Source organism: Sinomicrobium pectinilyticum (assembly GCF_003725735.1).
Classification (GTDB): Bacteria; Bacteroidota; Bacteroidia; order Flavobacteriales; family Flavobacteriaceae; genus Sinomicrobium; species Sinomicrobium pectinilyticum.
Genome location: NZ_RJTM01000136.1, coordinates 1 through 57671 on the forward strand (window position 1 = coordinate 1; position 57671 = coordinate 57671).

Genomic DNA, 57671 nt, shown 5'->3' on the forward strand with positions numbered 1-57671 from the left:
TGAAAGTTACGGATTACAAGGGTTTCAAAGAACGTATATTAATTTTTAGTGGACACTAGTGAAAAAATATAATGTTTAAATTTATCCATGTGAAATATTATATCTTCTTAGTTGCATTACTAATTAGCCTTAATACGAGGGCTCAGGAATTATTTCCTGACGGAACACCCATTCCTGAATGGTTTTATGAAAATGAACCAACCGATATCCAAACTTTAGGCAGGCAATTCCGTATAACCGATTACGACATAAAAAATGACAGTACGGTTTTGCAGACGGAAAAAATTCAAGCCGTGATTAATAAGGCGTATCAGGCAGGTGGTGGTGTAATAATTATCCCTGAAGGAACTTTTCTCAGCGGCTCCCTTTTTTTTAAACAGGGAACCCATTTGCATATCGAAGCCGGTGGGGTATTGAAAGGAAGCGATGATATCAGTAATTTCCCTTTAGTAATGACGCGTATGGAAGGGCAAAGTTTAAAATATTTTGCCGCCCTGGTAAATGCCGATGGCCTGGACGGGTTTACTATTTCAGGGGAGGGGACTATTGACGGGAACGGTTTGCGTTACTGGAAAGCCTTTTGGTTAAGACGGGAGTTCAATCCGCAATGTACCAATATGGACGAAATGCGACCACGCCTGGTCTATGTTTCAAACAGCAAAAATATCCGGTTATCCGATGTAACACTTAAAAATTCGCCCTTCTGGACTTCTCATTTCTATAAATGTGAAAAAATCAAGCTATTGAATTTAACCATTTTATCTCCTAAAGAACCGGTAAAGGCCCCCAGTACCGATGCCGTGGATATCGATGCCTGTTCCGATGTTCTCATCAAAGGATGTTATATGTCTGTAAACGACGATGCCGTAGCCCTGAAAGGAGGGAAAGGCCCTACAGCGGATAAAGATGAAAATAACGGAGAAAACAGGAACATAATCATAGAAGATTGTACCTATGGGTTTTGCCACAGCGCCCTTACCTGTGGAAGCGAATCCATCCATAACCGCAATATTATATTCCGGCGAAGTACCGTGAACGAAGCCAAACGGCTCTTATGGTTGAAAATGCGGCCGGACACCCCTCAGAATTACGAATACATACGGGTAGAAGAAATTTCGGGAAAGGTAGATAATTTCATTTATATCAAGCCCTGGACACAATTTTTTGACCTGAAAGGGCAACCGGACATGCTGATGTCTTACGCCGGACATATAACCATGAGGAATATAAAGATAAATTGCAGTACATTTTTCAATGTCCGAAAATCCGACCAGTATAAACTTTCGGACTTTATATTTGAAAACTTAGATATTAAAGTTGCCGATCACCCGGCGTTTGATAAGGATCATGTGAATAATTTTACCATCAGGAATGTAAACATTAACACCGGAAAATAAATTCGTCCAAACGAGTCCGGAATTATAATTAACCACTCCGTAAAACCCGAACTATGAAATCGATTATCCTCTCCCTTGCCTTCTTTTTATCATTGAGTTTTTCTGCCTATGCAAAGATCAAGCTTCCTGCGCTGGTAGGAGATCACATGGTATTGCAGCAACAGGCAGAAATAAACATCTGGGGGTGGGCCAGCCCCGGGGAAAAAATTACCATTACCCCGGAATGGCAAAAAGAAGTAATACACACTACGGCCGACGGACAGGGGAACTGGAAAATACCGGTTTCCACTCCAAAAGCCGGAGGCCCGTATACCATTGTTTTACAGGGAGAAAATAAAATAACACTCTCGGATGTACTTATAGGAGAAGTCTGGATATGCTCCGGGCAATCCAACATGCATATGCCTGTGGGGAAATACGAAAAAACCTGGCAAACCGGGGTGTTAAACTATGAAAAAGAGGTAAAAGAAGCTAATTACCCCCGGATGCGGCTTTTTACCGTGGCCCTCAAAACATCCGATTCCCTCCTCACCGATGTGGAAGGAAAATGGCAGGCATGTAACCCGGAAAGTGTTTATGATTTTTCTGCTGTAGGATATTTTTTCGGCAGGGAAATACTCCGCAGTCAAAATGTTCCCGTGGGACTGATCACTTCCGCATGGGGAGGGACACCGGCAGAAGCCTGGACAAAAAAAGACGTGCTGGAAAAAGATCCGGACTTTATTCCCATACTGGACCGTTTTCAGGAAGCATGTGATAATTATCCGGCCGCATATGAAGCCTATAAAGTCAAATATGACGAATGGAAGCAAAAATCAGAGCTTGCCAGAGAAAAAGGTGAAAAAATTCCCGGCGCCCCAAGGGAACCCATCGGGCCCGGGCACCACAAAGCACCTTCTCTTATCTATAATGCCATGATATATCCTTTACTAAACTATACCATACGTGGTGCTATCTGGTACCAGGGAGAGAGTAATGCCGAAAGGGCATACCAGTATCGCAAACTGTTCCCTGCCATGATAAAAAACTGGAGGGACGATTGGCAACAGGGAGACTTTCCGTTCTATTTTGTTCAGATCGCTCCTCATCGCGGACAGAACCCGGAAATCAGGGAAGCACAGCTTTTAAGCATGCTCTCCGTGCCCAATACGGGAATGGCCGTACTTACGGATGCGGGAAATGCCACCAACATACATCCCCTGAATAAACAGGTAGTGGGAGAAAGACTTGCTTTATGGGCAAAGGCAAAAACTTACGGAGAGACCGACCTGGTCTATTCGGGCCCTGTTTACAGTAAAATGAAAAAGGAGGGAGATAAGGTCCGCCTGTATTTCGATCATACGGGTTCGGGACTGGTATGCAAAGGAGATGCTTTAACTCATTTTACCATAGCGGGGGAAGATAAAAATTTCCTCCCCGCCACGGCAGAAATCGAAGGTAATACCATTATAGTCTCGAACCCCGATGTCCGCGAACCTGTTGCCGTACGTTTCGGATGGGAAAACATCCCTGAGCACACCCTATTCAACCGGGAAGGGCTTCCGGCATCTCCTTTCCGGACGGACGACTGGCCGGAAACCACTTACGGTAAAAACTGAGATCAGAGCCAGCCGTTCATCTTCAGCCAGTGCTTTAAAGCCCGGGGCCATGCAGACTCGGTATTCTCCGTTCTTCCCATACCATAGCCATGCCCCCCTTGCGTATAAATATGCATTTCTGCGGGTACACCATGCTCCTTCAGTCCGAGGTAATAACGAATACTGTTTCCCACCGGAACGGTTCTGTCATCGGAAGAATGCACGAGAAACGCAGGCGGAGTATCCTTGTTTATCTGAAGTTCGTTAGAGAACCGTTCCGTGAGACCGGCATCCGGGTTCTCTCCGATGAGATTGTCACGCGAACCTTTATGGGTAATTTCCGTGTCCATGGAAATCACCGGGTAAATAAGCATGGAAAAATCGGGTCTTGCACTGGTTTCGTCATCTGCCTTATACACTTCATCCGTAAAATGGGTAGACACGGTAGATGCCAGGTGTCCCCCGGCCGAAAACCCCATAATGCCTATTCTGTCCGGCTTAATATTCCATTTTTCCGCATTTCTGCGCAGTATACGAATCGCTTCCTGCCCATCCTGCAAGGGGCCTGTACTTTTATCTTTCATTATAACATCACTGGGCAGGCGGTATTGCAGGACGAAAGCTGCAATTCCCATCTCGTTAAACCAGGCAGCGACGTCCCTGCCTTCGTGATCTATGGCGAGACGGGCATACCCTCCACCGGGACAGATCAGTACAGCTGTCCCGTTAGCTTTTTCCTTCCCGGGAAGGAAGACTTCCATAACCGGATCTGTTACTTTACTTATCCGGGGCGATTTTCCGTTGTTATCATATACGGTCTCTGTTTTGTAGTCCGGGTTGTCAACGGCCCCGGGGATGGTTTCGGGCCATATCCTGACCGTAGTGTTCTGGCCGTAGGATATGAGAACAGAAAATAAGGTAAAAACTGTAAGTATGAACTGTATCTTCATGTTTTTGGTTTTTCCATATAAATATACATGAAACTATATAATGTACTCACTTATTTTTCCAGTTTATAAACCTCACTCCCCGCCAGTAAAAAGCTTCCCAGTCCGTAATCTTCAAAATCGGGAATTTTAGTATAGCTCAGTGGTTGTCCGTCCTTGGGTTCTTTTCCCGTAGATTGTACATACCCCAGGAAACCGTTGTCGTGCAGGCTTTCCTTGACCATGGCATTCCATCCTTTGAGAATTGCCGGCAGGTAAGTATCCCTGTCCAGAATACCATTATTAACACCATATGCCATACCGTAGATGAACATAGCAGTCCCCGTTAATTCCTTTCCTCCGTAATTGGTAGGATCGTGCAGGCTTACATTCCAGAAACCGTCCTTGCGCTGTACAGGTAAAAGGGCTTTGGCCATCTGTTTCAGGTCTTTGACATACTGCTCCCGGTGCGGGGCGTTTTCCGGGATAATATCCAATACCTTCGCGAGGGCAACAATAACCCACCCGTTACCCCGGCTCCAGTAACAATCTTCTCCGTTCGGTTCTTTATAAGGAGGTGTAAAATCGGCATCGCGCCACCATAGGCCGTCTTTTTCATTAAAAAGCCCGTTTTTACCATGTTTGTTCCTGGTGAACATATACATGCTGTACATTTTCTCAAAATACCTGTCATCATTTTCCAGTACTCCCATTTTTGCCAGGACGGGCATCCCCATTTGTATGGCATCTATCCAGGACCAATCATCATTTTGTGGCGTATGCAGCAGCATTGCTGTTTGTGCCCTGGTGTTCTTCAGTTTTTCCGGTGAGGGAGAAAGGTTGTAAAGGTCTATGTAGGTCTGTGCCGCACAATAATTATCGGCATTCCGGGTGGTGTTTCCTCCCCAGAAGCCCCATTGGTGAAAATCGGCCCAGTCTTTTGCATAGTTATAGTATTCTTCCCTCGGATATATTTCATGCAGAGCCATAAGCCCTTCGTAATACACCGCCCTTGTCCAGATGTGGCTCGGGCGCTCTTTATTGGTAATAATGGTTTTCCCCACATCCGGCCACTTCTCCATAAAATACTTGTTGGCCAGCTCCATTTTTCCCAGGACTTCAGCCCTGTCCGGAAGAGTTTGTGCTTGTGTAATACCGGATATTCCGGCGATAATAATACATACTATTTTTTTCATTTCATTATTTGGTTTTGGGTTGACACCCCTCTGCCCCCCTCAAGGGGGACTATAACACTCTTAAAAAGAGACAAGACTTCCCCCCTTGAGGAGGGGCAGGGGGGTGTAATCATTTCTTTACGATTTTCTGAATTATTTCTCCTTTCTCATTTTTAACTTTAACTATATAAATTCCCGGGGATAAGGATTGGGTTGAAAACGAATAGCTACCTCCTTTAAAACTATAACGGTTCACCAACTGTCCTGAAAAATTGTACAGTTGTACTTCATTTTTTTCTTCGGGTATTTCCTGAAGATAAATATTGATGTCATCCCGTACCGGGTTGGGATATACCACAACCTGTTCTTCTTCCGAGATCTCTTCCCGACCCTGCTTTTTACGCCTCACTTTCAGTATTCCGTTGTCATACAATTCCGAAGTGTCCCATTCCAAGGGTCCCCCGGGAGAAGGGATTATGCTTTTGAACGCCCCTTCGAAATGAGCGGCCTGAAACATAGCAAAGTTGTCCCCTTCCCGGAATTGCATCCCTCTCCTGTTTATTTTTAACAATCCCCCGAAGAAAAGGGTATCGCTTACTTCCAGAATATCGTAAACGGAAGCATTGTCCATATCTATTTCCGTCCTTGCTCCTTCGGACAGGTATAGGTTTTTCTCAATAACAAGGGTCCCTGTTTCCCTTCTGCCTCCGGGGAGGAGCAGGGCGCTATGACCAATCGTAAGGCTCCCGCCCATCCTGCCATTCCCGGACAGTAAAGCTCCTCCTGTAACCGTGACATCCCCACTTCCGGTAGCACTACCCAAAATGTTGCTTATGACCAGTTCTCCCGCTTTGACCAATGTCCCCCCGGAATAGGTATTGGCTCCGGTAAGTGTCCACGATCCTTGTCCGGTCTTAAGGACAGCTGCCCTGGCACCGGAATCTTTAAACGGTATATCGCCTATTGTCCCATGAAAGACAGCATCGGTGTTTTTTGTCCCTATTTCCCAGGTGGTAAGCGTATTCCCATTACCTGCTCCCAAAACAGAGGAAGCCGGTCCGGACAGTTCCCCGATTGCGATGGTATCATTGGAACCGAGGCGATATACCACCTGTACATTCTCCGTAAGTTCCAGGGAAACCCCTCCGTATCCTTTATTGTTGCCTAAAATAAGCCAGCCGCCATCATTATCTGTCGTCACCTGCACTTTTCCGTTAAAGCCGGACCAGTTTCCCATCATCTCGGAACGTATCCAGGGCGAATATAAATCCAGGCTGCCCTGGCCCGTAAGGTTCCCGTTAAAAACGCAACGCCCGTCCAATCGCCATTCGGCCTGTTTCCCGAAAGGGATTTCCACGTTCCAGGATGCCGAACTGTATGAATTATTATCTTCCCGCATACGCAGAACTCCTCCTTCGAGCACTACAGTCCCTTCTCCGAAACCGGAGGATATGGCGTCTTCGGAACCGAGATAAACAGTTCCTTCCTTCAGCACCGTATTTCCCGAATGGACATTTTTTCCGGTAAGTTCGAGGGTGCCACTGCCTGTTTTTATCAGTTGTCCTTCTCCTTCAATGGAACCTCCCATAGTAGCTGTTACCTCCGAAAGAATATCAACGATTCCGTTATTAGCCGCCAGAGTCATCCCGCGATCAGATCGGACATTCCCCAGAAACGCAATCGTCCCCCCGTCCAGGACCAGGTTTTCCGCTTCTTTTCCGGCAGCTCCGAGAGGTCCGGGAACACCGCCATCGGAAAGGGACTCCAATGCCAATACTCCTTCCCGGATTACAGTACTTCCCGTATAGTCATTATTACCCAGCATGGTCAGTTTTCCCGCGCCGGACTTTTCGAGACCGCCGGCACCGCTTATACTGCCTTCTCCCTTCAGAACATAATCCGCAGAAGCGTCCACGATCATTTTTCCTATGGGTAAAAATCCGATTTTGTTCACCGTGGTATGCAACATGCCGGAATCGTTAAAAATTACGGTATCATTGGGGGCAAAAAGGTCGGTAGTATTTCCGTTAAACCAGTTATATGTTTCGGCCATGTCCCAGGTATTGTCCACAGAGCCTCTCCAAAACACGGTAGTGGGATTACGCACCCACTTCACGTCCATTACAATGGTACTCCCCGTATTCCGAAGCTGGTGTTTTACTCCCGGTATTCCCGTTACCCGTATATTTTCAATGTCACCACGAAAGTCTCCGGAATACTCCATAAGGGTATAAGTGCCGGTGCTCAGTCCTTCGTCGCGGACATGAATACGAAGCTCTGTTCCGGCTGTTATATCAAGATTGCCATTCCAGATTATCTTATCGTTATCGCCCTGTGGGTCTTCGGAAAGGTCGAAGGAAAATACCACCTCTTCCGCAATTGTCGTATTACCTGTTACAGTCAGTACACCTGTGTTTTCCTCTCCTCCGGGCAGAATTATCACCCCTCTTTTAAGACTTATGCCACTTCCTAAGGTTCCGTTACCCCCAATGGCTACGTATGGTTTTGTAACTACCGGACTGTGCATTAAGTTCCCATTCAGAATAATTGTACCTCCCCATATGGTGGTCGTCCCGGTAAAGGTGTTGTCATTGTCCAGAACCAGAGTTCCTGTCCCTCTTTTTACCAGCTGCATGGAACCGGACAATGAGCCCGTTCCGGTAAACCGATAGTCCTCAGAAGCATTTACCGTAACCCCGGAAGGATATATTTCTCCTGCAATCTCAACACTACTGTTATTATTTCCGGAAACATCAAACAATACCTCGTCGTCCTGGTTAAATACGGATGTAGTGTCCTGTCGCACCCAGCTGGCAGATGTTCCTACATCCCATATGCCTTCTCCATTCCACCGGAGCATATTATTGGCTATGGGAGATGGTGGCGGGGTTTCCATGCCCGTACCGATATAGAAGGAAGGGTGTGGCGGCTGGTTATATCCCGTATTCTGCCAGGCAATGGCGACGCGGTATTGCGGGTCGTGCATCAGGGTATACATTTTCCGTCGGGACTCTTCGGTATTCATATAAATGCGTAAAGCGGTATTGTCGGAGGTCCGGAAAATCACTTCTTCCCTCCAGTCTCCGAACAGATCGGCCTGCAAGGCTGGGTTTGCTTTTGTACCATTATTGGAACTACAGCCTTCTGCGGTAAAAACTGTTCCTGCCCCGTATTTGGAAATACTTGTTCCGTCGAGCAGTTCTCTCTGGAGGTCATCATCCCACCAGATCGCGTGATTGATAGACGGGATACTGGTATTTACCTGTTCTCCCCTGGTATTATACACGCCCAAACCACTGGAAGCCCAGAATTCAACACCGATATGGGTGGAATCTATATCAGCCGCAAGGCCCCTGCCTACATCGGTATCTTTTTTATGTTGCCAGATAATTTCTCCGGTACGGGCATCGCGAAACGTAATACCGTCCCTTTTGTTTTCGTGGGGCATAAAGACTTCCTGACCAGGCCGCAGCGGGTCCAGATCGGAAACATGCAGGGCATCTCCGTGCCCTAGTCCCGTCGTATAAAGTCCTGTTCCGTCATCGTCTACAGTCATCGCCCCATACACGATCTCATCCTTTCCGTCACCATCCACATCGGCTACACTTAGACTATGTGCCCCCTGACCTGCGTATCCTTCATTCCCGGGATCATCGGAATCAAACACCCAACGCTGTGTGAGCTGTCCGTTTCTCCAGTCCCAGGCAGCCAGTACAGAACGTGTGTAATATCCACGGCACATGACCAGGCTGGGCCGTTGTCCGTCGAGATAGGCCACTCCTGCCAGGAAACGGTCTACCCGGTTACCATAGGTGTCGCCCCAGTCGCCTACATTTCCCCTTGCCGGGATATAATCTGTTGTGGCCATCGCCGCTCCGGTCTCCCCGTTAAATACAGTGAGAAATTCCGGGCCGTCCAGGATATACCCGGAGCTGTTCCTGTAATCCGCGTCCGGATCTCCGATTACGGATCCCTGACCGTCCACCGTCGCATCTGCCGTTTTACAGGCAACTTCGGCCTTACCGTCGCTGTCCAGATCAAATACCATAAACTGGGTGTAATGCGCTCCCGCCCTTATATTGCGTCCAAGATCTATTCTCCATAGCTGCTCTCCGTCCATCGTATACGCATCCAGGAATACATTGCCGGTATAACCACTGTGCGAATTATCCTTGGAATTGGTGGGGTCCCACTTGAGAATTACTTCATACCGGCCATCCCCGTTAAGATCTCCGACACTGCAATCGTTGGCCGTATAGGTATATGCCACTCCGTCCGGGGTGGTACCTCCCGGAGGTTGTTGCAGGGGGATCTGCAGATAGTTTTGCTGCCAGACCTCCGCCGTTTTCGAAGGGTCTTGTTCTTCCCCACCGACAACGGGACGAATGTAATATACTCCGTCTACGGCAGTACTATCTATATAATTGGTACTTCGTATTATGGGATCGGCATTTTGTAAAACCCCGTCCCGATAGATATTAAAAGCCAGCGAATCCGGATCGTTCCCCAGCAAACGCCAGGCTACATGCACTGCATCGGGTCCGGACCGGACAGCGACAAGACCCCGATCGAGGTCTTCCATCCGGTGCTGGGCAGATACACCGAAGGCCCCTGCAAAAATCAGGATAAGGGGTAAAAAGTAATTGTTTTTCATGGTATTTAAGATTTTGGTTATGGGTATGGTCACTCCGATCTCCCCCTTCCGGAGAGATCGGAGTGACCATATTTTATTTCCGGATAATTTTATGTGTTGTGGTTTTTCCGTTATTTTTCACCCGGAGAATATAAACCCCTACGGGAAAATGTCTTATATCCACCCTCGATGTATTTTGTTTTATTTCCTGGTTCAGGAGCCGTTGCCCGGTGGCGTCAAATAATTCCATGCTCCCGTTACGGAGATCGTCTATCTGTACATTTACATGACCCCGGGCGGGATTGGGATATGTATATACCCCTAAATCTTTTTGTGGACCGTCTTCTTCTGTTGCGGATAAACCGCGTAAGATTGCCGTATCACCGGGTTCTGTTCCGTAAACTAATTCTCCTCTGTGATAAATGGTAATATGCATATTTTCCGAATAGGGCCCTGCCGGCAGAAAAGAATGATCGTCGGTTTCATCAAAAGCACTCCAGTCGGTTTTGGCTATACGGTATTGTATCTCTCCGGAACCACTGAGCGGATATAACTGTCCGGCCGACGAATTAAAAGTCAGTTTAAAAAAGCTGTCACCACCTGCAAAAGTGGTATCGGGTTTAACAAAAGTCCCTTGTATACTACCATTACCAATCTCAGCATGGTCTATCCAGTAATCCAGGCCCGGATTTCCTTCGGCAGTAAACCAGTATCGCACCTCCAGATCATTATATTCCAACGGTATATTGCCATCATTCCGGATTTCTACATAAGTGCGTATGGTATTGGTTCCCGTATTTACATTCCGGTTCCGGGAATAGACCTTCAGCGAGGTAACCGGTCCCTGTTCGGTCGGTTCTACGCCCCACACCAATTGCCCGTTGCGGTAAAGCGTTATCTGCTTATTTTCTCCATAGGCTTCTCCGGATTGATAGGAATAGTCATCAGATTCATCGAAATCCGTCCAGTTTTTCTTGGCTATCCTCGATTCTATAACTCCGCTTTCTTCTCCGGCCTTAAGTTGCTCCGTACCTTTAAAAATATATTCTACATAGCCGTAGGCTCCTTCATGCGGTATTTCCAGGGGATGATAAACAGCAGAAATATTACTTGTCCCGGATGCGGCATAATCTATATAGGTATTTATTTCCGAAAAATCTTCGGCAGTAAACCAATAACGGGCAGATAATTCTCCGTACGGAATATTTATATCGTCTTTATTGACAATACGCAGGAACGGCCTGATTATATTATTTCCGGGTCTGCCCTCATCACCATCGTAATAAAGCACCTTTACCGGGTGGCCATCGGCAAGCTGTAATATTTCTTCTTCCGTAAGGGCATAATTGTATAGTTTTACCTCATCCATAAGATCCCGGAAAGGTTTGTTTTCTTCGGAGTTCCCCAGTTTCAGAGGGTCTGTTTTCCCTATGGAAGCGGTTGCGTCTGTCTTTTCGGCTATTTTTATGCCATCCATATACAAGCGTATCTGATCTGCTCCCCTGTCTCTTACTGCTACTATATTTTTCCATTCGCCGGTAAATAACGGGGAAGATGAGGAATTGCTGACGGAAGCGGATACATCGGTCTTCGTCCGGCCGTCGTCTATGGCAAAAGTGAGCCGGCCATCACGCAGTTGTATGCCGTACCATTTCCCGGTTCCGGGCTCAAAAGTCCCTTTATGTATGAGATAACAATCCGTTCCGTAAGCATAGGTATCCTCGGGAATTTTAACCCAAAGGGACACGGTGAACGAGGTTTCGTCAAAAAGAAGATGGTCGGCATGGGGTATATGAACAGCCGCGGTATCGGAAGGCTGTTCAAACCTGAAGGCATTGCCCGATATCCCCTTTTCCCATACTGCCCCGGGAAATCCGGAGGTCGTGCCCGTATGGTCATAAAACGAATAATCGGTAACCTGCATACCTTCGGTCTCATCCATCTTCCAATACCCGACAAGGCCTTTCGGGGCAGTAGTCCGGAACGTCCAGGTCTTTCCGGTGGTGGTGCCTTCAGGGCCCACGGCATCCACACGCCAGTAATAATCAGTATCTCTCCGGAGGTCCTGAAATGAAAAAGCGGGACTTTCCACATTCGTTTCTCCTGCAAGGGGCATATTTTCCGCATCGGTGCCGATATAGATTTGATAGGATGTGGTATTAATGCCCCCAACCCAGCTTGCTTCGAGATTTTCTTCAAATCCTTCGAGAACGGCTGTATCGGAAGGATAAGGAGCACGTGTTTGCAGCGGGGTAGGTTCTGTCTGGTACAGTTCCAGGATCTCCTGCTGGCTCAACGCATAATTAAACATCCTGAATTCATCGAGACCGCCCCGGAAAGGGGTATTCAGGTCATTACTGTTTCCTATGATAACCGGATTTGTCTGCCCGATGGTTTCCCGGGTGTTATCTGTCACTTCATTTACGAGTTCACCGTCCCTGTAGAGTCTCAACACCTGTTCCTCGGTATCCCTTACGGCCACCAAGTGTATCCATTCACCCGTAAAAAAAGGCGCTGCATCTGCAGATAACTGGGTTTTGGTAATATCATCGTCAACGGCAAAACGTATATCCCCGTCTTTTATTTCTATACCGTACCATTTTCCGGTAGCTCCTGTAGTTTCGTCTTTCGCAAAAGTCCCTTTATGAATCAGATAGGCTGATCCGGTCGGTGCCGTAGCTTTCATCCAAAGCGATATGCTGAAGGACTGCCGTGCGGGATAGAGGTGATCTTCGTGAGGTATGCGGATATGCGAAGTAGTTTCCCCCGAGCCAAGGTCTACAGCTTTGTTCACTTTACCTTCCACGCGTATATAATTGTCCGTATCCCTGATCTCCCCTTCATTTCCGTAAGCGGAACTATCTATAATTGCCGGCCCGTCCTGTTCATCCATCAGCCAAGCACCGACAGGCCCTTCGGGAAAATGAGAAAGTGTTTTAAAAGACCATACTTTGCCGATAGTAGTGCCAAGTTCGTTCATGGCATCTACCCTCCAGTAATAGGTTTTACCTGCCTCCAGGGTATCCGCTTCATAAAAAGCATCTGTTATTGTCGCAACCGCAGCAAGACTGTCCGGATCGGTAGAAAAATACAGCGTATATTCTCCGGTATTCTCACTGCCCGTCCAACGCATTTGCAAGCCGGAGGTTTCTATGTACCCGGCCCCGTCTTCCGGTGACGGGGAAACAGGAATATCCGGAGCAGAGGGTACCGGAAAGGTTTCAACCGGCAGAGGAGCGGTGTAAACGGAGGAAAAATTATCATTGTACCCCTTAAGGCGATAAAAATATTGCGTATCGGGTTCGAGCTCCTCATCCGTAAAAGAGATCATGTCACCCGCAAGTGTATCCAGCACCTCGAAGTTTGTGCTATCCGCAGAGCGTTCTATTACGATCCCTGTAGTCCTGTTATCGTTACTTTTCCATTTCAGGCTTATGGTTGAAGTGGAAACCGAGTCTGTCTCTAACCGGGAAGGCGGGCGCAGAAAATCGGGGGCCGGCGTATCGGCTAAACCGTTTATATAAACTTCTATATTGGCATACCCGTCTGCTTGTATCTGCATGGCATCCGAGGGATTGGCCGGGTCAAGGCCGTGGATCGTTTCCCAATCATCCGGAATACCATCGCGATCGGTATCCGCGAGCGGAGGCGCCGCGAAAATCTCTCCGGGACCTTCGGTAGGCAGATTCATTTCATCTGCGATCAGCGCCCCGGAAATTCCGACCGAGGCCAGTTCTCCGGCAAGAAATTCATCTACGGGATCGCGCCGCGGGTAATTTGCCCCGGCATTGTCCATCACGTGGTCAAATGTCTCCGCTGCCGATAATAATTGTCCCGGCATGGGATATTCATAAGGGGTTTCCCGGAAAACAGTGATCCCTTCGTATGCCGAAAGGGGTACTTCATCACCATCCAGTATGCCATTGAGATTATCGTCATAATAATTGCCTTCCACATAGGGAATAAAGGTGGGGGTCCCCCGTGTAAAAGGTTCTATGGTTGTACTGGGCCCTTTAATCATATAATTATTGATGATATTTACAAAGGAGTCTCCGGCAGAACCTCCCATAATATACCCTCCGCCTCTTCCCCAGTTATAAACTACATTGTTCACAAACTGGTTCAGCCCTTTTACCTTAGGGTTGCGGGTATTATTGTCTATGTAAAGATTCCTGTAGAGGCTTATTTTACCCGAAGGCTCTATCAAACCTCCTGCGGAATGGGTTTCCAGTCCCTGGGCTATAATACTGTTCTGAATGGTAATACTGTCGGCATAACGGGTAACGGAAAAAGTTTCATCCCTGCCCCAGGAAGCGGATATGTGATCAAAAATAATATGTTTTGCATCATCCGTAATCCCTACGGCATCGGCACCGCTGGTTCCTACCTTTCCCATCCGCATCCGCAGGTAACGGATAATGGAATTGCTTGCCTGTGTATAGGAAAATCCGTCACCGTAAATCACGATGCCATCACCAGGTGCCGTTTGTCCGGCTATGGTAATATTACCGGACACGACAACCCTGCTTTTAAGACGGATAATGCCACCCACTTCAAAAACCACAATACGGTTTGGCCGGCTCACGGCATCCCGGAATGACCCCGGGCCGGAGTCGTTGAGGTTTGTTACAATGTACACTTCTCCGTGCCTTCCTCCGATGGCATATTTTCCGAAACCTTCCGCTCCGGGAAAAGCCGGTACCTGCGAAAAAGTAATTCCCGAAAGGAAAAAAAATAAAATCCATACGGGCCATCTGCCGGCCCCTGTTCCTGCAATACAAAAGTTTTCAAGAGTAATCATTGGGTCATGGTTTGGTTGATTCTTCAATTTTTTCCGGCATTGGTTTTTATGCCGGGAATTTATACGGAGCACCGGTATTTTTAACCGGAGGTAATATATAGGCTATGGCAAACCTTAATTTTCTGTCTCGGTTGTTGCGTACAGGGGTACGAGAGATACCGGCCCCAACAGTCCGGAAGGCATGGGATCCCAACGGGAAGCATCGAATTTCTTATAGTTCCGGTTTACAATATTGGCATCGTAAAAAATTTTCCATTCCTCTCCTTTCAATTCCATATCGCGGATACGATCGGCTGCAAGATTCGTGACTTCTATTTCAAGTACATTTTTCTTTTTCTTCAATTCTCCTGTTTCGAGAATAAACGGAACAGACCATGCGCAACCCACATATTTTCCGTTGAGCCATACCCGGGCACTTTCCCTGACATCACCAAGGTTGAGTTTCCAGTTTTCTGCCTCCTCTTCGGGCCTGTCAAATTCCAGTACATATTTTGCCGTTCCGGAAAAGGCCTCATATCCGGGGCCGTAAGTTGTCCACGACCCGAGATCGCTTATAGATATGTCTCGCGGAAGTTCAGGGCCCCCGTTCAGGAAAGAGAGCTTCCACTTCCCTGTCAGGGGATACACCTTTCCCTCTTCATAATACCTCCAGGGTTCTCCTCCCTTGTCTGTTTCCGAAGTATGCAGGAAAAGGCTTTCCCCCGGTTTTATCTGTACCCTTACCCTGGTATAATCTCCCTGTTCGGATAGCTTTGCCACCCCCGACCTGCCGGAAATCGGGTCCATGATCCGGACCTGTTTTGCCTTTACCCGCAAGGGGATCATTTCATTTACCGCTTTGCTACCGTGATTGACAAGAAAATAAAACTTGCCGCCCTTATACTCTCTCCTGATGAACTTAAGCCCGAAATCCGATACTTTTTCGGGACTGATCCCTATAGCCTCCAGTGAAGAAACCACATGATCGCCTGTTTCCTTATCGATGTGGTTTTTGGATAGAAGCTGTTGCAATTCCGCATTTTGTTCACTGTAATTGTACAATCCCGGGACCGATTCGGGAGTTCCCAAAAAAATGATCCTGGCCCCCTGTTTTTTAAGCTCCAGAAGCTTTTTTAAGGTAGTGAGCGGCATTTTTTCGCAATCCGGGATTACAATAGCCTTATAACGGCCTCCCGGGAGTTGCAAATCTCCTGCTGCCGCTTCTGCCTGTGCTATAAACCGATCGGAAACAAAGTCTACGGCATACCCGTTATCCAGGAGTTCATTAGCCGTCTCATAGAAGGAGGTGCCGTGCAGCCATTCACCGAGAGCATGTATTTTAAACTGAAAGAAGCGTGAACCGCCAAGGTTTTTTCCCCAGGTATCATACACCGGCCAGTAAAGCAATACGTCCCGGCCGGGTTCTCCTTCCTGCAGTATCGCCTGGCAACGGCTTATGTATGAAAACATATCGGGGATATCCTTCCAGATGGTATTGTTCGGATGAAAGTTGACAGATGCGTAAAATTTCCAGCCCGGCCAAACCGCTCTTTCGGGAGCGTAGGTTGTACCGTGCAAAAACACGTGATTGACCCCGGAGATAAAAAGTTCTTCCACCTCCGGTTTACATTGCGACAATGCTGTCTTAAAATGCTCGCGCAGCCAGGTAAACGTTTCGGACGACACCAGGGGTTTCCCGGCAATGTGGGCTGCGGAAGAAGCAAATTTGAGCATAATCCGGTCCGCATCCCCCTTGCGTATGTCGGATGTTTCCCTGCGAAGGCCCGGTATATCAAAAGGCATGGAGCCAAAGGTTTCGCACTCCGGAATATCGGCAGCGGCATAGAGGTCTATCAGGTTTCCCGGGGAACCGTGGGCCTGGAGCTTGCTTTCGAATCCGTTGCTATGCGCCCATTCCGTCCAGTTATCGACAAAGTTCTCAAGCAGAAGATCGGATATGGTTTCCCGGTAATCACTTTTCACCCGGTTAGCTGTTTCTCCCGGTATGGTATCGAGTAAAAAAGGAAAATAAGGAGCCAGATCATAACCCCGTAGTTTTTTAAATGCCTCGAAGAAACGGGGGGTATAATCCGTACCGTACACTTCATAGCTGTCGTTAAATACGGCTCGCAATTTGCTTTTCATGTCTTTAAGAGCCGTGTCATAAGGCTTGGCATAATCTTCGAAAGCTTCTTTGGAGTAATGGTCCAGGGTCAGTCCTTCTCCTCCCGGGGCGGCCCGCTTTACTTTTTGCCCTGTTTTGTCACCGAAAACCGCATATAGCGTGTAATCAGCATCGTCTGCTTCCCAGCGAAGACGGTTTTCATCAAGGTGCCCGCTAAGATCCGTAAACTCCCCTCCCTCATCATAGGCAAATACATATTGCAGCCTGGTATGAGGATGATGTGCCGGATCTTCGGGCTCTATTTCACGATCAAACGTTTTCCCTGCTTTTATCTGGTATTTGCGGAATGTCAGTTTACCGGCTGCGAATTCCGGTTCTACCTGCGGTCCGCCATAGGGCCATCCGGTGCCCATGACCATATCTGCTTTCATTCCCAGACTGTCCGCTACTTTAACAGTATGGTGCAACATCTCGATCCACCGGGGAGATAAATGGCCGATGAAGTTTTCTTCTTCTCCTTTAACACCGTAAATAGGTGTGATCTCCACGCCACCGATCCCCGCTTTATGCAAAGCCGAGAGGTTCCCGGTAATATTTTTTTTGTCTACCGCGCTTCCCATCCACCACCATCGGGTCCATGGTTTGGCATAAATTTTCCCTGCCGGCCATGCTTCGTTATCCCGGGTTTCTTCCTGGGCCCGGGACACGTGGCCTATACACAAAAGGAAGATCAGGAAGTAATGTTTTATCATAGCCGTTTAAACTATTTGATTCCGGTTAATTTGTTTTTGTTCGGGGAACGACCTTCATATCTCACCTGCGGTTCCGTACACCCGCCCCGGACAGAAAATAAAAGATCGGTTTTTAGATTCTTTCACACAAAAAAACAAAAATAATAGCCTTCCGCTTTTTTGCATACTGAAGTTAAAATTAGAACGAAACGGAAAAAGTAGCATCCTGTACTATCCTGTCCAAATCCACCTAATTACAGAACAGGTAAACAGCACAGTACAGGACACTTACACAAGTATCTCTGAATACATTTGGTTGTACAGCTTTATCATCCCGTCTACACTAACGGGAGGTGTACAATATCAATTAACCACTAAATACCAAGCCAATGAAAAACCAAATGAAAACTTTACTCGGCCTTGTCCTGTGTATGTTGATCTGCACTACAGGCCATGCCCGGCAGATAACGGTACAGGGTACCGTAACCGACCCTTCCGGAGTCCCGATCCCCGGCGTAAATGTCCTGATAAAGGGCACCTATACGGGCACAGTCACCGACTTTGACGGGAATTATGAAATAAATGCCTCCGCAGGAGAAACACTGACTTTTTCCTATATTGGAATGGAGACCGTAGAAAGGACGATAGGTTCCTCTTTCACCATAGATGTAGTGATGCAGGAAAGCAGTTCGCAACTGGATGAAGTAGTAGTAATAGGATACGGCACCCAGAAAAAAAGCGATGTCACCGGGGCTATCGTCAGTGTCGGCTCGGAAGAACTGATGACATTACCCGTAAATAATGCTTTTGAGGCTTTACAGGGTAAGGCCGCCGGTGTAGACATTACAAGCAGTCAACGTCCGGGTACTGTAGGCACCATCCGTATTCGCGGTAACCGCTCCCTGTCTGCAAGCAATGCCCCTCTTTATGTGGTTGACGGGGTACCGTTAATGTCTCCCTCAGCAATCGAGACCCTGAACCCGAGAGACATTGAATCCATTGAAGTCCTCAAGGATGCCTCCGCAACTGCCATTTACGGTTCACGTGGGGCTAATGGCGTAATTATCGTAAGCACCAAGCAAGGTAAACCCGGAAGGTTTTCGCTGAACTATTCGGGAGTGGTGACCACCTCCGACATTATTGACAGGGCTCCGTCCATGAGCGCTGCCGATTTTATTGAATTTCGCCGTTGGGCCGCCTATAACCTGGATTCTGAGACATATGCACATCCGGATGCTCCCACATACGAAAATGACCGGATAATTTTCGATAGCGCCCTCGATGGTCAAACCTCCAGGGACAATGTTTTAAAAGGCTGGGAGAATGGCTCCTGGGACCCTTCGAGAGTAACCAATACGGACTGGACCGATTTTGTAACACGAACGGGAATTACTACCGAGCACAATATCAGTGCAAGCGGAGGTACCGAAAAGATGAATGCTTACGGCTCTTTCGGGTATTTGAACAATGAAGGAACCCAGAGAGGACAGTCTTATGAACGCTATACGGCAAAACTCAGCGCAGAGATCAAACCGACGGATTGGTTTACTTTAAACGCTTCCATGAACATAACATGGAGTGAACAGGATTACGGAATGTCCCGCTTAGGAGGACGCAGCAATTCTGTTCCCGATGCTATCTACGGTACGGCCAAATCCATTTACAATATGGCTGTTCCCTATGATGCACAAGGGAACCTGGTAATTAATCCCGGTGGTGAGTCCGGAATTTACACGATAATGGATGAATGGAATAAAAGTACCCAGTTGTCCCAGACCATGCGCGCCCTGGGAAGTTTCTCCGCAACCTTTGATGTCGGTGAAATAGCAGAAGACCTGAAGGGGCTAAGTTATAAAATCAGTTTCGGTCCGGATTTCCGCCACTGGAGAGAAGGTGTTTATATCGATGGTACCTCGGCACACAGGATCAACTCCGATGGCAGCCCCGGAACCAATTTTGGCCGTCTCAGGAACCGACGAGACCTCTCGTGGACCCTCGATAATATCATTTCGTATAACAGGACCTTTGCGGATGTCCATAACGTGGGCCTCACGTTGCTTCAAACAGCCTCGTCATGGAATATTGAAGAGTCGGCCATGAGTGCGAATAACATCCCCAAGGAATCGTATTTGTGGAATGCTTTCGGAACTATAGATATTACCAATCCCGACAACAATGCCAGTATGAGCTCCGGGCTTACCGAACGCCAGCTCAGTTCGTACATGGTCCGTGTAAATTACGGGTTTGATGACCGTTATTTATTAACCTTTTCCGGTCGCTGGGACGGTGCTTCCCAACTTGCGGAAGGTTATAAATGGGATTTTTTCCCGTCGGCGGCACTGGCCTGGCGCATCAAACAGGAAAATTTCCTGAGCGATACGGATTGGCTTACCGACCTGAAACTTCGTTTTGGCGTTGGTACGACAGGGAATTCCGCTGTTGACCCCTATGCAACGAAAGGAGACATTACACAAATATACCTGCCGTTTAACGGCATAGGGAATCAGGTAGGCTACACCACCAATGAACCGTACTACTCCAACAACCAACTCTCCATGGCTAATCCCGCACTCGGCTGGGAAAAAACGACCCAATATAACATAGGTCTGGATTTTGCAATGTTCAACAATCGGATTAACGGTAGTATTGAAGCTTATAAATCCTATACCAGGGATTTGCTCATGGAAGTCAAGATCCCTACCCTGACCGGTTTCCCTTCCACATTTGCCAATATAGGTAAAACAAACAATCGCGGAATTGAAGTTACGCTCAACGCCACCCCTATAGAAACAAAAGGCGGCTTCGCCTGGGACACGAATATTAATGCGGCCTGGCAAAAAGACGAAATTGAAGAACTGGCCTATGGCAGGAACGATATGATAGACAACCAGTGGTTTATAGGGAACTCCATAGAAGTCGAATACGGGTATGACAATGAAGGTATGTGGCAGGATACCGCCGAAGATCGTGCCGAAATGGAACGATGGAATGCCAACGGCTATGATTTTTCACCGGGAAATGTGCGTCCCAAAGATCAGAATGGCGACTATGAAATGACCACTGAAGACCGTGTTGTTTTAGGTAACAGTGCGCCCAGGTGGACCATAGGATGGAACAACACCTTTGTTTATAAAAACTTCGAATTGGGAATAAATACCTATTCCCGTCTGGGATATACAGCTTCCCTGGAAGGGCAGGCTATGACAGCTCACAGCAATCAAATGGAGGTAGATTACTGGACTCCGGACAATCCGGATGCCGAATTTCAAAAGCCTATTCTCGGGCAGGCAACTTCCGGGTCACAGGACGATTTTTCCGGGATCCTCGGCTTTAGAAAAGCTTCATTTATCAAAATCAGGACCATCTCCCTGGGATATAATCTACCCGGTGACCTTTGCGCCAAACTCGGTTTGAACAATATGAAAATTTATGCCCAGGCCCTTAATCCCGGTAGTATTTATCAATCCCTCGACTGGTATGACTTCGATGTGAACTCGACAATATTCAACCGCAGTTTTGCCGTTGGAATCGATATTGGAATATAAGTAGTGTGAAATGGAAACATCTCTAAAAATATACGACAATGAATAGTATTAAAAATATAACGATTTATCTTGTTTTGATCATGGGGTTATCCGTATGCTCCTGTAGCAAGGATTTCCTCGATGAAGAATTGAAGACCCAATATTCAACGGACTATTTCGACACTCCCGAAGGGATTGAAGAGCTTACCGTATCTCTTTATGGTAATATTCGGTGGCATTTCGGTTATGAATGGGCATACGGAATTACCCTGTACGGAACCGATGAATTCACAAACGCCAATGACCTGACCAACGAAATGTGGAACACTTATGACAACCGCCTCGGACCGTTGGGTGCCAGTCCGGAAACCGGTGCTGCAAACAAAAATGCCACCTCACCCGCCGCCCTCTGGGACCAGATGTACTACGGTATAGCATCAGCCAATACCATAATCGCCAAGGCTCCCGAGGTCATTGAAAACGAACAGACACGCAACCGTTGTCTGGCCCATGCTTACTTTTTACGCGGCTATAACTACTATCGTTTAACCGCGCAATATGGCGGTGTCGTACTTCAGACCGAACCTGCTGTCGGAGTAGTCCGCAATTTCGAACGGGCGACGGAAGAGGAGTGCTGGGAACAGGTAATCTCCGATTTCCGAAATGCCTATGAGCTGTTTGAAGGGGAAGTTTTCACCTATGGCAAAGGAATTACCTGGACTAAAGCCACTGCCGCCCATTTCCTTGCAAAAGCCTTGCTGTTCCGTTCTTCCGAACGCAATGATTCATGGAACAGCTCCTATAAAGAAACCGATCTTAACGAAGCTATAGAAGCCTGTTCTTACGCTATTGGTGCCCGTGGAGCGCTGGCCGGTAATTACAGCGACCTTTATGCCAACTGGACAGGTGTCGATTCTGAAGCTGAACAACTCGATGAAATTTTGATGGCCGCCGGATACAATGCGGACGGGGCTACTAAAGGACGCTTCGGTAACCGTACCTATAACTACTTTAATCCCCAATTCTCCAGCTTTTCAGGAGGTTGGGTCCAACGTGGTGTATGGATAGGCGGTATGGATTTTCAACGTTGCAGGCCTACCGAATACAGTTATGCCGTTTTTGACCACGTAAACGATGCCCGTATGTGGAAGACTTTTAAAACCGTTTACGGTGCGAACAACGTCCCGGAACAGGATTTAGGCGTAGAAACAGGAGATCCGGGAATTGTTATGATTCTCAACACCAAGGATGACAATACCTATAACAATTACAATTTCGGGGCATTTGTTCAAAATCCTGATTGGGTAGATACGGAAGGCCGTTTACCCGAATGGAAATTGGGTGGCCGTCAAACCCCATCTTCCGGGTCCCTGACCAGTGAAGCAGGACAATGGGTCCCTAATTCACTTGTTTTATATCAAAACGGAGAATATGTTGCTCCCCGGTTTAAAAACCAGCCCATTTGTAATTTCTTTGCCGGGATCAATAAAACGGACGATGGTTCCCGTACTGCAGAAAAGGGCGATGCTCATCGCGATGTAACCATGGCACGTCTGGCAGAGACCTATCTTATCAGAGCAGAATGCTATGTGCGCCTTAATCAGTACGGCAATGCTATGAATGACATTAACATTGTTCGTGAAAGGGCCCAATGGAAAAGCGGAGAGAACAGATCTTACTACAGTGACGGTTCCCAGGCATTTGAAAACAATTCCCTGAATACCGGAAGTGCAGCAGAGAAATATATCAATTCCAATTTAAACATGAATACCTATTACCTGTCAAATCCGGATATCCCTGTTACAACAGCAGCATCTGACCTAATGTTGACTTCATTTCCCGATAACCTGCCGGAAGAAGATGAGGCTATCCTGGCCAGGATCGGCGCTTCCGGCAGCTATGACCGTGCATTGAATTTTATCCTGAACGAACGTACCCGCGAGTTGCTGGGTGAATGGCAACGCTGGGAAACATTGTCCCGCACAGGGACCTTGATCAAACGGGCACAGGCCTTTAATCCGGAAGCCGTTAACATTACTGCCAATAAGCATGAGCTTCGTCCAATACCACAATCGTTCATCGATGGATTGCTAAACGAAGACGGCACCAACTTATCGGATGCGCAAAAGTCCGCCTGGCAGAATCCGGGCTACTGATCCGTTATCACAATAATATAAATTCCCCGGGGGAAGGTCCTTCCGGGGAATTTCTTTTTCAACGGAACACTTCCGGATGATGCCTACATTCACCAAACCAGTATAGTACAGGATGCTCCTCCAGAAAATCCTGCATACATTTGGCTTCTTCCTTCGCTTTTTTGCTACAGGAAAAAAGGAAAGCGGTTATATACACCATTCCGAATGGACTGCCCCCGATGCAGGCATGCAGGGTATGAAGCGAAAGATGTTAACAATCTCATCGCAAACAACGGGGAATCTGTCCCATAAAGACTAAAATTATTTTTGCAATAAGAGGGTCCCGAAGGAAACCCAACGCGGATATAATGAGTACTTCCGCTTTGTACACCTTCTTTATCCGATGCCAAACTCTTTAAAAATACAATGACTTCAATGAACAAAGTAATAAGATTCTCCTTCTTTTTTCTCTTTTGTACCGTGATACAGCACTTTTGTTCTGCTCAGACCGGCATAGGGAATGTGCGCTCCGTAAGACAGGAAGACAATAAAATATTTTTCTCCGGAGCTAATGCCAACGTACAACTGGAATTTTGCACGGAAGGTATTGTAAGAATTCGCACCAGTTGGAACGGAGAGTTCGAAGAAAACGAACCCTGGATGGTATCGACATACGACTGGCCCGGGATAAAAATAGAAACCGCGGATCAAAATGATGAATATGTGATAAAGACAGCGCTTCTTACCTTACATGTACAAAAAAATCCTTTTCAACTCGACATCTATGATAAGAAAGGGAATATACTGTCTTCTGAAAATATGCCTTCGGGCGGAGGTTTTGCCGAAGGGGAATCCGTGGGTTCTGCCAAAAAGCTATTTCCCGGAGAAAGTTTTTTCGGTTTCGGCGAACGCATGGACTTCCTGGACCGGAGAGGTAAAAAAGTAAGGCTTAATGTAGGCCGTGGACTTGGCAGGCCTCATATTATAGGTGCCTATAACGTACTCGAGGCCAATTATTCGCCCGTGCCTTTTTTTATGAGTACCAGGGGTTATGGAATTTTCTTCCACAATGCCTGGCCCACAACATGGAACATGGGTTCCGCATCTGATGAAATGTACAGTTTTCAGGCCGAAGGCGGGGAACTGGATTATTATTTTATGTACGGACCGGACTTCCCTTCCATACTCGACAGATACACTTCCATTACGGGGAAATCTCCCTTACTGCCTTATTTCGGACTGGGATTACAGGTAGGCACCTACAGCGGAGGGACCTGGGGGCATGAAGCGCAGACATCCGACCAGTATCCTGTAGAACTGGTAAAAAAGTTCCGCGATATGGGAATCCCCATTGATGTGCTCCACCTGGATTCCACCTGGAGAATTTTCGGAAAAAACGGTGGTAGCGGCGCTACTACTTTCGAATGGCGGGAAACCTTTAAAAATCCCGAGGCCATGTTTGACAGCCTGTATGCCCAAAACCTGCATATGGTAGGGCTGCACGTAAGGCCACGGTTCGACAACGGGAATGAACTGGACCTTCTGGACCAGGCCCGTAAAAAAGGTTTTACCTATCCGGAAAACGGTAAGCCCGGAGAGTTTGTAAATTTCTTCGACGAGAAATCGGTAGACTGGTGGTGGGAGAACGGGGCCATGCGGGTTGCCGGTATCGGGGCCATGTTTTTCAAAACCGACGAAGGAAGCGCTTTTGGCCGTAAAGCTAACGAAAGTAATAAAACAGGGCCGCAGGGAGAAAACGTTAAAATGCTTCACAATATATTTCCTGTTGCTTATGCCAAAGCACCTTACGAAAAATTTGCAGAACACAACCAAATGCGGGGTATGAACCATACCCGCGAAGGTTACGCGGGAATACAGCGCTATCCTTTTATCTTCGCAGGCGACTGGCCAAGCGAATGGCAATACTTTGAACCTGTAATAAAAGCCGGCCTCAATATCGGTCTCTCCGGCGTAGGGTACTGGGCACATTGCTCGGGAGGTTTCGAACATGAGGCGGACCCGGAACTTTACATCCGATGGACCCAGTTCGGCCTGCTCAGTCCCGTAGCGCACCTGTTCGGCATGGATCACCCTACTTATAAAGAGCCCTGGAGTTATGGTGAAGAGGCACTGGAAATTTTCCGTAAATACACAAAACTTCGCTACAGCCTGCTCCCCTACCTGTACAGCTATTCATATGAGATGTACACCCGGGGAACTCCGCTTATGCGCGCATTGGTCCTTCACTGCCAGAACGATCCCAATGTTTATAATATTACAGATCAGTACCTGCTGGGCCGGGACCTGATGATATGTCCCGTAACGACCAAAGGGGCCCGGACCCGTGTTGTTTATCTGCCCGAAGGCAACTGGACCAACTACTGGACAGGAGAAACCCACAAGGGAAAGCAATACCTCAACGTGGTATGTCCGCTGGACCAGATGCCCATGTTCGTAAGGGAAGGAGCTATTATCCCTTCTCAAAAACCGCCAAATTATGTCGGTGAGGAAAGCATAGATACCATTAATCTGGATATTTACCCGGGTGAAAAATCCTCTTTCGGGTTGTATGAAGATGACGGTATAAGTACCGACTATCAAAAGGGAAAATATGCCATTACACATATTTCCGCCCAAAAAAATTCCGAAGGGTTTGTTATAGACATCAAAACACCGGAAGGAAAATACAAGGTTGCGGACCGGTCCTACCAAATAAAAGTGCATACGGACAAAAAACCGGCCTCTGTTGTAATAAACGGGAAAAAGGCTCCGGTACCGTATAATGAGCAAGAAAAAATGCTCACCGTTTCACCCGAATCAAAGAGCAACGAGGACATCCGCATCATCATTAACTAACAGACCCACTGTGAAAACCATAGCTTTTAAAATGTACCTGAAAAAAGGTCAGCAACACGAATACAGGAAAAGACACGACGAAATATGGCCCGAACTGCATTCCCTGCTTACGGATTCCGGCATACGGGAATATCACATTTTTCTCGATGAGGAGAGTGATATTTTATTTGCATTGATGAAAGTTGCGGATAATCATACCGTGGATTCTCTTCCCGATCATCCGTTGATGCGGAAATGGTGGGACTTCATGGCCGACATTATGGAAACCCGGAAAGATAATGCTCCGGTTACCAAAGACCTGGAGCTGATGTTTGCCATGCCATAGGGAACAGGTTACCCGGTACAATAACAAAAGGAATATTTGCGGCTCAGCCCTACGCTATTATTTTATGCGTATTTTTGTCGGTGAAAATTCCCGGCTCCCTACTGATAAAAGGGTTTCAGGTTAAGAAATTCCCTATCGTTCCGAAAGGGTATATATTACAGCATGTCCAGCAACATTATCCTCCAACAGCATTTAAACGTTTTAATTCGCTTTTTGTCGAAATAATTATTCCCAGAAAAATGTTTGCTTTACATTTGGATCACCATAGCATAAGTAGGTTAAGTTCATGGTAAGATTTGGGGCAAAAAGGTGGAGTTTAACTCCGCCTTTTTTTTATGCATTACTATCTCCCGAAATTTTCCGTTTTCAAAACAGCTACGTTTCCTGGCACTTCGTTTTTTTACCGACAGGTTCACAACAGCATATGAATATTTATTACGGAAACTTTTCTAATTTTGGGTTCACTTAAACATCATGCGATGAAAACCAAAAACATTACGCTTTTGTCTGTTCTTTTACTAGCGTTTTTTGGCTGTAAGGAGAAAAATGAGGCAACTGTATCAAAAAAATTTACTGCCGAAAATATGAAGAACAACCCGCTTGTACAGGAAAGCAGCCTTCCGTATGCTGCTCCCGATTTTTCAAAGATCAAAAATGACGATTTCAAACCGGCCCTGGAATATGCCTTACAGGCAGAAACGGAAGCTATCCGCAAAATTGCCGATAATGAGGAGGCTCCCACCTTTGAGAATACCCTGGTAGCCATGGAAAGAGCACACGAACCGCTCGACCGTGTGAGCAATGTGTTCCATTCACTGACAGGTGCGCATACTAACGATGTGCTGAAAAAACTGGATGCCGAAATGTCCCCGAAATTCGCAGAACACCGGGATAATATATTACTGAACCCCAAACTTTTTCAACGTATTAAAACCTTATACGACCAGCGCAATGACCTGGGTCTGAAAAAAGAAGACATCAAATTAATAGAAGTAAGATATCAGAAATTCGTAAAAGCAGGGGCAAATCTGTCCGATGCTGATAAAACAAAGCTCAGGGAAATCAATACAAAACTCGCTTCCCTCGAAAATAAATTCAGCCAAACCCTTCAGGAGGCCAACAATAAGGCCGCGTTGATCATTAAAGATTCCACCAAACTGGCCGGGCTATCGGTCGGGGAGATCAGTTCGCTGAAAGCGGAAGGAAAGGAAGAATGGAAAATTCCCATTCTGAATACAACCCAGCAACCCCTCACCCAGTCACTCACCGACCGGGAAACGCGTGAGGAACTCTTTAATAAAAGCTGGAACCGGACCGATGGCGGCGCGTATTCCACTCTGGAGATCATCCGGGAAATTGTGGCCCTCCGCATACGGAAAGCAAAACTGCTCGGTTTTTCCGATTACGCATCCTGGAACCTTCAGGACACTATGGTAAAAAATACACAAACAGTAGGCGGGTTCTTTGCAGAACTTGTTCCCCCTACCGTAGCGAGGGTAAATGAAGAAGCACTTGAAATCCAAAAAATGATCGATTCGGAAGGAGGGTCGTTTTCGTTACAACCGTGGGACTGGAATTTTTATGCGGAAAAGGTCCGGAAAGCAAAGTACGACCTGGATGAAAACCAGATAAAACCTTATTTCGAATTAAAAACGGTTCTGGAAAAAGGGGTGTTTTTTGCCGCTACCAGGCTTTACGGTATTACTTTTAAGCAAAGGACGGACATTCCTGTCTATCACCCGGATGTTCTGGTTTACGAGCTATTCGAAGAAGACGGTTCCCCCCTGGGATTGTTTTACGGGGATTTCTTTGCCCGCGAAAGCAAACGCGGCGGAGCCTGGATGAGTAATTTTGTAACCCAGTCGCATTTGCTGAACAAAAAGCCGGTGATCTATAATGTATGTAACTTTACGAAGCCTGCTGCCGGGGAACCTGCTCTTTTAACTTATGATGAAGTCACTACCGTATTTCATGAATTCGGGCATGCCCTGCACGGCTTTTTTGCCAACCAGCAATATCCTTCCATTTCCGGGACATCTGTTGCGAGGGATTTTGTGGAATATCCTTCACAGGCCAATGAACATTGGGCCTTATTCCCGGAAGTACTTAAAAATTATGCGGTTCACTACAAAACGGGAGAACAGATCCCGGAAAACCTGATCGAAAAGATCAAAAAGGCTTCTACCTTTAACCAGGGATTTGCGTTCGGGGAAGTGCTGGCAGCAGCCAATATGGACTTTAATTTCCATACGCTGAAAGAAACGGAAGATAAGTTCGACGTAAATGCCTTCGAAAAAGATTCTCTGGAAAAAGACAGCCTGTGGATGCAAAATGTTCCTCCAAGGTACCGCGCCACTTATTTTAACCATGTATTCGGCGGTGGTTATGCGGCGAGTTATTATGCTTATTTATGGACGGAAATGCTGGCATTGGATACGGGAAAATGGTTTGACGAGAACGGGGGCCTCACCCGCGAGAACGGGCAACGCTACCGCGACATGATCCTTTCCAGAGGAAATACACTTGACTATAAAGAAGCCTATAAAGCCTTCCGGGGGAAGAATCCCGGAGTGGACGCTATTCTGGAAGAAAGAGGACTGAACTGATATATTTTACTCATGCCATAGGGGCAACCGGGTAAAAACAATACTATTAATAATTCCGAACGGAACCGTGATCGCGGGGAACAGATACCCCATATTGCGGTTCTTTTTGTTTGCGAAACAAGTTTATCAGGAAAAACCAATATCTGCCGGAGATGTTTCCATAAAAGAGATCGGAAACCACCTGGGTTTCCTGGAAGCTTCGCACTTCAGCAATTACTTTAAAAAACATTCCGGCAAGAGCCCTGCTGCTTACCGGAAGTCCTTTATCCGTTAATCACCGCTGTTTCCGGTGGTGAGGCCCCGGTCACTTGTTTAATGTATTTCCGGAATTTCACCCCAACGGACAGCCTGTCGTACTCCTGACCAAAAATCCGGCTACAGGGATATTACAGTACTCCCATAAATTTAAGATAGGGCTCCATAATCTTCCTGTCGAACCGCGGAGGTACAATTCCGGTATTTTTCAGTAGAGATTCCGTATGCTCCCTTCTATAGTAATACGTGTGTTCATAGGATTCCACCAATGTTTTTCCGGCATGCACTTTTTCTGTGAACAGGCCCAGTAACGGATAAACAGGTAATTCCGGGTTTGCACGAAGTCTGGCCACCCACGCTTCGAAAGTGATCCCTTCCATCTTTATCCCAAAATATTCATTGATCTTGGCACAGAAATCTGTGAGGGAAACATCGTTTTCGGGTAATGGCGAAAGGTGAAAGTCCTTTCCAAGTGCTTCCGGAGACATCCCGATATGCCGGATGGCCTGTGCCATATAATCCACTGTAGTCAATTCGTCTTTGAGCCCCATGACCAGGGGGAATGCTTTCATCAGGGCACAACTTCTTATCAAGGCTCCCCACCACTGGTTCAATACGGTAGCACCGGTTTTGCCGTTACATACGGCAAATCCTAACCGAAGGTTTATAAGCGGAAGCCCCTTGTCTTTTGCTCCGGCAGCCAGTTTTTCCATAACCCATTTGGTTCGTATATACCCAAGGTCCCTGCAAACAGCTTCGAGATTCTGGTCGATATCATCCTTTTCGTCCATCCAGGTTTTTCCCGTAAAGGGGCGCCCCCAACTGAACACACCCATAGAACTCATCAACACCAGAAATTTGGTTTTTTGTGCCGCAGAAAAGCTGAGAATCCCTTTCAACCCGTCAATGTTGGGTTTTCGTATCACCGGATAAGGCTCCAGATAACTCACTGAACTGCCGCAATGGTAGACCACGTCTGTTTTTTCTGCCAGGGCCATATAATCTCCGGTTTCCAGGTTGAGCCTGTCCCTGGTAAGGTCACCTGGCATAGCAACGATCCTGGTATCGTACTCGTCCTTCCAATCGAGTAAAAAACGTTCAAATGTTCCTTTGATGCGAGACATCCCGCCGGTCCGGTTTTCAGCACGGACCAGGCAATATATGGTGGCACGGGTATGGGACAGCAACTCCTCCAGCAAATGAGACCCCACAAAACCCGTAGCCCCGGTCAGTAATATGTGTCCCGGATCCCGCAAAAGTTGTGTATCCGGAAGCGGTCCTTGTACCCGGAAATCTTCTCCCAGTATCGCATCTTCCCGAAGCTGTTCCTTTATTTTTGCCACTCTTTCCGTTTCATCCGGTTGTTTTTGTCCTATCCTTTTTTCAATCTCCCGGGTAATTTCCCCGAAAACCGGATAACTGTAAAAATCACTGGTACTGACCTGTTCCTTCCATTCATCCGGTAAATTGCTTATCAGGCTTGCCAGCATAAGGGAATGACCCCCAAGATGAAAAAAATGATCCTTGTCCCGGACCTCATCAATATTCAGGAAATATTTCCAGCCTGCTGCCAGCACCTCCCTGACGGTATTCCCGGAAACATCCTGTTTTTGTCTGAACAATCCTTCGGGTGGAACAAGTTTGGTTTTATCTACTTTTCCTGCGTGTGTCAAAGGCATCCTTTCTACAGGGATGAATTTATCCGGTATCATATACTCCGGCAATTTTTCCATGAGGCTTTTACGGATCTTCGATATCAGTTGACCGGACGCATCAAAATCGCTCACATGAATAAAAGCAAGAAGGCAGGGAAGCCCGTTTTCTTCGGTACGATGCAGCTTTACTGCGGCCGAAACTACTCCTTTATGACCGGATAAATGGTGTTCTATCTCGCCGATCTCTATCCGGTAGCCCCTTATTTTGACCTGTTCGTCCTTTCGTCCCAGGAATTCCAGGTTACCGTCTTCCCGGGCCCTTACCCGGTCGCCTGTCCTGTAAACTCTTATGTTTTCGGGTATTCCCGATTCGTTTTTCCTCTTCAGGAAGACAAAGGCCTTACCGGATAACTGATCGTCGTTCAGGTAGCGGGATGCCAGCTGAACTCCACCTATATACAGCTCTCCCGCTTCTCCCGGGCTTACCTCGTCATTATTTTCATTCAGAATATACAAGGTTGCGGTAGGGAGGGGCTTTCCGATAATCCTGGGATCGGAATCCCCTGTAAAAATATGATTGGTTACTGCTACTGTCGATTCGGTCGGGCCATAACTATTGATCAGCTTTACCTTTCCGGACCAGCTCCGGATGGTGTGCTCATTTCCTGCTTCCCCGCCAATGGCTATGGTTTTGAGCTTTCCGATAGTTTTATCTTCCGGAAGACTGGCCAGGATCGCAGGAGGCAGAATAGGTATAAGTTCTATTTCCATATCCCTGATAAATGATAGCAGGTCATTCCCCACCATTTTATTATTAGGGTAAAGACAGACGGTAGCTCCCCTGGAGAGCGGGACCCACAGGTCCAGTACGGCAGCATCAAAACTGGGAGATGCGAACTGAAGTGTCCTCATTCCGCTCTCCAGCTCCAGGAAAACGGATTGTGCCTGTACAAAACTGCTCAGGGACCTGTGACTGACAAGTACCCCTTTCGGCTTCCCGGTACTCCCGGAAGTAAAGATCAGATACGCTCCCTGATCCGGATCAATAGGTATTTCGGGCATGGTAAAGGGGGCATGGGCAAAGGCATAAGAATTCATAATACGGTGAAGAGAGATGATTTCGGCATCCGTATCCATATTGTGGTTGCCATCCGTCAGAACACGCCGCACGCCTGCCTCCTGAATCATGGAACGGATCCGCGATTGCGGTAACCCGGGATCAATCGGCAAATAGGTAGCCCCGGCCTTTAAAACGGCCAGAAAAGCCATTACCCGCTCCATAGACTGTGGCATGCAGACCGCAATAATTTCGTTCTTTTCCGTACCGCTTTCCAAAAGACAATGGGCCAACCGGTTGGTTTTCTGATCGAGATCGTCATAGGTCCAGGAGGATTCCCTGTAGACCAGGGCAGTAAGAGTGCCATACTGTTTTATGGCATTTTTAAACAATTCGGTGAATGTGGGATGATCTCCCACCAGGTAGGTTGTTTGCATAATAATAGATTTTGAGGTAGTATATTTTTTTAGAACTAAAAAAGCTCTCTTTAAAAGTACGAATAATTTTATTTTATTGTAATCTTATAATACAAATCAATAAAGTAATAATCTTATATTCCCATTTTACGGTGCCTTATCTGTTACAGGGTCGTTATTTCCCCGCCGGTCTCTTTTGGACACCTCTCCCAGAGGGCAACCGGCGGAGGTGGAAGGTATTGCCAACGTAGCCGAATTCTTCGCGGGTGATCTCTCTTCCTTTATAAACGGGCAACACCTGCCGGTTAATGAAAGTGCAGACCCATAAGAATAGCCTGTCTTCCTTTTTTTAAAAAACGGGGAACATTCTAATCCACGGGGACCGTGATAACCAAATTACGGACCTCACGGATTTTAATGTTACGGGTTATCCGTATGGTCCCGCCATTGGTGCTTATCAAATATTTCACTAATTTGGTTCATTGTTAAACCTCCATTATATGACAAAACTTTTTCACCCCCTCGAGATAAAGAACATACGTTTAAAAAACCGTATTATCGTTTCCCCGATGTGCCAGTATTCGGCCGAAGACGGTTTTGCGAACGACTGGCACCTGGTACACCTGGGCAGCCGGGCCGTTGGCGGGGCTGCCCTGATCATTGCCGAAGCGACAGCGGTTTCGCCGGAGGGACGGATATCTCCCCACGATCTGGGCATATGGAAAGACGAACATATAGAAAAACTCCGGCAGATCACCTCTTTTATCAAGGCGCAGCATGCTATTCCCGGCATACAATTATCTCATGCAGGCCGTAAAGCCAGTACGGCAGAACCCTGGAACGGAAGAGGTGAAATACTTCCCGAAGAGGGTGGCTGGCAAACATTTGCCCCTTCTGCTGTTGCTTATTCCGATACCTACCCGATGCCGCTGGCTCTTGACGAAGAAGGTATCCGGAACATCGTTACCGATTTTGTAAAAGCGACGGAAAGGGTATATCGTGCCGGATTTGAAGTCGTGGAAGTTCACGCTGCACATGGCTATTTATTACATCAATTTCTTTCTCCGCTGAGCAACCAAAGAACTGATGCTTACGGCGGAAGCTTCGAGAACCGCATACGCCTGCTCCTCGAAATAGTGGAGGAAATAAAAACCGTATGGCCCGATACCCTACCAATATTCGTAAGGATCTCGGCAACGGATTGGGCCGAAGGAGGATGGAATCCGGAAGAATCTGTTGCACTAACCAATATACTCAAAGAGAAAGGCGTTGACCTTATAGATGTGTCTACAGGAGGCCTGGTCCCGCATCAAAAAATTCCGGTCGGGCCGGGTTATCAGTTGCCTTTTGCATCGAAAATAAAAAAAGAAACCGGCATGCTGACTTCCGCAGTGGGTATGATCACCGATGCCGCACAAGCCGAAACCATACTCGTCAACGGTGATGCCGACCTCGTCATGATAGCCAGAGAATTACTTCGGGACCCTTATTTTCCCATACATGCTGCCCGTAAACTGAACACGGACATTTCCTTGCCCGTACAATACGAAAGGGCCTGGTCTTAATCCCGGGCCCTTTACTGTAAATGACTTTTGTTCTGATCGTTTTACACTTCCACAATTTCCGTTGAAGTTCCCAGTTCTTCATAGGCCTTCATAGTGTCCTGTATAAGAGAAATCTTTTCTTTGGCAAGTGCATATGCATCCTTCCCGAGGAACAAATGAACCGGCGGTTGCGGAAGTTTGCTGACCTCTATCAAAATTTCGGCAGCCCTTTCCGGATCGTTCGGCTGATTCCCGTTGATATCCCGGAGGTGTGCCTGCTCCACGGCTCTCACATCCGTATACTCCGCAATCGGTGAAGCCGCAGTTTTAATGGATCCTCCGGAAAGAAAATCCGTACGGAAATACCCGGGATATACTACAGTAGCGTTAACACCAAACTCCTTGACTTCTTCTGCCAAGGCCTCCGTGAATCCGGCTACGGCAAACTTTGTGGAACAATAGATACCAAATCCGGGGAACCCTCCGGTATACCCGCCTACGGAAGCAATATTGAATATATGTCCGGACCTCTGTTTGCGCAAATATGACATGGCATTTCGGATAACGTTAAGGGACCCGAAAACATTGACATCAAAATTATTGCGCATTTCCGCATCCGAAAGTTCTTCGAGAGAACCGACAAGACCGAAGCCCGCGTTATTGACTACCACATCCAGTCTACCGAAATGTGAAACGCATTTTGCAATGACCTCCTTAACATTCATATCATCCGTTACATCCATTTCCAGGGGAAGAAATTCCTCCGATACCTGTCCGATTTCATGTTCCAATGCAGCGACAGTACGTGATGTAGCCGCTACACGATAACCCTCGTCCAAAAGTTTTTTTACCATGGAAAGTCCCAATCCTCTGGAAGCCCCGGTAACCAACCATACACTTGTTGTATCCATAATCTTATGTTTTTTGATTTTACGATACAAAGGTAGATTGTCCCATAAGCGCAGACTAACGGCAAACAAACAATAACTTACGAAATTCAAACATTCCGGAATTTCGTAGGACTCAGCCGGGTATGTTTTTTAAAAAAGTTGTTGAAATGGGTAACTTCGGTAAATCCGAGAGCGTAGGCTATTTCCGATACATTCCAGGGGCTGTGTTTAAGTAATATTTTGGATTCCTGAAGAATGCGTTCCGAAATGATCTGTGTGGTGGTTTTATGCATTGTCTCCTTCAGGGCACGGTTCAGATGGTTGACATGTACCGAAAGCTGATCGGCAAAATCGGAGGCCGAACGTGAAACCAGACGCTGGCGGGCATCTTCAATGGGAAACTGCCTTTCCAGCAATTCGAGGAACAACAGCGATATTCTCCGCGAAGCATTTATTTCGCGCTGGTCCATTCCTGTAACAGGCTGCATTTTCATCGCGGAATGCAGTATTTCAAAAACCAGGTTGCGAAGCACATCATATTTATGTACATAATCAGATCTCAGTTCCTCGAACATTCGTTCGAATATCCGGCCGATATCAGCGGTTTGTGCGTCCGTAAGCTCAAAAACAGGTGTTCCTTCCGGTTGAAAAACGGTATATTCGTTCAGTCTTCCGAAGCGGTGAAAAAAGGCTTCGGTAAAAACACAGAAATACCCGCCCTGGATCCTGTCTACCCCTTCCCAGTTATACGGCACCTGCGGATTTGCAAATAACAAGGCCTGTTTTTTGATCTCTACCGTCTTATCGGCATAATGTATTATACTGTTACCTTTTATCAGGCTTATTTTAAAATAGTCTCTCCTGCTGTAAGGCACGGGTTTTGCCTTTTCTCCGACAAAAGGTTCCAGCCCGAATACGTTAAAATGCCCGATCTCATTCCGGAGGTTATCAGGTAGCCATTGTAGTTTACACTCGTAAAAATCTTCTATGGATTCTGCATTATTCATTTCACAAAATTACGAATTTCAAATAACACTACTCAAAAAAGAGCCGGATTGAAATGGCTTCCCGGCATATTTCGGCAGTTTTTTCGAAATGTCCTCATCCTTAAGTGACAAGATGGAGGTCCGGAAACAGAAGGATCCCGGGATTGCGGCCTGCAGGGTGCCGGGCTATAAACCTGATTTATCCCTCGCGGCCTCCAGATCCATCGCCATTTGAATATTACAGCGTTTATACGGTGTAAAGTGCCCGGCTACTTTCCGGAAACCGAGCTTACGGTAGAGTCCTATAGCCGGTTTTAGGATGGTATTGCTCTCCAGGTAGATATTTTTCCCCCCGAGTTGTTCCGCTGCCTGTATAACGGCCTTCCCCAGCAGAAAACCGATATTTTTCCCCCGGGCCTTTGAAGACACTGCCATTTTTGCCAGTTCATAATCATAGAAGGGATCATCCATTTTAATCAGAGCACATACGCCTACGGGTTCATCATCATATAGCGCAACAAAGATTTTCCCGCCTTTGTCCAGTATATATCCCTGCGGATCCTCCAGCGCCTTGTAATCCGCTTCCTCCATTTCAAAATATGTGGAGATCCACGCTTCATTGAGCGCTCTGAAGGCAGATTGATATTCCGGTTTATACTCCTCGATCCGCACTTTTTTGCTTTCCCGGATCTTTCTCTGTTCTTCCACCCTTTGGAGAAGGGATTTCCGGTCCAGCAGATATTCCCATTCTTCTATGGCTTCCCAGAGATTATGTCTTGCAGTAGCTATCATTGCCTCTACTGCGGCATCCACATCGGCATATTGTTCTTTTATTTTGGAGGTAATTTTCTGTCCTTCCGGTGTAAGCGCTACTACATTTCGCCTCCTGTCCCCCGTGTCCAGGTTTTCCCGTACCAGCCCGGCAGCAGTCATTTCCCGCACGATCTTGCTTACGGAGGGTTGCGAATGTCCGATAGCCCCGGCTATTTCGGTAATCGTTTTTTCTCCTTCTTCGGAAAGTACAAAGAAGACCGGGAACCATTTGGGTACCAGGCCTACCTGGTATAATTCATAAATTTTGGCGGCATCGTCGGTCACTTTTGCGGTTAATAACCTCAAGCGGCTACCCAGTGCCATTTTTCCCGTTTTAGCGAACAAATTCATACATATAATTAATTACATAATTGGTTATGTAAATATATGAATAATTATTTTACTCTCTAAGTATCCCGGTAATTATCAGGATTAAATGCTCCGACGCAAGTGTTGAAAATATTGTTCCGGGATTTCCGGTTTATGCTCACAGGCCTGCCCTGAGGAAGTTGATTTCCCCGAACCACGATCAAAAGAAGGAGGATTTTGCTGTTCGTGATTTCCTTATCGGTTCCGGACGGGCACCTTCACCGTTCTTCCCCAGACAATAAATATTGCCAGGGCAGCAAAAAAGATATTTATTCCTGTCTGCGAGGCCTCATTCCTGGAAATATGAAAAACAATAGCTGTAATCATCAGGGTCAATGTGCCTATGGCCGCGAAGACCGTCAGTTTCGGGCTTATCCGCCGCCAGGCCGGTAAAACCAGGCCTATTCCTCCTGTAAGATCTACTATCCCCGTAAGCATTACCAGGAATGGATAATCTGCTGTCCATGGCCACATCCGGGCCAAAGTACCGGCAGGTTGAAACAACTTCATTGCAGCGGCCCAGATCAACGAAACGGCAAGCAATAATTGGGCTACCCAGAGCAATACATTCAATAGCTTCAGCGAACTTTTCTTTTGTGCCATTTAAGTAATTTTTTGATAATGACACAAAACTATATATATTTACTATCCGGTGTAAAGCACTATCCGTACGGATAGCACTATCCCAAAAGACAGTAATTTGATTGTAAATATTTTAAAACAACATCCGAATGTTAAACCGAGAAGGATGCCCGGAAAATGTACTGGCCATTAAAGATGCTCTCGATGCTCTCGAAGGTCGTTGGAAACTTTTGATATTGCTCTCCCTGTCCGAAAGAAAAAAACGGTTCAAGGAACTTTCGCGGGAAATTTACGGTATTACGGATAAGACCCTTTCCAAAGAATTAAAGCTACTGGAAGCCAACAAACTTATTACGAGAAATGTTCAAAGTACTTTTCCCCCTACGGTAGAATATGCCATAACAGCACATGGAAAGTCGATACAAATTGTTTTGGATGCCCTGTACCAATGGGGAACAAAACACCGTAAAGAGATCATAGGCAAATAGTTGATATCCTATTTTGACGGTTTTAATTTTCCACGTCCGGTGATATCCCGTTATATTCTGGATTGCAACCAGGCCGAAAAATTTTCAACGTCATAGAACAAAACATCAGGTTGGAGGGCTTCCAGTTTTTCCGGCTCTGCCGTCTCTGCCCAGGCTGCCGCTACGATTGGCACCCCCGCCACCCGGCACGACTCTATGTCACTCGGAGCGTCACCTATGTATACTACTTCGCTTTTATCCAGGTCGCCGAAAAAATCCATGCAGGCGCGGATACCTTCCACCTTTCTCGGTCCGCCGGGATGCCCGGTCTCTATCTTTTCAAAATAAGAGGTAATGCCAAACTTATCCATAGAGATATCCGCACTGTTTTTCCCTTTACCGGTGACCATCGCCAATCTTACCCCATTATCTTTCAAAGTTTCCAGCAGCCTGACAATACCTTCAAAAGGCTGAGAGCACATATGGTGAAGTTCTTCGTAGTATCTCAAATAGGCCGCCACCCCTTCATCGTAGTAATCCGGGGCCAGGGCCATAATAGTACCTTCTTCGGAGGGACCGAAGGTAGCAACGATCTCTTCGTCAGAAACCGCTTTGCCCGTAAGGGGTTCAATGGATTTCCGGAATGCGGCGATACACATGGGCAATGTATTTGCTATAGTTCCGTCCAGGTCAAAAATAACTCCTTTGATATTTTGCATAAGCTGTTGTTTTTTTCTTTGATTTTCTCTTCTTTCGCACCTGGGATTAAAATTACGAATATTCAAAAAGCCCCCGATACACCGGAGGCTTTTTCTCAGCAAATACCGTATAGACAGCGTAGCTGTTATTTATCCAGTTTCAGGGAATCAACGGCATGATAGAAAAAATCTCTCTCGTCATTCATGGAAACAAACAGACCATTGGGAAATTTACTTCCGAGTGATTCCATTGTTATTTCACAGCCATCGGTACTCAGAGTGCCCAGGTTCAGGGCTTTTACAAAGGTATTATCACTTCGCCGGAAAAAGTTAAAGGCATGGGCTCCCTGGTCAGACACGATAATGTAACCTTCTCCATCAGGATAGGCTGCAATGGCAATTCCTTCATTGTCGTCCGTAAAATACTCCCCACCGAAAAATGCCAGTTCTTCGTTTCCTTTTGAAGGGTCGGCATAATATTTTCGTATTCCTTCCTGCTCATCACAATAATAGATATACCCCAGGGCATCGTCTACCGCAATGGCCTCGATCTCTTTTTTCCCGCTGAACCTGCCGAATTTTCTAACCAGATCGGTCCGCACCCCGGTCGGGTCCGAAATTAACTCATACTGGTACAAGTAGTCTTCGGCAGGGCCGTTTTTCCTCCCTACAATAACATAAACCCTCCCGGTTTCCGGATTTCTGTATATGGAAATCCCCATAGGTTGCCGGAATTCCGGATTACTGTCATCCGCATCTTCAAATACTTTAAACCCCCCGTTATCCAGGGGTTTCATATCCGGAACGGAGAAAACCCGGATCTGCCGGCGTCCGCGTTCGGTAAATGCCAGGATATCGGTATGGACAGAGTCATTGAGTTTGAAGTCGTATTCCACATCGGCATTGTTGGTACGGATAAGCCCGGTGATACTCTTTTCCGGGATAAGTTTCCCGTCCAGGTCAAAGGCGTAAATACCGCTGTCCGGTTGGTCCTGCTCCCCTTTATCCGTACCGAAAACGATACTTTCTTCCGGGTTTTCCCGGTTTACCCAAATGGCGGGATCGTCCGTGTCGTTGGGTGTTTTGTCAGTAATAAGGGTAGGCTTTATCACAGGTAATTGTTCTTTGCAGGACAGTATTCCCAATGCACAGATGAGGTATATCAATTTCTTCACGTGTATGTTCTTTATCATTATGGTATATTCTTTGTTAAAACAGGTCGTATTTCACGCCAAATGTAAGTCTTCTCCCGTAGTATTCCATTTGCATGGTCCGGTTCCTGTTCCCCTGGTAGAAGCGCAGAGGCTGATTGGTAATATTGTTCAGGTCGGCAAATATCCTCAGGTTTTTGTTGATGGCGAACGAAGTGTTAAAATCGAGGAAGAACTGCTGGTCGTAATAGCGATCTTCGAAGGTTTCACCACCGAGTTCATTTAAATACGCATCGGAGAAGTTTGCCGATATCCTCGCCGAAAACTTATCGCCCGAATACGAGAGGGACCCGTTGAACATATGCGGAGCGGCACCGGGCAGGTCCAGATCGCCGCGTTCGTCACCGTCTTCGTTGGTAATGCCGTTGGCTTTGGCATTCACATACGTATAATTGAGATAAATCCCGAGGTTTCTGGCAAATCCGGGCAGGAAGTCCAGCCGTCTCTGGAAAGCCACTTCCGCACCGGCAATTCTGGCATTATCGCCGTTAAGCGGCTGGAACAGATCATAGCCGGTGGCCGCATCTTCGGTAACAAACACATAAATAAAATCCTTCAGGCTTTTATAGAACATCCCTCCGGAGATAATCCCGACCGATTGGAAGTAATGCTCAGCCATAAAGTCGAAGTTCATGGAGGTGGTAGGATCCAGTTCTGAATTTCCGATAAAGATCCTCTCGTCTTCCTGTACAACCTGGCGATAAGGTACCAGGTCAATGTAATTCGGACGTGAAAGGGTGTTGGTCCATGCCAGACGCAGGACGGTGTTACCGGCAGGGTTGTATTTAAAATGCACCCCCGGTAAAATATTAGTGTAGGAACTTTTGTCCTTTAGCTCATAGCTGCCTGTAAAATCCCCTTCGTCGTCAAAAATCACTTCGTTGCCAATACTTTTTACGGAAGTGTTTTCTACGCGAACCCCGGCAAGGATACTCAATTTATCGCTTAGTTTCTGGTTGGCCATGATGTAACCGGCAATCACATTTTCTTTAATGTCGTAATTTTCAGCCAATATCTCTTCGTTCTCTTCGCGATCAAACTCATTTTCATTTGAAAAATCCAGTGCGCCTACATATGCAGCAGAGGTGAAGAAGCCCGGTATATATTTTTTCCCGGCGAGGAAGTTATCATTGTAGGTTATCACATCCGTGTCGGCCATTGTTTCTATGCCCGATAAGGGTATGTAAACGGCCTCATCGTTATTTCTCGTTTTGTTCTTAAACCTGCCGCGGGCTCCGAATTTTACGATTCCGCTTCCATAACCGAAGAAATCTGCCGGCAATTCTACATTGACAAAGGCATTTACATCTTCTTCTTCGGTAAAGGAATTGGTTTCTTCAAACTCGTCGAATTCATAATTTTCAGGAGAGAGCGTTGTCAATATCCCGTGATAGGGCTTGCGGGTATTGAAGCTGTTTGCCCTATACGCATCGTCCGACTCAAAGCTGTATGCGCGTTCCTGCGGCTTTTTTTCCCGGGCCAGGGCATAAGCTCCCATCCAGTCCATTTTCAGGCTTCCGAAGAGGTGCTCTCCGCCCAACGTATAGTTTTGCATGCGTTGTTCTTCCAGACGGCGGCCTTCTCCCCGCTTGCTGTTCACTCCTCCTTTAAGCGATTTTTCAGCTTCTACCGGGAAACTGGTGAGGTCGCCATTTTCTATGGTAAAATCGCCAGGGAAGATGTCTTCACCATCTATAATCTCGGTGGCTGTGGCATAACGGTTCTCTTTATCGTCGCGCCAGTTGTACATGCCTTTAAAGTATATCGTATTACCGGGATCAAAGGCATATTCCATATTGGCGGAAAAACTCCTTCGGATACGCTGTACCAGGTATTTTCTTATTTCTACCTGGGAGACATAAGGATTTACTTCTGCCTTTTCCAGATTGTCTTCGTCGTCATGGGCATTGTATTCGAATTCGTTGCTCCATTCGGCTTCTACGTTGTCCGAGCCATAGTCGTTGTCGTTCACAGAGGCTGCAATCATCCATCCGAATTTCTTGTTTTTGCTCCGGTCGCCTACAAGAAAGGAGCCGCTTAAAATACGCTTATCGGTAATAAAATTTACCCCGGAACCGACAGTTGCCGACAGCCTGAAGTCACTGGGCGCCGAACGGGTTATCAGGTTAACAGACCCTCCCAGGGCATCGGCGTCCATATCGGGAGTGACGGCTTTGTTCACTTCAATGGTCTGTATCATATCCGAAGGGATCAGATCCATCTGCACGTTACGGTTATCGCCTTCGGCGGAGGGAATACGGCTACCGTTCAGGGTTACCGAGTTGAGTTGTGGTGCCAGACCGCGTACTACTATGTTCCTGGCCTCTCCCTGGTCCACCTGCATGGTAATCCCGGGGATGCGCTTCATGGCATCGCCGATATTGGCATCGGGAAATTTGCCCACCTGGTCGGCCGATACGATGTTGGTGATGTTTTGTTTGTTCTTCTGTGTGTTCAGGGCCTTGACCTGGTTTCCGAAACCATACCCGGTAAGTACCACTTCAGTGAGTTCGGTGTTTTGCGAGGTCAGCGATATCTCCAGGGTGACGGTATTCCCGGCTGTGACATCCACTTCCCGGGTGAGCGTGGCATAACCCAGGTAACGTACCGAAACGGTATGAATACCCGGTTTAACATCGACAAAAGTAAATTCCCCGTCAAAATTGGTTACGGTACCTTTGTTCAGGTCTTCGATCAAAACCGTGGCACCGGGTACATACAACCCGGTATCGTCGGTGATAACTCCTCGTATATTTCCCGTCTGTTGTGCCTGTGCCTGTGACGGGAAAATGGCAACAAGGAGTGTTACAAAAAATAAATTCAGGTAAATTTCCGGCTTCATTTCTTTAGGTTTAGAATTCGATCCAAAAGTATGTTTATCAATGTCTTGTAAGTGAATATTAAAAGCAACAAATAGTAAACAACAATGGTACACCGGGGAAACTTCAAGGCAACATTCACGGTTTGTTTACACGGAGGTAACATTTACTAAAGAGAGGGGCTTTTTGTGAGGTGGTATCTCTACAATTCCATTAAAAAACTGACGAGTTCCTGTTTGGCGGGAATGGGTATTTTTTTCCTCAACCGGTATCTTGCCACTCTTACGCTGTCCGGTGTAACCCGAAGTATGGGAGCTATTTCCTTAGATGACAGGTTAAGACGAAGCAGCATAGCCAGGCGCAATTCTGCCGATGAGAGTTTTTCTGTGGTAAGGGCCGACAGTTTTTTAAAGAACCGGGGATGAATGTCTTTAAAAAAACCCATGAATTCGTCCCATTCTTCTTCCATCTGCAGGTTGGCATCCAGTTCCCGGGCCAGGGACCTTATCTTGGTATGGACATCCATCTGTTTCCGGGAGGCGATATTTTTGAGCGTCGATGCCATATCGGCAATCAACTTGTTTTTTTGCGCCATGTTGAGGCTATACCTGGACAGGGAAGCGGTTTTGAGGCTTATTTCATCCTGCAATTTTTTTTCTTCTATCTCCCGCTTTTCCAGTTCGGCCTGCAACAAACGCTGTTTATATTGCTGCAATTTTACTTTCTCCTTGCGCTTGCGCAAAAAGTATATATACAGTAGCCCGCTCAACAGCAACAGGGCAAGGGTGGTTACCAGGATCAGGTTGCGGTTGGCCGTAATGGCCTCGTTCTGGTGTCTGAGCAATTCTATCTGTGCTTCTTTCTGGTTAATTTCATAGGCTGTCTGCAAGGTGTTGAAATTATTGATGTCACGGTTCCTGCTCATTTCTTTGTACATCGCTTCATAAACCGTAAGATGTTCATAGGCCTTTTGATAATCCTTTATTTCGGCATATACTTCCGAAAGGTCCTGATGGGCACTTTTCTGCTGGTGCAGGTTGTTGTTCTCCATCGCCAGTTGAAGGGCTTGTGAGGTATATTCGAGAGCTTCGGTATAATTGCCGGTTTTACGAAACATATCTCCCATATTATTTAATACACTTATCTGTGCCTCATCATTCCTGCCTTCGAAATAAGCGAGGGCCCTGCTGAAGTGTTTATGAGCAATATCGTATTGTTTCAGATCCTCATAGATACTTCCAATATTTTCGTTAACAAAGGCTATACCCCGCTGATCATTGATTTGTCTGAAAAGTTCCAGGCTTTTCTGTTGGTGTTCCAGGGCCCGGAGGTAATTTCCTTCCTTTTCGGAACAGGTCCCCAAAAGGCCTTCCGCTTTGGCCTGTCCGCGCTTATACTTGCCGGCCAAAGCAATAGCTTTGCTTGTGTCGAAATACTGTCTTGCTTTGGAAAAGATCTTGAGTGTCAGGTATATTTCTCCTATTTTGCGGTTAAGTATACTGTTAATACTGTCTTCAGGGGCCCCGGCGAGCATTTCCATAGCCTTGTTGTACTGGCCGATAGCTTCTGTAAAAACCTCGTTTTTCCGGTAAAAATCCCCGAGTTGCATATGCTTTCGGGCAGCAATACCGGGCATGCCTTCCTTAATGGCTTCCCTGAGTTCGGTTTTACAGGTATAAAACAACGAATCCTGAAGCGTATCATTTCCGTATTTTTCACTCGTCCCCTGGCCGGAACAGAAAAATGGGAGCAATAATAAAAGGAAAATTCTTTTTGTAATATGCAAACCGAATAATAGATTAGTTTAACCGTGCAAATTATTGCAGCAATGTTAAATGAGGGTTAGGTCTTTTTCATCTTATGATTAAAAACCCTCACAATACAAAAAAGCCCCCGAAAATATCGGAGGCGATGAATGTTAAACCGGGTTTTCAGAACATGAGTTTGAACCCGCCATTGATGACAAAACCGTCAACCGGGGCATAGATGTCCCGGAACTGCGGGTTGTCGATATTCCCTGTATAAATGGTATCAAACCGGGTCTGGCGGGTGTCGAGCATGTTTTCGAAATTCAGGAACAGGGAAAAATGTTCTCCCAGTTTCTTTTCGGACATGATCCCCATAATCCAGTAGGATTTCCCGGTAGCACCGTCATTTAATTTCTGCGGACTGAAATAATAGGCTTCCAGTCCTATCCAGAAGTTCTCGTGTTTTTCATACATCAGAACATTGTTCAGCCGGTGCGTGGCCACCAGGGAATATTCGGTAGTTCCTTCCCGGTAGTGCTGTTTTACATCTGCAAAAGTGTAGCCGATAAAGAGTTTGAAATCGTGATAGCTCCATTTCATATTGGCTTCGACTCCCTGTGTATCTATATAGCCGTCGGGTTGTATAAATTCGTAGTAGGAACCGGGGGTCGCCGTAAGCAGTAACGGGTCATTGATCCGTGTATAGAATAACAGGGCATTGGTAGACAGCGATAGCGATCCGGTAACCGGCCACTTGTAATTCACGTCCAGGTTGATCCCTACGGAACGTTCTGCCTTGCTGTCATCTACGGACAAGGGCAGCACATTCCGGAACTGAAGGCGTTCTACGTCTTCGGTAAATATGGTGGGAGTCTTATAACCCATTCCTCCTCCCGTACGAAATGTGAGCCGGTCATTCGGTTCAAACATCAGGGAAAAACGTGGCAGTGCGTAAAAACCGTAATCGCTTTGATAATCTCCCCGCAGGCCGGTTTCCAGTGTCCACTTTTCGGCCATATTCCAGGTATTCTGTACAAATGCCCCGATTGTACTGTTGGAAAAACCCAGGTCCTGACCGGGACTTCCTTCGGACTGGCTAAAATTTTCTGTCCATAAGTTAAGCCCGGCAATCCATTCCATTTTTTCGCCGATCGTGGAAATATTAGCTTCTGAAAAAGAAGAAACCTGGTTTCCAGCGAAGGTATAACCGGGTATGGCGATACTGCGTTCAAAAATACTGACACTGTTTTTCAGTTGTATCCGGGTGTGCTCCGACAGCTTATAGGTGCCGTCGAACTGGGTAGAGAACCGGTCGGTATTATTTTTTTCGTAATAGCCGGTATCGCTGTCATTTTTTATATAATCCATATTTCCACCGAGCCGGTTTTCGGTAACATAATTAAAGCCCGCGTTTATCTCGGTTTTTTCACTGAGGTACAGAAACAGTTTCGGATTGACCGTAAAGCGCTCAAATTCCGGGATAGCGGTAAGCCCTATATCGGCCGGATCATAAGCGGTCCCTTTGTTATAAGACGCAAAAACCGTAGTCCCGACCTTCCCGTATTCTTCCGAATAAAAACCGCTGGCATCCAAACCCAATGCCGAAGTACCGTTGATCATGAAACTCAGTTCCCGTTCTTCTTCCGGTGTTTTGGAAATGAGATTGACCAGGCCGGCAATGGCCCCTCCTCCGTATAAAGTAGATGATGCCCCTTTAATAACTTCTACCTGTTTCAGGTCCAGAGGGGCTATCTGCATGAGACTCAGTCCGCCGGAATACCCGGAGTACAAAGGAAGCCCGTCTCTCAGGAGCTGGGTATATTTTCCGTCCAGTCCCTGAATGCGAATACTGGAATTATAACTCGTAGCGGAGGTTTGCTGTGTTTGTATCCCCGTACTTTCGTTGAGCAGCATACGGATGTCGCCGGGTTTCATATTCCCTTTTTCTGCCAGTTCTTCGCCGGCTATAAACTCTACCCTGGTGGGGATATCTTCTATGGTCCTGCTGCTCCGGGTAGAGGTAATGACCACCTCTTCCATCTCCTCATGCGCCTGGTGAAGGTAATAGGTAACATGCTGCCGACCTTCTTCCGGGGGAAAAGTCTGTTCGAACTCCAGGGCCTCGTATCCGATGTATTGTATGCGTATGGTATAGGTGCCGTCCGGAATACCTTCTATGACGGCATATCCTTCTGCATTGGTGGCTGCTCCTTTTTCGAGTTCGGCAATATATACGGAAACGCCGAACAGGGGGGCATCGGATACTTCGTCTTTAACGGTTGCTTCAAAGACATGCTGTGCGCAGGTCATACAGGAAAACAGCAGCATAACCCCGGTGATAAAATGTTTCACGATAGGAAATAATTAAAGGTTTGTGAATAGTATGATAACATCTCTCATACGAGAGTTTGAAAAACACACTACACACGGGGAGGCTTCAGTAAAGACGTATAAAAAACATGAGATATTAGATTCGGGGTAAATAAGATAAGCCCTGTTCTGCCCTTTTCCACAAAAAGACATGAATATTTCTGTAACGGAACAACAAAACCGGAGCAACTGCCACAGGTAAAAAACGGCGAACAGGCGGCACAGGGATCGTGATCACTTTTTTCCGGGGCATCATCACATACATGATACGTCTCTTCCCTGCAATCCTCCGTCAGCACACAACAGGGTATAGCCGACAGTGATAGCGTAAGAAATGCCAAAAAAGTAACTGCGATCTTCATAACTGCTAAAATATGAATTTTAAGCAGGAATTATATTCTACATCCCTATCTTATCTCCGAATGACCTGAAAAATGCAATATCAGGTACATTAACCGCTTATCCCCCAAACATAATGCCCATAAGTTTACTGCCAATCTCCATCATGTCTGAGGATTCGTATACAGGCTCGCTTTTCCGTATCTCCATATCCGAATTGCTGACGGTTGACGGCGTAAGTTTTTTGAACTCATAAATCATGGGGACCTCCGATTCCGTACCCTGATAGATGGCTATTTTCATGATACCGTGTGCCTCCTCCAAATAATAGGGGTGTATGAAATTGAGTGATTTAGGCACATATTCTGACGTCCATACCTCCAGTTTACCTATCCTCACAGCATTGTTACCGCCTTTTAAAGTATACAGCGCTTTGCGGCATGGATAACCGGCTATGAGCGCGGTTTCCCCGGTAGGTTTTCTGTCATAGGCTTGCAGGTCTATTTTTGTCTGAAACTGATTTTCTTTGAAGAAATCTTTGTCGTACTTGAACGTAACCTGCTTTTTTTGATCAGATTGAGACCGAACAAAGATCATTCCTGTTTCGGTATCAGCGTTTAAAGTGTTTTCCAAATGATACATCATGCCGTCACATTTGGCCGTAACCCGGTTTTCCTTTACGAAAATCTCATTTTTCAGCATCGGGGCAAACATGATCTGTAAGGCCAGTACAGGATTACCCTGTGTAATCCTGCTAATTTTTTCCCTTTCTTCCGGTGATATTTCTTTAACAAATTCTTCCATTTGTTGTTGGGTATCTCCCTTGGAGGGGTCTACTTTTTTCAATATTTCACTTAAACGATTTCCCGGAAAGTAGATTTCTACGTCTATCTTCCCTTCGGTAAAACGTTCTTTTATCCCTGCGGTTTTTGTTGCATGTTCCTCCGAAAAAAGAAGGGAACTCATTTGCCCGTTTTGTGTTTGTTCTTTTTTACAGGAGGCCATGCACACGAAAGCCAGGAAAAAAATAATTACTCTGTTCATCTGGTCAGTTTGATTTTTAAATTTATATATACTTCCGTTTGAAATTCATAAAGCCGTTATTGCTTTATCAATTCCACCCTGCGATTCCTGGCCTTGCCCTCTTCCGTACCGTTATCCGCCACAGGATTTTCAGAACCGAAACCCTTTGCGGACAGTCGTGTTTTGTCTATCCCCAATGCCACCAGTTCTGTCAGTACGGATTGTGCACGGTCTTCAGAGAGTTTTTGATTATGGGTGTTTCTCCCGGAATTGTCCGTATACCCATGGATACCTACCTTCAGATCCTCGTTGGCTTTCAGTGCCTTGGCTATCTCGGCAATGGCTTCTTTTCCATCGGGTTTGAGTGTGGCTTTGTCCAGGTCGAAATTAATGTATAACACGGCCTTCCCTTTTTCCTCGAGCTCTTTCCGGATCTTGTCGGACTTCAAGATGGAAATGGTTTGTTTAAAAGCTTCTTTTTGAAGAATATTCAGGTTTCCAGAAGCCGTATCACCTGCCAGCTGTATATAGATATCACCTCCGTCGGAGCGACGGATAACATATACTTTTATCCTTTGGCCGACATAACCGATAGAACCGTCTTCTCCGAGATACTGGGCATCATCATGATATCTCTCGTACTCTTCATTGGTTATCTTCCCGTCAAAGATCTTAACGCCTCCTACGGATGTGATGGCATCATCATAACTTTTGAAAAAATACGCCAGGGACCAGTCGTCGTAATTCCCACTCTCTGCGGAGACATAGGTTTTCCATACTTTTCCCTCCAAAGGGGTCATTATACCATCTACAGGAAAATATAAAACATCGTATTTCCTCTGGATGGGACGGTTGGTAGCTTTAAGCCCCTCCGGAAAACTAAAAAAAGGGAAATCTCCCAGATCGGCATCGGAAACCGGAATTTTGGCAATGTCAAATTTGTTACTGTTTTCTTCAGTCCCGGATGTTGTCTCTTCTTCATTTGTCGTATTCGGAACTTCCGTAACGGCCGGTTCCGTATTCTCCACAGGTTTGTCAGCAGTTTTTTTGTTTTCCTTGTTCCCGCATGACCACAGGAAAAACAAGGCCATAACACAGATAAATAATTTTTTCATGTCTTGTCAGATTACTTAAGTTAAATGTATATAAAAATCAATTATTTTTCTCAAATAATGTTTTAATCTTTCCGTGATATTTCTTGTCGCTTACTTTTAAAAACTCATTAATAAGATCGGTAGACACCGGTGCTTCTTGCGGATAACAGTGTTTCCGAAGGAATTCTTTCAATGCTTTGTTTACATTATGTTCCCCGATAAGTTCACTGAGCGCTACCATAACTACGGCCCCTTTTGAATAGGAAATATGAATATTCTCCCCGGTTACCTTGTACAAAGGCTGAGGAGGAGCAAAACCTTTTTCGGCATTGTAGATCTGCCGGTGCATCTTCACACGCTCCATCATTTTTTCCCTGCCGTGCATTTTTTTGTACAGCATCATTTCGGTGTACATCGCCAGGGTTTCGGTGAGCATCGGGGCGCCCTCGCGATCGTCCGGCGCTATACGGTTATTGCCCCACCAAAGGTGCGAAAGTTCGTGCCCGGCCAATTCGTTGATCACATCCTGTTGCCGGTCGGCTTTAATGTTTGCATGGAAAACCATATCTTCTGTCATAAAAATCACTGCCGGATATGCTGTTGCCGCAAAGCCTTTGGTGAATGAAGATACTTCGGCAAAGGTTACGGACTGAAACGGAAACGCGCCAAAATTCGAAATGCAATAATCCAACGTATTCTTGATATTGTCGATTAAATGTGCTGTATTTTCATAATGCCGGGGGTGATAAAGCACCCTGATACGGATGCCCTCGTATTCGACCGTTTTGCCGGTGTATACGCCTGAAGATACGGCAAAGCGAAACGGAATGGCCTCTTTGGTCTTGTAGTGAAAATGGTTTCTATCGTCCTCCTGCCATTCCCTTATCAACTCTCCGGTACCGACGGCAACCTGGTCTGCGGTTGTGGAAATGGTCATGTCCAGATGAATAAAATCGTTGTGAATTTTAGGGGCATTGAGCCTTTTAACAGCCGTAGCCTCACCAAGGCCGTAGCGTTTGCGTTCGTTCTTATCCGTTATTTCATGATCCGGTTGATATCCTATTCGCGGATAATACCGGCTGATACGCATAAACGAACCGTTCTCTATAATTGCATTAAATGACCGATGCCCGTTTACCGGGTACCATTTACAGGCCAGTTCGAAATGCAGCGTAGCCGAATCTCCGGGAAGCAATGGTTCCTGTAATACAAGTCCGGTTATTTTTTCGGAGATTATCTTATCCCGGCCCGATGCACGAAAAACTGCTTTTTCAACTTTTAAATCGGGATGAAAATTCAGCAGTATTTTATGAATGGACTCATCCGTTTTGTTTTTCAGTACATATTGTCCGGTGACGGCGTACGCATTTTGGTCCGGATATAGTGCGATCCGGGTTTTAACATCCGTAATAACGGGCTGTGGCACGAATTGATATTTGCGGTATTCCTGTTCGTAGCGGGCGGCTGTTTGCAGCATATCTGTTTTATTTACGGGCAAATATCCTTCCGTAAACTTTTTACCGGAAAAAAATGCCGTACCCGCCAGAACAACACAGCAAAGGATGATCGGCATGTTAATTTTCCGGTATTTAATACTGCTGTTTATCAGCCACAACAAACCGATGACACACAAACCGAACAGTAATCTCAGTAAGAATGAAGATAAATAAACTCCGTAACCGTTGAAATCACTGTAAGGCAATGTATGACCTGCAAAAAACCGCAGCAGTGGTTGTCTAATCAGTTTTTGTGATACGGGCCCGGTAATGAGTAGGATCAATAGCAAAGATACGCCCAGGGCCAGGTACCTGTTCCTGATACGATCGTTTATAAGTAAAGCGGCTCCTGCAAAGAGTATTAAAGGGAAGGTATTAAAGACAAAAACACCCGTATAAGCCTGTCCGTCTATATGAAAATATCCGTATGAATATTGAAAGATCAACCCTTGTAACAGCAGTAATACGGAAAAGAACAATAACAATGTACTACAGGACAGCCAGTGTCCCGCCAGTTTTGTCCGGGCGAAAAAGGTGCTGTTTTCAATGTCGTAAAAACCGGATATACGACTTCTCCAAAACAGATCATTGACGAAATATGCTACGATCAATAATCCCAGAAAATGAAAATTTTCGGATATGACAGAAACCATCAGCCCCGAACCGGCATATTTTTGGGGTAGCCGTATGCCTCCTTCTATTTCGGCATAGATTTCCATTCCCACGTAAAAAAGCAACAGGACGGAAACTGCAACCAGGGTTATGCTTTTAAAAAGATAGGTCAGGTCTTTTTTCATAAATGATCCTGCCGATCTTAGCAGGGCAAGGGTCCCGAAAGCAGGTGAAGCAACAACAAACGAAGTATTTTCCGCTCCCCCGTTCTTCTCAACGCTTTTTAAACGGCGCTGTTTTAATGCCCCGTTCCTTTTCGCCGAAAACGAAAAATACTTGCAGCCAATGATGATGAACAAGAATGAAACACCTGTAAACAATACCCTGTTGATCAAAAAGTACCCGGTTAACGGTACAAGGTTTGTATTTCGCCGGCTAACGGTAAAATCCCGGGCTTCATAAAAATAAGCCGACAGGCCGAAAGGATCTGTAAGCGCAGATATCTGTTGTGCAAATACCGATTGCGGCATGCTGCCTGCCATAAAGGGAGAATTGGAAAAAAGCAGTATAACCAAATAGAAAATGTATAGCATTAACCCTGCCGATACGACCGGCAGCTTCCGGTGTGTGATCCAGGCAACCGCATATAACACGGAACAGGTAAACAACGCATTGACCAGCCCGAATACCACAAACGGATAGAGGTAAGACCCGGTTTGGGTATGGCTTTGCATTTCCATACCGTCATGAAAATTTTGTCCCGATGCAAAACCGAGGACCAGTAATGCAAAACAGCCGAACGTAAGTGTAAAAAAGGAAAAAAACCGGCCCAAAACAAAACTTTTTCTGCTAACGGGTGTGGTGAACAGTACGGCATCAAAACGGGAATCCCCCTCTTTAAACAATAACTGAAGAGCGAGAACGGTGGCTATGAAAATCACCGAAATGCTAAGCATGGCTACCATAAAACCAATGGTGTAAGGCGAATTCAGGTATACTTCTTCTCCTACCGAGAGGTTGAACCGGCTGCCGGCAAAAATTCCCATACACAGCAAGGCAATCACTACGATGTATGTAATGTAGCGATGGAAGTAACTCCGTAGATCAAAGAAAAAAATCTGTTTCATGTTTATTTTTATTTGCTTTTCGCGGGCCATCCCGATAATTATCAGGATGCTCATGGTATTTCATCACTACTCGATATTTTTAAGCTTTTGAAAATAAACGTGTTCCAATGTGGGGATAACCGGTAGAAACCCTTCGGGAGGCTCTGTTCCGAATACTGTAATGTGAAGGGATTTCTCTATTAACTGCTTACAGATTACGGGATAAGTGCCTTCGTATTCCGGCAATGATTTCTTGTCTATCTGCTTACTCCATATTTTGCCGTTTAAAGCGACAACCATTTCCGAAGGTTTTCCTGTGGCGACCAGTTTGCCTTTATTGATGACGGCCATTTGTGAACAGAGATTCCGTACATCTTCCACCAGATGCGTAGAGAGGATAACGATAACATCTTCACTGATCTCGCTCAACAACGTATTGAAACGGTTGCGCTCTTCGGGGTCCAGGCCTGCAGTGGGTTCATCCACGATAATAACGGCCGGTTTACCCAATAAAGCTTGTGCTACGCCGAACCGTTGTTTCATCCCTCCTGAAAAGGTATGTACTTCTTTATCTTTAAAAGCAGCGAGGTTTACCTTTTCCAGCAAAGCGAGTATTTGCCGTTTACGCTCATCCGGATGGATTATTCCCTTTAAGACAGCCAGATGCTGTAACAGGTCATATGCCGAAATTTTGGGATACACCCCGAAATCCTGCGGGAGAAACCCCAGTTGTTTCTTGATAAAGGCGGGATGCTTTACCACGCTGGTATCGTTAAAGGTTATATCCCCCTTTGTAGGTTTCTGAAGCCCTGCTATGGTTTTCATCAGGGACGATTTGCCTGCACCGTTCGGTCCTAACAAGCCGAACATGCCATTATCAATACGCAAAGAAATATTGTCCAGGGCTCTAATGTCGTTCTTATAAACAAGAGAAAGCTGATTGATGGAAAGTGTGTTCATTGCGGTCGGGTTTAGACAATACAAATCCTGCAATGTCTTTGCATTGATTATTAAATTATTGTGTGTGAATTTATTAACTAGTTATCCTGCTCCCTGTATTCCAGCAAATCGCCTGGTTGGCAGTCCAGAACCCTGCATATCGCTTCCAAAGTATCAAAGCGTACACCTTTGGCTTTTCCGGTTTTAAGTATGGATAGATTGGCTGGGGTAATTCCCAGTTCCTCAGCCAATTCCTTGCTTTGCATTTTACGCCTGGCCAGCATTACATCTATATTTACAATAATTGGCATGGTTATATGAATAAGTCCTGTTCGTTTTGCAAATCCAGTCCCTGTCTGAATATTGCCGTAAAAAAAAAAGTGAAAGTCCCGAGGATAATATGAACCACAATCAATTCCCAGATAATTCCGTCAATAGGAACAAAAAAGCTGCTGAGTATGGTTGCCAGTACGGGAGCAATAAGATTGAATATGCAGAACCGGTTCAGATGAACGATGTTCTGAGCCGTAAACAATCTGGATTGAAAAAAAACTTTGAATACGCCGGAGACCCACCAGAAAAAAACACTGTACAGCCCCAGCGGTAACAAAAGCGAAAAGATTAAGTAGGAAACATTATTGTCCGCAATAAGGAACGGTCTTGTGGTAAACGGGTAAAAAATGTGCAGGAACTTTTCTTCATACGGACTCGTCCATATCCCCGTAACAATACAGAAAGCCGCATATAAGGTAGTTATCGAATATCCTAAGGCCAGTATCCTGCTGATAATATACAGGGCTCTGGCTATGATCTTAACGCGCTTCATTTACTATAGTTTAAAAATTATTCAACAAATATAATAATTAATTATCGTAAAACAATAATTAATTTTAGAAACGGAAGTAAAATTATATCCGGGTTTCCTATATTACAACAGGACAACAACAATAATTGTGATTGGAGTTTTTTAGTTTTGGATGTAGCTAGTTAGGGGGGAGATTACACAATGAGGCAATCGTTTTTGCCAATCCGTATCTGTGCCATTGAAGAACACAGCTGTTCAAAATGATGGCCTGTTAACCCTATTTTTTGATAATAAGTTGCTTTAATTGTTCCATATTTTTGATGTTGCAGTAATAAAGATTCATCATTACCTACAAAACTTTTAGTTGTACCCCCCGCTGGTCCTCGTTTTTAACAAGTATCCATTACCCGGTATCCCGATGATTACCGGGAGTAATGTTCTTTCGTACGGGTTATACCAGTGCCGAGCTTATCGAAATCAATGCATTGTACAATGGAGCCGCGTTTCCATGGGTTCAACCGAAGACCGGTTTGGAAAAACAACAATATAGTTTTGTTTACATATTAAACATTTCCGAAATATTCAAGTCTTTCATACCATAGAGATATAGAGAGGTACTATATATCCATTTTTCATAATTATTAACATCAAACGTAAAAAGACTAGTTGACATTTACTGTTTCGCAAACTCAATGGCCTGCTCCAGTATTTCATCTTCCCCATTAGCTACTCCCTGGAGTGTTGGCTCAACTTCAATGTCTATTTTAACGCCATTTCTTTGTGCTTCGGTGCCGTCCGGATAGAATATCCCTACACCTGTAATTTGCGTTTCCACACCGCCTACTATATTAAACCTACTGACATTTCCGTCTGCTCCGGAAGTCTGACTTCCAATAGCTGTGGTGTTATTTCCGGTTTGTAAACACATCACTCTGAATTCACATTGACTTTGGCAACGTTCATTAACCAATACGACGACCTTACCCTGGTACTGTAATTTTTTGTTATGCCCTACTTTGTTCAACCCTTCTTCCACCCAAAAAAATCGCCCGGGATAATCGAAATCAGGTAAAATAATCTTGAAATATTCTTTTTCAGGGGAAGTTATGTAATTCACCACTTCATAGAGAGACGCTGAAGAAGACTTTCTAACATCGATAATAATGGCCTTGGTATTCTTGAGTACTCCCATCATTTCTTTAATGTCAATACCTTTTAATAAAGATGCATCTACATAGGCTATATTTTCATCAAGAATTTTATACGCTTCTTTTTCAACTCCTTTTTTTACTTCTTCGTCCTGCTCTGCGCCCCATATATCCTTCTTTAAGTGCCTTTTTATGGTCTTCTCTTGCTTTTCACCGTTTCTTATATATGTAATGTCCAACGAATCATTAGATCCATTAAAAATATAATACTTGGCGTTGAATCTTTTTCTTGAGATATTAGACCCGGCTATATATTTTTTCCTTTCCTCAAAGACATCTCCTATATTTCGATTGCTGACTTTCGTTATAATGTCACCGATTTTTATATCATCCAATTTTGCCAGAGAATCGTTAAGGATTTCTGTAACCACGGCCCCATCATCAAATAGCTTAATTCCAAACGGAGGATAATACCTACCAAAATACTTTAATGTACCTTTGGTAAATAAATTTGCATGACTGTCATCTATTCTGATAACCAGTTCTAACATGGCCAATGAAAAATCCTGTTCCGATTCCGGGTTTAAAAATCTGGGAATCATCTCTGATAAGGTATCATCCCAATCCGTATCCATCTGGTATTTATAAGGGAAAAAATACTCCACGATATTCCAATAGCGAAACAGCGACAACAACCGTAGGTTCTCGTTATTCCAGTTGAAGTCTTCATAGTCAATTTCATTTTCAACAGCGAGGGCACCTTCTCCTGCTCCTTCTCTTGGTTTTGCGTAATATTTTCCTCCCAGGTGCCTGTTCTCTTCGATATATCGGAGTTTTTCGGAAAGTTCCGTGGTAAATAACTGCTCGTCATCCCGCCAGCTTAAATCGAAATTTTTATCAAAATACATTACGCCCTCTTTATTGGCTTTACATTTTTTACAGGGCTGGACTTGCCCAAGACTTTCAATCCAATCCAGATACACTTTTGATAATTCTTCTTTATTTGCAGCTTGTTCAACCTTTGGCAGGATTTTAAAGAGCTCCTCATCCCAATTGTACGCTCCATCTGCCACATTAGGATGATAGTATTTCAAAAAGCCCCAGATTCGAGCTGTGCTTGCCAATTTTTCGGTCTCGCCCAGTTGTTTCTGCGCAATGACTCCCTGAGCACAAAAAATTGCTATTAAAAGAGACAGGAATAGTTTATTCATAATTTTTACTGTATTCTTAATTCAACAATATTGCTATAAAACTTAAAAAATACGCTCTCCTTCACAAACAAATGGATGAATTAAAACGCAATTTCATTATATCAAATTACGGAGAGAAAAAGCAGAAACCTGCATCCGTATGCCTCCGCTTATAACAAATCCAACCGGTGCTCGTTTTTAACAGGTATCCATTTTACCTGGCTTCCGGACGATTTATCGGGAGTAATGTCCTTTTGTACGGGTTACACCAGTGCCGAGCTTATCGAAGTCTAAGACATCCGAGGGCCCGGAACACTTCGTAGAGCGGGTTTTAAAATAGTTTTCTTCATCGGTTATTTTTTTGCATAGATTGATTTAGCAGTTTCTTTGTTAAAATTTATGTCACCATACAAATCAAACGAGGGGCAGCTGGAGCGGATTAGTCAAAATCTAATACTCCGTTTCAAAATAATCCCATACCTCGTTTCCAAGTTTTTCTCCGTGTTCGGAATTTGTAAAAAGCACATATCCCCAGTCCTTTTCCGTATCCATTAGGTAAAAACATGTGAATCCTGCATTATTTCCACTATGAAAATATGTGTTACTATAAGCCTTATCTGCCGTTAAAAATCCCAATGTGTAATATACGTTTATTCCTGTAGATGATGTTGATATCTTTGAATGATGCTTGAATAACTCCCTATAACTATTTTCGGATAATTGCTCCTGGTTCATTACCGCAATCATCCATTTGGAAAAATCCATAGGCTCTGAAAGTATCGACGCCGGGGCAACAAATTTTCCCTTGTCTTTTTTATACCAATAGTCGTTTTCCCAATCAATCCGTTGGCGTTGGTTATTGTAGGGTTCTGCTTTGTTCTCGTTTGTATAAGGTGTTGGAATAAATGCGGTATGTTTCATACCTATAGGTTTTGCGACCTTGTCCTGAAAAATAGTTTCCAAACCATTCCAATCAGTACCTTCGATATGCTTCAAAACCATGGCCAGGTATTGGTACCCTTCTCCCGAATATTCATAATCTGTTCCCGGTTCAAATTTAATTTTAAGCTTTTTGTCATCTTCATTCTCCCTCCAGTTCGGGAGTCCCGACCTATGGCTTAGTACCATTCGCGCTGTTATTTTTTTGTATCTATCATCATGTGCAATATCAGGATAAGGCAAATATTCGTACAATGGTTTATCCAAATCCAGTTTACCTTCTTCGACGAATTTCATCACAAAAAAAGCA

At 45.7% G+C, this 57671-nt stretch carries 33 protein-coding genes (1 of these 33 running past the window's edge); 10 read left to right on the forward strand and 23 right to left on the reverse strand.

Going from position 1 to position 57671, the window contains the following annotated elements; all coding sequences use genetic code 11:
• Nucleotides 1–71 precede the first annotated feature (71 nt).
• Both ED312_RS19480 and ED312_RS19485 read left to right on the forward strand, forming a co-directional pair.
• Nucleotides 72–1397 carry a rhamnogalacturonidase gene (locus ED312_RS19480; protein WP_123217704.1) on the forward strand — a complete coding sequence of 442 codons (1326 nt, stop codon included), beginning with the start codon at nucleotides 72–74 and terminating at the stop codon, nucleotides 1395–1397.
• Nucleotides 1398–1450: 53 nt separating this feature from the next.
• Nucleotides 1451–2995: a sialate O-acetylesterase gene (locus ED312_RS19485; RefSeq protein WP_123217705.1), complete on the forward strand. Its 1545-nt coding sequence runs from the start codon at nucleotides 1451–1453 to the stop codon at nucleotides 2993–2995.
• 2 nt (nucleotides 2996–2997) lie between these two features.
• On the opposite strand, the gene ED312_RS19490 is transcribed toward ED312_RS19485, so the two are convergent.
• The 5 genes from ED312_RS19490 to ED312_RS19510 form a co-directional block, all read right to left on the reverse strand.
• A complete protein-coding gene (locus ED312_RS19490; RefSeq protein ID WP_123217706.1) occupies nucleotides 2998–3924 on the reverse strand; it encodes an alpha/beta hydrolase in 927 nt (308 codons plus the stop codon).
• 50 nt (nucleotides 3925–3974) lie between these two features.
• Nucleotides 3975–5096, reverse strand: a complete 1122-nt coding sequence (locus ED312_RS19495) for a glycoside hydrolase family 88/105 protein (protein ID WP_123217707.1) — start codon at nucleotides 5094–5096, stop codon at nucleotides 3975–3977.
• Between the two features lie 109 nt (nucleotides 5097–5205).
• Nucleotides 5206–9729, reverse strand: a complete 4524-nt coding sequence (locus ED312_RS24445) for a rhamnogalacturonan lyase family protein (protein WP_123217708.1) — start codon at nucleotides 9727–9729, stop codon at nucleotides 5206–5208.
• 73 nt (nucleotides 9730–9802) lie between these two features.
• Nucleotides 9803–14509 (reverse strand): LamG-like jellyroll fold domain-containing protein, encoded by a 4707-nt coding sequence (locus ED312_RS19505; protein ID WP_123217709.1) that lies wholly within the window; start codon nucleotides 14507–14509, stop codon nucleotides 9803–9805.
• Between the two features lie 114 nt (nucleotides 14510–14623).
• A complete protein-coding gene (locus ED312_RS19510) occupies nucleotides 14624–17365 on the reverse strand; it encodes a glycosyl hydrolase (protein ID WP_123217710.1) in 2742 nt (913 codons plus the stop codon).
• A 368-nt stretch (nucleotides 17366–17733) separates the two neighbouring features.
• On the opposite strand from ED312_RS19510, the gene ED312_RS19515 reads away from it, so the two are divergent.
• The 6 genes from ED312_RS19515 (at nucleotide 17734) to ED312_RS19545 (ending at nucleotide 29064) form a co-directional block, all read left to right on the forward strand.
• A complete protein-coding gene (locus tag ED312_RS19515; RefSeq protein WP_123217711.1) occupies nucleotides 17734–20889 on the forward strand; it encodes a SusC/RagA family TonB-linked outer membrane protein in 3156 nt (1051 codons plus the stop codon).
• A 38-nt stretch (nucleotides 20890–20927) separates the two neighbouring features.
• Nucleotides 20928–23024, forward strand: coding sequence for a RagB/SusD family nutrient uptake outer membrane protein (locus tag ED312_RS19520; RefSeq protein WP_123217712.1), 2097 nt, complete (start codon nucleotides 20928–20930; stop codon nucleotides 23022–23024).
• Nucleotides 23025–23438: 414 nt separating this feature from the next.
• Nucleotides 23439–25859 carry a glycoside hydrolase family 31 protein gene (locus ED312_RS19530; RefSeq protein WP_123217714.1) on the forward strand — a complete coding sequence of 807 codons (2421 nt, stop codon included), beginning with the start codon at nucleotides 23439–23441 and terminating at the stop codon, nucleotides 25857–25859.
• 10 nt (nucleotides 25860–25869) lie between these two features.
• Nucleotides 25870–26184, forward strand: a complete 315-nt coding sequence (rhaM, locus tag ED312_RS19535) for an L-rhamnose mutarotase (RefSeq protein ID WP_123217715.1) — start codon at nucleotides 25870–25872, stop codon at nucleotides 26182–26184.
• 479 nt (nucleotides 26185–26663) lie between these two features.
• Nucleotides 26664–28790: a M3 family metallopeptidase gene (locus ED312_RS19540; protein WP_123217716.1), complete on the forward strand. Its 2127-nt coding sequence runs from the start codon at nucleotides 26664–26666 to the stop codon at nucleotides 28788–28790.
• 67 nt (nucleotides 28791–28857) lie between these two features.
• Entirely contained in the window at nucleotides 28858–29064 is a 207-nt protein-coding gene (locus ED312_RS19545) for a helix-turn-helix domain-containing protein (protein WP_240643151.1), read from the forward strand.
• A gap of 112 nt (nucleotides 29065–29176) precedes the next feature.
• Here ED312_RS19545 and ED312_RS19550 read toward each other — a convergent pair whose 3' ends face one another.
• The gene (locus ED312_RS19550; RefSeq protein ID WP_123217718.1) at nucleotides 29177–32194 is read right to left on the reverse strand and encodes a non-ribosomal peptide synthetase; all 3018 of its coding nucleotides are present in this window, start codon (nucleotides 32192–32194) and stop codon (nucleotides 29177–29179) included.
• 479 nt (nucleotides 32195–32673) lie between these two features.
• Here ED312_RS19550 and namA point away from each other — a divergent pair, with 479 nt between their 5' ends.
• The gene (gene namA / locus ED312_RS19555; RefSeq protein WP_123217719.1) at nucleotides 32674–33738 is read left to right on the forward strand and encodes an NADPH dehydrogenase NamA; all 1065 of its coding nucleotides are present in this window, start codon (nucleotides 32674–32676) and stop codon (nucleotides 33736–33738) included.
• A gap of 41 nt (nucleotides 33739–33779) precedes the next feature.
• On the opposite strand, the gene ED312_RS19560 is transcribed toward namA, so the two are convergent.
• The 4 genes from ED312_RS19560 to ED312_RS19575 form a co-directional block, all read right to left on the reverse strand.
• Nucleotides 33780–34628, reverse strand: a complete 849-nt coding sequence (locus ED312_RS19560; protein WP_123217720.1) for an SDR family NAD(P)-dependent oxidoreductase — start codon at nucleotides 34626–34628, stop codon at nucleotides 33780–33782.
• 86 nt (nucleotides 34629–34714) lie between these two features.
• Nucleotides 34715–35614, reverse strand: a complete 900-nt coding sequence (locus tag ED312_RS19565) for a helix-turn-helix domain-containing protein (protein ID WP_123217721.1) — start codon at nucleotides 35612–35614, stop codon at nucleotides 34715–34717.
• Nucleotides 35615–35779: 165 nt separating this feature from the next.
• Nucleotides 35780–36757 carry a bifunctional helix-turn-helix transcriptional regulator/GNAT family N-acetyltransferase gene (locus tag ED312_RS19570; protein ID WP_123217722.1) on the reverse strand — a complete coding sequence of 326 codons (978 nt, stop codon included), beginning with the start codon at nucleotides 36755–36757 and terminating at the stop codon, nucleotides 35780–35782.
• A 213-nt stretch (nucleotides 36758–36970) separates the two neighbouring features.
• Nucleotides 36971–37378 (reverse strand): DoxX family protein, encoded by a 408-nt coding sequence (locus tag ED312_RS19575; protein WP_123217723.1) that lies wholly within the window; start codon nucleotides 37376–37378, stop codon nucleotides 36971–36973.
• Between the two features lie 128 nt (nucleotides 37379–37506).
• Here ED312_RS19575 and ED312_RS19580 point away from each other — a divergent pair, with 128 nt between their 5' ends.
• Nucleotides 37507–37845 carry a winged helix-turn-helix transcriptional regulator gene (locus tag ED312_RS19580; RefSeq protein ID WP_123217724.1) on the forward strand — a complete coding sequence of 113 codons (339 nt, stop codon included), beginning with the start codon at nucleotides 37507–37509 and terminating at the stop codon, nucleotides 37843–37845.
• Between the two features lie 50 nt (nucleotides 37846–37895).
• Here ED312_RS19580 and ED312_RS19585 read toward each other — a convergent pair whose 3' ends face one another.
• From ED312_RS19585 to ED312_RS19645, 13 genes are all read right to left on the reverse strand, one after another.
• Nucleotides 37896–38543: an HAD family hydrolase gene (locus ED312_RS19585; protein ID WP_123217739.1), complete on the reverse strand. Its 648-nt coding sequence runs from the start codon at nucleotides 38541–38543 to the stop codon at nucleotides 37896–37898.
• A 125-nt stretch (nucleotides 38544–38668) separates the two neighbouring features.
• Complete coding sequence (locus ED312_RS19590; RefSeq protein ID WP_240643152.1) at nucleotides 38669–39697, reverse strand: phytase; 1029 nt, start codon at nucleotides 39695–39697, stop codon at nucleotides 38669–38671.
• Between the two features lie 34 nt (nucleotides 39698–39731).
• Nucleotides 39732–42575 (reverse strand): TonB-dependent receptor, encoded by a 2844-nt coding sequence (locus tag ED312_RS19595; RefSeq protein ID WP_123217726.1) that lies wholly within the window; start codon nucleotides 42573–42575, stop codon nucleotides 39732–39734.
• A gap of 179 nt (nucleotides 42576–42754) precedes the next feature.
• On the reverse strand, nucleotides 42755–44305 hold the full coding sequence (locus ED312_RS19600) for a tetratricopeptide repeat protein (protein ID WP_123217727.1): 1551 nt from the start codon (nucleotides 44303–44305) through the stop codon (nucleotides 42755–42757).
• A gap of 178 nt (nucleotides 44306–44483) precedes the next feature.
• Nucleotides 44484–46652, reverse strand: coding sequence for a TonB-dependent receptor (locus ED312_RS19605; protein ID WP_317125695.1), 2169 nt, complete (start codon nucleotides 46650–46652; stop codon nucleotides 44484–44486).
• A 477-nt stretch (nucleotides 46653–47129) separates the two neighbouring features.
• Complete coding sequence (locus ED312_RS19610; RefSeq protein WP_123217729.1) at nucleotides 47130–48053, reverse strand: hypothetical protein; 924 nt, start codon at nucleotides 48051–48053, stop codon at nucleotides 47130–47132.
• A gap of 56 nt (nucleotides 48054–48109) precedes the next feature.
• Nucleotides 48110–49147: an OmpA family protein gene (locus ED312_RS19615; RefSeq protein WP_240643153.1), complete on the reverse strand. Its 1038-nt coding sequence runs from the start codon at nucleotides 49145–49147 to the stop codon at nucleotides 48110–48112.
• Between the two features lie 37 nt (nucleotides 49148–49184).
• Nucleotides 49185–52361, reverse strand: coding sequence for an ABC transporter permease/M1 family aminopeptidase (locus ED312_RS19620; protein WP_123217740.1), 3177 nt, complete (start codon nucleotides 52359–52361; stop codon nucleotides 49185–49187).
• 66 nt (nucleotides 52362–52427) lie between these two features.
• Complete coding sequence (locus ED312_RS19625; RefSeq protein WP_123217731.1) at nucleotides 52428–53300, reverse strand: ABC transporter ATP-binding protein; 873 nt, start codon at nucleotides 53298–53300, stop codon at nucleotides 52428–52430.
• A 77-nt stretch (nucleotides 53301–53377) separates the two neighbouring features.
• A complete protein-coding gene (locus tag ED312_RS19630; protein WP_123217732.1) occupies nucleotides 53378–53590 on the reverse strand; it encodes a helix-turn-helix domain-containing protein in 213 nt (70 codons plus the stop codon).
• 2 nt (nucleotides 53591–53592) lie between these two features.
• Nucleotides 53593–54105: a DUF2975 domain-containing protein gene (locus ED312_RS19635; protein ID WP_123217733.1), complete on the reverse strand. Its 513-nt coding sequence runs from the start codon at nucleotides 54103–54105 to the stop codon at nucleotides 53593–53595.
• Between the two features lie 652 nt (nucleotides 54106–54757).
• A complete protein-coding gene (locus ED312_RS19640; RefSeq protein ID WP_123217734.1) occupies nucleotides 54758–56443 on the reverse strand; it encodes a S41 family peptidase in 1686 nt (561 codons plus the stop codon).
• Nucleotides 56444–56872: 429 nt separating this feature from the next.
• On the reverse strand, nucleotides 56873–57671 hold the 3' portion of the coding sequence (locus ED312_RS19645) for a serine hydrolase domain-containing protein (protein WP_123217735.1). Its footprint extends 302 nt past the window's final position; the window shows 799 of its 1101 coding nt (coding positions 303–1101); its start codon lies beyond the right edge, outside the window; it ends in the stop codon at nucleotides 56873–56875.

What these genes read in the sequence shown, in the direction of transcription:
- ED312_RS19480 (WP_123217704.1), top strand. Translation starts at nt 72, where the DNA reads ATGTTTAAATTTATCCATGTGAAATATTATATCTTCTTAGTTGCATTA.
- ED312_RS19485 (WP_123217705.1), top strand. Translation starts at nt 1,451, where the DNA reads ATGAAATCGATTATCCTCTCCCTTGCCTTCTTTTTATCATTGAGTTTT.
- ED312_RS19490 (WP_123217706.1), bottom strand. Translation starts at nt 3,924, where the DNA reads ATGAAGATACAGTTCATACTTACAGTTTTTACCTTATTTTCTGTTCTC.
- ED312_RS19495 (WP_123217707.1), bottom strand. Translation starts at nt 5,096, where the DNA reads ATGAAAAAAATAGTATGTATTATTATCGCCGGAATATCCGGTATTACA.
- ED312_RS24445 (WP_123217708.1), bottom strand. Translation starts at nt 9,729, where the DNA reads ATGAAAAACAATTACTTTTTACCCCTTATCCTGATTTTTGCAGGGGCC.
- ED312_RS19505 (WP_123217709.1), bottom strand. Translation starts at nt 14,509, where the DNA reads ATGATTACTCTTGAAAACTTTTGTATTGCAGGAACAGGGGCCGGCAGA.
- ED312_RS19510 (WP_123217710.1), bottom strand. Translation starts at nt 17,365, where the DNA reads ATGATAAAACATTACTTCCTGATCTTCCTTTTGTGTATAGGCCACGTG.
- ED312_RS19515 (WP_123217711.1), top strand. Translation starts at nt 17,734, where the DNA reads ATGAAAAACCAAATGAAAACTTTACTCGGCCTTGTCCTGTGTATGTTG.
- ED312_RS19520 (WP_123217712.1), top strand. Translation starts at nt 20,928, where the DNA reads ATGAATAGTATTAAAAATATAACGATTTATCTTGTTTTGATCATGGGG.
- ED312_RS19530 (WP_123217714.1), top strand. Translation starts at nt 23,439, where the DNA reads ATGAACAAAGTAATAAGATTCTCCTTCTTTTTTCTCTTTTGTACCGTG.
- ED312_RS19540 (WP_123217716.1), top strand. Translation starts at nt 26,664, where the DNA reads ATGAAAACCAAAAACATTACGCTTTTGTCTGTTCTTTTACTAGCGTTT.
- ED312_RS19550 (WP_123217718.1), bottom strand. Translation starts at nt 32,194, where the DNA reads ATGCAAACAACCTACCTGGTGGGAGATCATCCCACATTCACCGAATTG.
- namA (WP_123217719.1), top strand. Translation starts at nt 32,674, where the DNA reads ATGACAAAACTTTTTCACCCCCTCGAGATAAAGAACATACGTTTAAAA.
- ED312_RS19560 (WP_123217720.1), bottom strand. Translation starts at nt 34,628, where the DNA reads ATGGATACAACAAGTGTATGGTTGGTTACCGGGGCTTCCAGAGGATTG.
- ED312_RS19565 (WP_123217721.1), bottom strand. Translation starts at nt 35,614, where the DNA reads ATGAATAATGCAGAATCCATAGAAGATTTTTACGAGTGTAAACTACAA.
- ED312_RS19570 (WP_123217722.1), bottom strand. Translation starts at nt 36,757, where the DNA reads ATGAATTTGTTCGCTAAAACGGGAAAAATGGCACTGGGTAGCCGCTTG.
- ED312_RS19575 (WP_123217723.1), bottom strand. Translation starts at nt 37,378, where the DNA reads ATGGCACAAAAGAAAAGTTCGCTGAAGCTATTGAATGTATTGCTCTGG.
- ED312_RS19580 (WP_123217724.1), top strand. Translation starts at nt 37,507, where the DNA reads ATGTTAAACCGAGAAGGATGCCCGGAAAATGTACTGGCCATTAAAGAT.
- ED312_RS19585 (WP_123217739.1), bottom strand. Translation starts at nt 38,543, where the DNA reads ATGCAAAATATCAAAGGAGTTATTTTTGACCTGGACGGAACTATAGCA.
- ED312_RS19595 (WP_123217726.1), bottom strand. Translation starts at nt 42,575, where the DNA reads ATGAAGCCGGAAATTTACCTGAATTTATTTTTTGTAACACTCCTTGTT.
- ED312_RS19610 (WP_123217729.1), bottom strand. Translation starts at nt 48,053, where the DNA reads ATGAACAGAGTAATTATTTTTTTCCTGGCTTTCGTGTGCATGGCCTCC.
- ED312_RS19615 (WP_240643153.1), bottom strand. Translation starts at nt 49,147, where the DNA reads ATGAAAAAATTATTTATCTGTGTTATGGCCTTGTTTTTCCTGTGGTCA.
- ED312_RS19620 (WP_123217740.1), bottom strand. Translation starts at nt 52,361, where the DNA reads ATGAAACAGATTTTTTTCTTTGATCTACGGAGTTACTTCCATCGCTAC.
- ED312_RS19625 (WP_123217731.1), bottom strand. Translation starts at nt 53,300, where the DNA reads ATGAACACACTTTCCATCAATCAGCTTTCTCTTGTTTATAAGAACGAC.
- ED312_RS19630 (WP_123217732.1), bottom strand. Translation starts at nt 53,590, where the DNA reads ATGCCAATTATTGTAAATATAGATGTAATGCTGGCCAGGCGTAAAATG.
- ED312_RS19635 (WP_123217733.1), bottom strand. Translation starts at nt 54,105, where the DNA reads ATGAAGCGCGTTAAGATCATAGCCAGAGCCCTGTATATTATCAGCAGG.
- ED312_RS19640 (WP_123217734.1), bottom strand. Translation starts at nt 56,443, where the DNA reads ATGAATAAACTATTCCTGTCTCTTTTAATAGCAATTTTTTGTGCTCAG.